Genomic DNA, 57231 nt, shown 5'->3' on the forward strand with positions numbered 1-57231 from the left:
AGAAACAAGCACTTTTGCCACTCATTGCCGCCGGTGACGATGGCCGTCGCTGGCAGCGGATGCGTACTTTACGGATTTACCGCGGCCCCTGCAAGCCCTATTTTCCAGAAAGTTACCCACAGCCGGGAAAGGCCGACCGCCTGTGGATGAATCCATGGGCCGGAGACGACAACGCCCGCTCGGAAGCGGGCGTCACCAGCAGGGACGGAAGGGATCAGCCGACCGGTAGGGCGGGGCCCTTCAGCTTGCGCATTACCGCCAGCACTGGCCCCGAGAGTACATAGGCACCGAACAGCAACAGCAACATGACCGAGGGTTGCACGGAAATCACCACGAAGGCCAGCACGATGGCCAGCAACACCACGAAGGGCACCGGCCCCTTGAAGTCGATGTCCTTGAAACTGTAGTAGCGAATATTGCTAACCATCAGCACGCCAGCGGCCCCCACGACGAGCAGCATCAACAGCTTGAAGCCGAAGGCATCGGCATCGAAGCTGTGGAAGGTCCAGACGCTGGCCGCCACCAGGGCCGCCGCCGAGGGGCTGGGCAGGCCGATAAACCACTTCTTGTCGACGCTGCCGATCTGCACATTGAAGCGCGCCAGGCGCAGGGCGGCGCAGGCCACATAGAGAAAGGCCACGACCCAGCCTGTCTTGCCGATATCCTGGAGAATCCAGGTAAAGGCCACCAGGGCCGGCGCCACCCCGAAGGAGAGCATATCCGAGAGGCTGTCATATTCGGCGCCGAAGGCGCTCTGCGTATTGGTCATCCGCGCCACGCGACCGTCCAGGCCATCCAGCACCATGGCGATAAAGATCGCCACCGCGGCCGCGGTGAAGTCACCATTGATCCCCGCCACTACGGCGAAGAAGCCCGAGAAGAGTGCCGAGGTGGTAAACAGGTTGGGCAACAGGTAGATGCCACGACGACGCACCTTCTTTCCATCCTCCACCGCCTCTTCGACGACTTCCGTCTCGCGCAGGAAGGCCGAGGCGATATCTTCCTCGGCATAATCATCGCGTCGCTGATCGGTGTTGCTGGAATCCTGACTCATAGTTCTCGTCCATTACCGGAAAGGGCAGCCACCAGATGACTGGGGCTGCCCCTATTCTACACACCGCCAGGGATCATACGACACGCTGTCGTCGGCAGAGACGACGAGGGCGCGGCCATGGCCGCGCCCTCGCATTCCAGAACCGGACGGCAAAACGCTTAGTTCTTGGACTTGTCCACCAGCTGATTGGCGGCGATCCACGGCATCATGGCGCGCAGCTTGGCACCCACCTGCTCGATGGGGTGCTCGGCATTCAGGCGACGACGCGCGGTCATGGAGGGGTAGTTGGTATCCCCCTCGTTGATGAACATCTTGGCGTACTCGCCGGTCTGGATACGCTTCAGGGCATTGCGCATGGCGGCACGGGATTCGTCGTTGATCACCTCGGGGCCGGTCACGTACTCGCCATACTCCGCGTTGTTGGAGATGGAGTAGTTCATGTTGGCGATGCCACCCTCGTACATCAGGTCGACGATCAGCTTGAGCTCGTGCAGGCACTCGAAGTAGGCCATTTCCGGGGCATAACCCGCCTCGGTGAGGGTCTCGAAGCCGGCCTTGACCAGTTCCACGGCACCGCCGCACAGCACCGCCTGCTCGCCGAACAGATCGGTCTCGGTCTCGTCCTTGAAGGTGGTCTCGATGATACCGCTACGACCACCACCGACGCCGGCGGCGTAGGAGAGCGCCAGCTCCTTGGCGGAGCCGGAGGCGTCCTGGTGGATGGCGATCAGATCGGGGATACCACCGCCCTTGACGAACTCGGAGCGCACGGTGTGACCCGGGGCCTTGGGCGCGATCATGATCACGTCCAGGTCCTTGCGCGGCTCGATCTGGTTGTAGTGGATGTTGAAGCCGTGGGCGAAGGCCAGGGTGGCACCCTGCTTCAGGTTCGGCTCGATCTGGGTCTCGTAGATCGCCTTCTGGTTCTCGTCCGGCGCCAGCAGCATGACCACGTCGGCGGCCTGACTGGCCTCTTCCACGCTGGCGACCTTGAGGCCGGCGGCCTCGGCCTTGGCGGCGGAGGAGGAACCCGCGCGCAGGGCCACGGTGACGTCGACGCCGGACTCTTTCAGGTTGTTGGCGTGGGCATGGCCCTGGGAACCGTAACCGACGATGGCGACCTTCTTGGCCTGGATCAGCGAGAGATCGCAATCTTTATCGTAATAAACGCGCATGGTGCACTCCTGGAGTCGTTGACCGTGGTGGTTTCGGTGTCAGCGTCGATGGCCACCCGCGCCGTCTAACGCGGCGCTGGGTTTCGGCGTCGGGTCTCGTGCCCGATCGATGAGTCGACTCTACGCCGCGCATTGCGTTGCGTAAAACGCTATATTTGCAATACAACGAACCGAAATGTGAAACACACCATGGATATGCGCTCCCTCAAGCAGTTCCTGGCCCTGGCCGAGGCCCTGCACTTCGGTCGCGCCAGCGACGCCTGCCATGTCAGCCCCTCGACCCTGAGCCGCACCATCCGCCAGCTCGAAGAGAGCCTGGGCGTGGCGCTCTTCGAGCGCGACAACCGCCATGTGGCCCTGACCCCCCAGGGGCTGCGCTTCCAGGCCTATGCCAAGGAGGCCCTGGAGCAGTGGGAGCTGGTGCGCCACGAGCTGATGGAGCAGAGCCAGGCCCTGCAGGGAGAGATCAGCGTCTACTGCTCGGTGACCGCCAGCTACAGCTTCCTCTACGAGCTGCTCAGCGAGTTCCGCCGCCACCACCCGCGCATCGAGCTCAAGCTGCATACCGGTGACCCGGCGGAGGCCATGAACCGGGTACTGGCCGGCGAGGAGGACATGGCCATCACCCCCCGCCCGCGCACGCCTCCCGAGGCCCTGGCCTTCAAGTCGCTGACCCGCTCGCCGCTGGTGTTCATCGCCCCCCGGGACACCCCGGAGTGGCTGCCGGCCCACCCCGAGGAGCCCTCGGCCCGAGCCTGGGCCGAGGTACCGATGATCCTCTCCGAATCGGGGCTCTCCCGGGAGTACGCCGATACCTGGTTCAAGGCGCTGGGCATCACCCCGCGCATCTATGCCCAGGTGGCCGGCCACGAGGCGATCGTCAGCATGGTGGGGCTGGGCTTCGGCATCGGCGTGGTGCCGCAGATCGTGCTGGACAACAGCCCGTTGCGGGCACGGGTGCGACCGCTCGCGGTCAAGCCGGAGCTGCCCCACTACGACGTGGGCCTGTGCGTGCTGCACCGCCGCCTGAAGAGCCCCCTGCTCAAGGCGCTCTGGCAGCAAGTCGCCGCCCGCTAGCCCGAACACTGGCTGCGCTCGCCGACTGTTCAGGCAAAGCCTAAACGCAAGCGCCGCCCCGAGGGGCGGCGCTTGCGAGCCGACGACAGCCAGGCTTACAGGGAGAGGACCTTGTCGCCGCGGGCGATTCCCGACACCCCGGTGCGCGCCACCTCGAGGATGCCGATGGGCGCCATGGCCTGCAGGAAGGCGTCCAGCTTGCCGGCATCGCCGGTGATCTGCACGGTGTAGAGGCTGGCGGTCACGTCGACGATCTGGGCGCGGAAGATATCCGCGGTGCGCTTCACCTCATCGCGGGCGGCCCCCAGGGCCTTGACCTTGACCAGCATCAGCTCGCGCTCGATATGGTTGCCCTCGGTGAGATCCACCAACTTGACCACATCGATCAGCTTGTTGAGGTGCTTGGTGATCTGCTCGATCACCCGATCGTCCCCCACGGTGGTCACGGTCAGCCGCGACAGGGAGGGGTCCTCGGTGGGCGCCACGTTCAGCGTCTCGATATTGTAGTTACGCTGGGCGAAGAGCCCCACCACGCGAGACAGGGCGCCGGGTTCGTTTTCCATCAGGATCGAGATGATATGGCGCATCAGGTTCGCTCCGTCTTCGAAAGCAGCATGTCGCGCATGGAGCCGAGGGGCACCTGCATCGGATAGACGTGTTCACGGGGGTCCACCTGGACATCGAGGAACACCAGCTCGTGCTTGTCGGCGAAGGTGCGTTCCAGCGCCGGCTCGAGCTCGTCCAGGGTCTCCACCCGCAGCGCCGTGAAACCATAGGCCTCGATCAGCTTCTGGAAGTCGGGCAGCGACTCCATGTAGGAGTGGGCGTGGCGAGACTTGTAGTTGAGGTCCTGCCACTGACGCACCATCCCCAGGGAGGCGTTGTTCAGGTTGACGATCTTCACCCCCACCCCGTACTGCTTACAGGTGGAGAGCTCCTGCATCATCATCTGGAAGCTGCCCTCGCCGGTGACGCAGATCACCTGATCCTCGGGGAAGTTCTGCTTGATGCCCATGGCCGCCGGGAAGCCGAAGCCCATGGTGCCCAGCCCCCCGGAGGTGATGAAGCGATTGGGCTTGTCGAACTTGTAGTACTGGGCCGCGAACATCTGGTGCTGACCCACGTCGGTGGTGACGAAGGCCTCGCCGCGGGTGACCCGGCACATCGCCTCGATCACTTCCTGGGGCTTGATCTTCTCGCCGGGCGCCGAGGGCTCGTAGAGCTTGCCGACCCGCTCCTCGCGCCAGCCATCGATCTTCTGCCACCACTCGGAGAGGGCCTCGGGGTGGCCGATCTCCTTGCCCTGCACCAGGCTGATCATCTCGTTGATCACGCTGCCCGCCGGGCCGACGATGGGCACGTCGGCGCGCACCGTCTTGGAGACCGAGCTGGGGTCGATATCCACATGGATGATCTTGGCGGTGGGGCAGAACTTGGAGGTGTTGTTGGTCACCCGGTCATCGAAGCGCGCGCCGATGGCGATGATCAGGTCGGCATGATGCATGGCCATGTTCGACTCGTAGGAGCCGTGCATGCCCAGCCAGCCCAGACACTGGCGATCGCCCTGGGGGTAGGCGCCGATGCCCATCAGGGTGGTGGTGATGGGGTAGCCCAGGCGCCGCACCAGGTCGGTGAGGGCCTCGCTGGCGCCACCGCTGACCACGCCGCCGCCGGTGTAGAAGACCGGGCGCTTGGCCTTGAGCATCAGCTCCACGGCCTTCTTGATCTGGCCGGTATGGCCGCGGGTCACCGGGTTGTAGGAGCGCAGCTTGACCTTCTTCGGATAGACGTACTCGTAGCGCTCGGTGGGCGAGGTCATGTCCTTGGGCACGTCCACCACCACCGGGCCGGGGCGGCCGGTCGCCGCCAGGTAGAAGGCCTTCTTCAGCACCTCGGGAATCTCGCTGGGGTGCTTGACCGAGAAGCTGTGCTTCACGATGGGGCGGGTCACCCCGATGATATCGGTCTCCTGGAAGGCATCGTCGCCGATCAGGTGACTCATGACCTGGCCACAGATCACCACCATGGGAATGGAGTCCATGTAGGCGGTGGCGATACCGGTCACGGCATTGGTGGCGCCGGGGCCCGAGGTGACCAGTACCACGCCGGGCTTGCCGGAGGCCCGGGCATAACCGTCGGCGGCATGGGTGGCGGCCTGTTCGTGCCGCACCAGGATGTGCTTGACCTTGTCCTGGCGGAAGAGAGCGTCATAGATATGCAACGCCGCCCCGCCCGGATAGCCATAAATGTATTCGACGCCCTCATCCTGAAGGAAGCGGGCGATCATATCGGCGCCGGAAAGCAGTTCCACTGTGTTTCTCCCCTGGAGGTCTCGAGTGCGAGTCCCCACCGCATCAGGCGGTGGTGGAGTTCGAGTGCGGCGGTACGCCGCTGCCGGCCCGTGCCGGCACCTGATGCCAAACCCTGGCTGATGGGGCCCGGTTAGGGCCTGCACTCTCATCGCGGCGGTTCGCCGCGTCGGGGCATTGGCCAGGCCAGGCGGATAGCCCAAGCCCGGAAGTCCTTCGGCGGGTAGAGGCCCTGCGGCCTACCCTTCACGCGGTATCTGGGGGTTGCCCAGCGGAGTCCGCGCCCGCGATCAGGAACCGTCAAGATTCCAATAGCATCGCGAGGCTGTCAACCGCCAGGGGCGCTCGAGTAGCCCAAACAGGCCGATTCGGCAAGAATTCTCGCCACGAGCGTCCCCAGAAGCGCGCGGGCCCACCCCGAGGGGTGGGCCCGCGATGCCCGCTGGGAGGCTCGACGGTTACTTGTGGAACACCAGATGGCCCTCCTCGGCCTCCACATGGATGGTGTCGCCGGGCAGGTAATGGCCCGCCAGCAGGTCCTGGGCCAGGGGATTCTCGATACGGCTCTGGATGGCGCGCTTGAGCGGCCGCGCCCCGAATACCGGATCGAAGCCCACCACGGCGAGCTGGGCCAGGGCCTCGTCGCTGACCTCCAGGGCCAGGTCGTGTTCGGCCAGCCGCGCCCGCAGGCGATCGAGCTGGATGCCGGCGATGGCCTGGATCTGCTCCTGGCCGAGGGCGTGGAAGACCACCACCTCGTCGATGCGGTTGATCAGCTCCGGGCGGAAGTGATTGCCCACCACCTCCATCACCGCGCTCTTCATCTCCTCGTAGTGGCTATCGTCGCCGCCCAGGCGCTGGATGACATCCGAGCCCATGTTGGAGGTCATCACGATCACGGTGTTGCGGAAGTCCACGGTGCGCCCCTGGCCGTCGGTCAGGCGACCATCCTCGAGCACCTGCAGGAGGATATTGAAGACGTCCGGGTGCGCCTTCTCCACCTCGTCGAGCAAGAGCACCGAGTAGGGCTTGCGACGCACCGCCTCGGTCAGGTAGCCGCCCTCCTCGTAGCCCACGTAGCCGGGAGGCGCACCGATCAGCCGCGCCACCGAGTGCTTCTCCATGAACTCCGACATGTCGATGCGCACCATCGCCTCCTCGGTATCGAAGAGGAAATTGGCCAGCGACTTGCAGAGCTCGGTCTTGCCCACCCCGGTGGGACCGAGGAACAGGAAGGAGCCATTGGGGCGGTTGGGGTCGGCGAGCCCGGCCCGGGAGCGGCGCACCGCATTGGCCACCGCCTTGACCGCCTCGTCCTGGCCGATCACCCGCTCGTGGAGGGCCTCCTCCATGCGCAGCAGCTTGTCGCGCTCGCCCTCGAGCATCTTGGCCACCGGGATGCCGGTCCAGCGGGAGACCACCTCGGCGATCTCCTCCTCGGTGACGTTGGAGCGCAGCAGCTGGTGCTTGGCGGTATCCGCCTCGCCCTCGCCGGCCTCCTGGATCTTGCGCTCGAGCGCCGGAATCACCCCGTACTGCAGCTCCGACATGCGCCCCAGGTCGCCCTGGCGACGGGCCTGCTCCAGCTCCACCCGGGCCCGATCGAGCTCGTCCTTGAACTGGGCCGCGCCCTGGATGCTGGCCTTCTCGGCCTTCCAGATCTCCTCCAGGTCGGCGTACTCCCGGGCCAGCGCCTCGATCTGCTCCTCCAGGGTCTCGAGGCGCTTCTTGGAGGCCTCGTCGGTCTCCTTCTTGAGGTGCTCGCGCTCCATCTTCAGCTGGATCAGGCGGCGATCCAGGCGATCCATCTCCTCGGGCTTGGAGTCGAGTTCCATGCGAATCCGCGAGGAGGCCTCATCGACCAGGTCGATCGCCTTGTCGGGCAGCTGACGGTCGGTGATGTAGCGGCTGGAGAGCTTGGCCGCGGCGATGATGGCGCCGTCGGTGATATCCACCCCGTGGTGCACCTCGTAGCGCTCCTTGAGGCCGCGCAGGATGGCGATGGTGTCCTCCTCGCTGGGCTCGTCCACCAGCACCTTCTGGAAGCGCCGCTCCAGGGCCGCGTCCTTCTCGATGTACTGGCGATACTCGTCCAGGGTGGTGGCGCCCACGCAGTGCAGCTCGCCGCGGGCCAGCGCCGGCTTGAGCATGTTGCCGGCGTCCATGGCGCCCTCGGCCTTGCCGGCGCCGACCATGGTGTGCAGCTCGTCGATAAACAGGATCACCCGGCCCTCTTCCTGGGAGAGCTCCTTGAGCACCGCCTTGAGGCGCTCCTCGAACTCGCCGCGGAACTTGGCCCCGGCCAGCAGCGAGCCCATGTCCAGGGAGAGCACGCGCTTGTCCTTGAGCCCCTCCGGCACCTCGCCGTTGACGATGCGGCTGGCCAGCCCCTCGACGATGGCGGTCTTGCCGACGCCGGGCTCGCCGATCAGCACCGGGTTGTTCTTGGTGCGCCGCTGCAGCACCTGGATGGTGCGGCGAATCTCGTCGTCGCGACCGATCACCGGATCGAGCTTGCCGCTGGCCGCCCGCTCGGTGAGGTCCAGGGTGTACTTCTCCAGCGCCTCGCGGCTCTCCTCGGCGTTGGCGTCGCTGACCCGCTCGCCGCCGCGCAGGCTGTCGATGGCCGCGCTCAGGGCCTTGGCCTCGAGGCCGGCCCGGGCCAGCAGCTTGCTCACCGCATGGTTCATCTCCAGGGCGGCCAGCAGCACCAGTTCGCTGGCGATGAATTGATCGCCGCGCTTCTGGGCCTCCCGGTCGACCAGGTTGAAGAGCCGCACCAGGTCCCGGGAGGGCTGTACCTCGCCATCGAACTGGCCGACCCGGGGCAGGTCTTCCAGGTACTGCTTGAGGTCACCGCGCAGCCTGGTCGCGTCACCACCGGCCTTCTGGACCAGCGCCTTGATGCCGGTGTCCTGGGTCTCCAGCAGCGCCATCAGCAGGTGACCGGGGTCGATCTGGTTATGGCCATGCCCCACCGCCAGGGACTGGGCCTCGGCAATGGCGTTCTGCAGCTTGCTGGTGAATTTCTCGAAGCGCATCGCTCTCCTCCTTCGGGGTAGCGATACGTTCGGACGCACCGCCTGACCCTTGATCATGTCTTGACCTAATCAATGGAGGTAGGCTAGGCGGCTTTCAAGAGGCGCGGGGGGAATAACCCCGGCGGGTTGATATAGATCAAGCGGGAGGCGGCATCATGCTGATCGCCCCCATGGCAAGGCCATGGGGGCGATGTTTCTTCCCGCTGCCGGCGCAGCCGGGCTAGCGTAGCCAGATCACGCTGGCCATGCGCCCGGTCTGGCCGTCGTCGCGGCGGTGGGAGTAGAAGCGCGGCTCGCAGGCGGTGCAGAAGTGGCCACCGCTGATCTGGCCGATGCCCAGGCGCTCCAGGCGCAGCCGCGCCAGGCGGTAGATATCCGCCATATAGTGCCCCAGGCGGTAGGGGCTGGGCTCGAAGGCGTCGGCGGCCTCGGGCTGGAAGGCGACGAAGGCCTCGAAGACCTCGGGCCCCACCTCGAACTGCGCCTTGGAGATCGCCGGCCCCAGCCACACCATCAGCTCCTCCGGCTCACAGCGCAGGGACGCCACCGTGGCCTCCAGCACCCCGCCGGCCAGACCGCGCCAGCCGGCGTGGGCCAACCCCACCCGGGTGCCACGGCGATCACAGAAGAACACCGGCAGGCAATCGGCGGTCTGCACCACGCAGGCATAGCGCTGGTCCAGGGCCACGGCGGCATCCGCCTGGGGAATGTCCGCCACATAACCCAGTTGCACCTTGGCGCCATGCACCTGGTCGAGCCATAGCAGGGGGCGGTCGTCGTCCAGCTCGGCGCGCAACAGCTCCCGGCAGCGCTCCACCATGGCGGGCTCGTCACCCACATGGCGGGCGGTGTTGAAGGCCGCGAAAGGGCCCTGGCTGGGGCCGGTCTCGCGGGTGGTCACGAAGGCCCCCACGGTGCTGGGCGCCGGCCAGTCCGGCAGCAGCAGGGTCGGCTGCAGGGCCTCGTCGTAGGCGTCGTTCATCACACCCCCTCGCTGTCGTCACGCAGGTAGTCGAGCAGCGCCAGCATATCGTCGGGCAGGGGCGCCCGAAAGGTCACCTCCTCCCCGCTGACGGGATGCACGAAGGCCAGCTTGCGGGCATGCAGGGCCTGGCGGGGGAAGAGCCGCAGCAGCTCCTTGAGCTCATCCGCGGCCCCCGGCGGCAGCTTGAGGCGCCCGCCATAGACCGGGTCGCCCACCAGGGGAAAACGCAGGTGCGCCAGGTGCACGCGGATCTGGTGGGTGCGCCCGGTCTCCAGGCGACAGCGCACATGGGTGTGGCCGCGGAAGCGCTCCACCACTCGATAGTGGGTGACCGCCGGCTTGCCGCCGGCGACCACCGCCTGGCGCTTGCGATCCTTGGGGTGACGGCCGATGGGCGCGTCCACCTTGCCGCCGGCGGTCATCACCCCGGCGACCACGGCGTCATACTCCCGGGAGACCGTCCGCGCCTGAAGCTGCTCCACCAGGGCCGCCTGGGCGCTCAGGGTCTTGGCCACCACCATCAGGCCGGTGGTGTCCTTGTCGAGGCGGTGCACGATGCCGGCCCGGGGCACCTGGGAGAGGCTCGGACAGTGGTGCAGCAGGGCATTGAGCAGGGTGCCGTCGGGGTTGCCCGCCGCCGGATGCACCACCAGGTCGGCGGGCTTGTCGATCACCAGCACCGCCTCGTCCTCGTGGACGATCGTCAGGTCGATGGCCTGAGCCCGGTGCTGGGCGGTCTGCTCCTCCAGCTCGGCCGCCAGGCGCAGGGTCTCGCCGCCGTAGACCTTGGCCTTGGGTCGCGCCGGGGCGCCATCCAGGGTCAGGGCCCCCTGCAGGATCCACTGCTTGAGGCGCTCCCGGGAGAAGTCGCCGAACAGCTCCGCCGCGGCCTGATCCAGGCGCTGGCCGGCCTGGGCGTCGAGCACACGGGCTTCACGATTGAGAATCTCGGGCATGGGTCTGGCGTTGGCCTCCGCTGACACCCGGGTTTTCCCGCCAGGGCCTGGGTGTTTTATAGTGGGTGCTTTATAGTGGGGCGATTCTACCACGGCCCCCGGGTTGTTTGATGCGAGGATGATAATGCGCGTTTCTACCAGCGGCACCCGGCTCGGTGCCTTCGCCCTGGCCGCCCTGCTGCTCGCCGGCTGTGCCTCCACGACCACCGAGAGCGTCCCCGAGCTCGAGGAGCGCAAGCTCTACGAGCAGGCACGCGGCTCCCTGGACGGCAATCGCTACACCACGGCGGTGGAGGAGCTGGAGGCGCTGGATACCCGCTTCCCCTTCGGCGACTACGCCGAGCAGACCCAGCTCGACCTGATCTACGCCTACTACCAGACCCGTAACTGGGAGGCGACCCGGGCCGCGGCGAACCGTTTCATTCGCCTGCACCCCAGCCACCCCCAGGCCGACTACGCCCTCTACATGCGCGGCCTGGCCTCCTGGCAAGCGGGGCGCTTCAGCCTCGAGCGGCTGCGCCTGATCGATATCTCCAAGCGTGACCTGGGCGCCAGCCGCGATGCCTACACCGACTTCCGCGCCCTGGTGGACCGCTACCCGGAGAGCGAATACGCCCCCGACGCTCGCCAGCGCATCGTCTACCTGCGCAACCTGCTGGCCCAGCATGAGCTGCATGTGGCCGACTTCTACCTGCGCCGCGGCGCCTACCTGGCCGCCGTGGAGCGCGGCCGCTGGGTGGTCGAGAACTACCCGGAGACCCCGGCCACCCGGGATGCCCTGGCGGTGATGGTGGAAGGCTACCTGGGCCTGGAGATGAACGACCGGGCCAGGGAGGTGCTGCGCACCCTGATCGACAACGCCCCCGACCACGAACAACTGCGGGGCCGTGCCTTCCAGCCCAGGCACGTGGGCGCTCCGGCAATCTCGGCCTGAGCCGACCCACGCCACCCGGCAAGCAAGACGCCACCCCGAGGGGTGGCGTCTTGCGTTGGGGCCTTGGCTTCCCGCCTCGCCGGCCTAGTCGCCGGGCTGCCAGCCATTGACGATGGGATAGCGGCGGTCGCGGCCGAAGCCTCGGGGCGTCACCCGCACCCCCACCGGGGCCTGGCGCCGCTTGTACTCGCAGCGATCCACCAGGCTCACCACCCGATAGACATCGTCCCGGCCGAAGCCGGCGGCGATGATCGCCTCGGCACTCATGTCCCCCTCGATATAGCGCACCAGGATGGCATCCAGGGTGTCGTAGTCGGGCAGGGAGTCGCTGTCCTGTTGGTCCGGCGCCAGTTCCGCCGAGGGCGGGCGCTCGATGACCCGCTCGGGGATCGCCGGCTCCTGGGCATTGCGCCAGCGGGCCAGGCGATAGACCCAGGTCTTGTAGACGTCCTTGAGGGCGTTGTAACCCCCCACCATGTCGCCGTAGAGGGTGGCATAACCCACCGCCATCTCGCTCTTGTTGCCGGTGGTCAGTACCATCAGCCCCTTCTTGTTGGAGATCGCCATCAGCAGCACGCCCCGGGTGCGCGACTGCAGGTTCTCCTCGGTGGTGTCCCGCTCGGTACCGGCGAAGCTCTCCGCCAGGGTGGTGGTAAAGGCCTCCACCATGGGGGCGATGGGCAGCACCTCGTAGTGCACCCCCAGCAGCCTCGCCTGCTCGGCGGCATCCTCCTGGGAGATCTCGGCGGTGTAGTGGTAGGGCATCATCACCGCCTGGACCCGCTCCGGGCCCAGGGCATCGACGGCGATGGCCAGGGACAGCGCCGAATCGATGCCGCCGGAGAGCCCCAGCACCACGCCCTGGAAGCCACTCTTGTTGACGTAGTCGCGCAGCCCGGTGACCAGGGCACAGTAGAGGTTCTCCTCCGGGTCGGGTACCGACACGCACTCGCCTGCCTGGGGCACCCAGAGGCCATCGATATTGATGAACTGCACCGGCATCAGGCCCACCTCCCAGTGGGGGGCCTGGACCCGCAACTCGCCCTCGGCATCGACGCAGGCGGAGCCGCCATCGAAGACCAGCTCGTCCTGGCCGCCGATCATGTTGGCGTAGACCAGGGGGCGACGCGCCTCGGCGGCCCGCGCCTTGAGCAGCGCCAGGCGCTCGGCGGGCTTGTCATGGTGGAAGGGCGAGGCGTTGAGGCTGATCAGGATATCGGCGCCGGCATCCCGGGCCTGGAGCACCGGGCTCTCGGCCCACAGGTCCTCGCAGATCAGGATGCCCAGGCGCACGCCCTGGTGGTCGATCACCAGGGGCTCCCGGCCCGCCTCGAAGTAACGCTGCTCGTCGAAGACCTGATAGTTGGGCAGGCTCTGCTTGGCATACTCGTCGAGCCACTCGCCGTTGTAGAGCAGGCCGGCCAGGTTGTAGCGCTTGCCCTCGCGGATGCCCGGGTAGCCGACGATCACCAGTACCCCGGCGGCCACCTTCTCGGCCATCCGCGACCGCGCCTCGCGCAGCCGCGTCTCCAGGGAGGGGCGCAGCAGCAGGTCCTCCGGCGGATAACCGGTCAGGCACAGCTCCGGCAGCACCACGATATCGGCCCCATGCTCGATCCGGGCTTCCCGCACCGCCTCGATGGCGCGCTCGGTATTGCCGGGAATATCACCGACCAGGGGGTCGAGTTGGGCCATCACCAGCGTCAGGTCTTGCATGGTCGCGGAAATCTCTCGAAACTCTCGGGTAACCCACATTGTCCCGCATGGCCGCTCAGGTAGCAAAGCCAAGCCGCCCGACCAGGGAGCCACCCTAGGATGAACCTCTTGCTGATACGCCTGATTATCTTCGCCCTGCTCTTCTTCGCCGGCCTCAAGCTCTACCGCATGTACCGGGAGTGGAAGCTCGACCGGGAAGAGCTCCTGGAAGCCGACGACAACGCCGCCAGCGAAGGGCAGATGGTGCGCTGCCGCTACTGTCAGGTGCATCTGCCGGAGACCGATGCCCTGCGCGAACGGGGCGACTGGTTCTGCTCCAGCGCCCATCGCGACAAATACCTGGAAGAGCAGAAAAGCGAGTAACTGCCGCTACGGGGTCAGACCCCAGCCAAGTCACGAAGCCTGTCAGGGGGCTCCTAACGCGCAGACTCGGCTCCGCCGGGGTCTGACCCCATCGCATAGGGCGCCGGGTCGAGGATCGGCTCCCGACCCAGCAGGCCATCCACCAGCAGGCGGGTCGAGGCCGGCGCCAGCACCAGGCCGTTGCGGTAGTGTCCCGCGTTGACGTGCAGGTTACGGAAGCCGGGCACGGCGCCGATAAAGGGCACCCCATCCGGGGAGCCGGGACGTAGCCCCGCCCAGTGGTGCTCCACCTCGCACTGGGCGAGCGCCGGCACGATGGCGGTGGCGCTCTCCCATAGCGAGGCCCTGGCCGCCTCGGTGGTGTCCTTGTCGAAGCCCACTTCCTCCAGGGTCGAGCCGGCCAGCACCCGGCCATCGGCGCGGGGAATCACGTAGCGCCCATCCATCAGCACCACCCGCTTGACCAGCCCCGGCGGCGCCCGGAAGAGGATCATCTGGCCGCGTACCGGGCGCACCGCCAGGGACACCCCCACCCCGGCCAGCAGCCCGGCGGCCCAGGCCCCGCCGCAGACGATCACCTGATCGCCGGCGACAGGGCCTGCCGTGGTCTCCAGCGCCATGACCCGATCGCCCTGGCGACGCAGCCCCGTCACCTCGGTCTCCTCGCGCAGGGACACCCGCGGCATGGCCGCGAGCCGCGTGCGCAGGGCGCGCACCAGCCGCGGGTTGCGGATGCTGCCCAGGGTCGGCATCCACAGGGCGTCGTCGCAGCCGGGGGCCGCCGCCGGCTCCTTGTCGTAGAGAAAGTCGCTCCCCACTCGCTCCAGGGGCTTGCCCACCTCCCGGGTCCAGGCGAGGGCGCGCTCCTCGTCGTCGACCCTCAGGTACAAGAGCCCCTTCTGGCGATACTCGGGATCGACGCCGGTCTCCTCCAGCAGGCGCAGGGCCAGCTCCGGATAGTAGCCCTCGGACCAGCTCGAGAGCCGCGAGATGGGGGCGCTGTAGCGCCAGGGATAGAGGGGCGAGACGATCCCCCCTCCGGCCCAGGAGGACTCACGCCCGCAGGCATGACGATCCACCAGGGTCACCTCATGGCCGGCATCGGCCAATTGCAGGGCGCTCATCATGCCGATGACGCCCCCTCCCACGATTACGAAATCACTCACGACAGTTTTCCGTTCCGGCTGACAGGCGGGATCGCGACGCGGACTAGGGTTAATGAATCCCCTTGCTGATGCCCCCTCTGATTAAGGAGCGATCCAGGAGGGCGAGATGCGCCCCACGATCCGACATATTGTATACATTACCGGCAAGCCACCCCGCCAGGCAAAGGGGCTGACCCTGATCGAGCTGCTGGTGGCCATCGCCATCGCTGCCCTCCTGGCCACCTGGGCCCTGCCCAACTACCAGCGCTTCAGCGCCCGCAACGAGGTCAGCGCCGAGGTACTGCGCCTCAAGACCGCCCTGGCCCAGGCTCGCAACAGCGCCGTGACTCGCCGCACCACCATCACCGTCTGCCCCAGCCGGGATCGCCTCGCCTGCGACGGCAGCGACTGGGCGGCGCCCCTGGTGATCGTCCTGGGCAGCGCCCCGGGGGGCGATCTCAGCGATACGACCCTGCTGCGGGAGCTGCCCCCGGGGCGGGGCATCCAGGTCAGCTTCCGCCAGGACCTTCGCCCGGTACGCTATACCGCCCTGGGGCGCTCGGCGGGGCATAACGGCACCTTCCGTCTCTGCGGCCGCCTGGGCACCGGGGCTCAGGTGATCCTCAGCAACCTGGGGCGGGTCCGGGTAGTCTCCACGCCGGATTGCTGAGTCCCTGAACGACGACGCCCCCGCAGGGGCGGGGGCGTCGTGGTACCGACAGGCGTCGCTTACTCGGCGAGTTCCGCCTCGAAGGCCGCCTTCTCTTCCGCGGTGATCTCCTTGATGGAGAGCTTCACCCGGTTGCGGTTGTCGATATCCAGTACCTTGACGATCACCTCGTCCCCCTCGTTGAGGAAGTCGCGAACGTCATTGACCCGCTCCGGGACGATCTGGGAGATATGCACCAGGCCGTCGGTACCCGGCATGATATTGACGAAGGCACCGAAGTCGGCGATGCGCACCACCTTGCCCTTGTAGAGCTTGCCGATCTCCGCCTCGGCGGTGATCTCCAGGACGATATCGATGGCCGCCTTGGCCGCCGCCTTGTCGTCGGCATAGATGCGCACGGTACCGTCGTCATCCAGGTCGATGGAAGCGCCGGTGTCATCGCAGATCTTGCGGATGGTGGCACCACCCTTGCCGATGACGTCGCGGATCTTCTCCGGGTCGATCTTGATGGTGGCCATGGAGGGGGCGTTCTCGGAGAGCTCGTCGCGGCTCTGGTCGATCACGGCGTTCATCTGCTTGAGGATGTGCAGACGAGCGTCATAGGCCTGCTGCAGGGCGAGCTCCATGATCTCCTCGTTGATGCCCTCGATCTTGATGTCCATCTGCAGGGCGGTGACGCCCTCGGCGGAACCGGCCACCTTGAAGTCCATGTCGCCCAGGTGATCCTCGTCACCGAGGATATCGGTGAGCACGGCGAACTTGTCGCCATCCTTGACCAGGCCCATGGCGATGCCCGCCACCGGCGCCTTGAGGGGCACGCCCGCATCCATCAGCGCCAGGGAGGTGCCACACACCGAGGCCATGGAGCTGGAGCCGTTGGACTCGGTGATCTCGGAGACCACGCGGATGGTGTAGGGGAAGTCGTCCTCGTCGGGCAGCATGGCCTGGACGCCACGCCGGGCCAGGCGGCCGTGGCCGATCTCGCGACGCTTCGGACCGCCCATGAAGCCGGCTTCGCCCACGCAGTAGGGGGGGAAGTTGTAGTGCAGCAGGAAGCGGTCCTTGCGCTCGCCTTCCAGGGACTCGATCAGCTGCGCATCGCGCAATGTGCCCAGGGTGGCGATGACGATGGCCTGGGTCTCGCCACGGGTAAAGATGGCGGAGCCATGGGTCTTGGGCAGGCTGCCCACCTCGATGGCCAGGGGGCGCACGGTCTTGTGGTCGCGGCCGTCGATGCGCGGCTCGCCGTTGGTGACCCGGGCACGCACCACGCGCTTCTCCAGGCTGGCGAAGGCTCCGGCCACCTCGTCGGCGTCGAACTTGCCCTCGCCCTCGCCGGCCAGCTGCTCGACGGCCTGGGCCTTGGCGGCGGCCAGGGCATCCTGACGGGCCATCTTGTCGGTGATGCGATAGGCCTCGCCCACCTTGGCCTCGAAGCCGGCGCTGATGGCCTCCTTGAGGGCGGTATTCTCCGCCGGCGGCTGCCAATCCCACTTGGGCTTGCCGGCCTCGGCCGTCAGCTCGTTGATGGCCTTGATGGCGACCTGCATCTCCTGGTGGCCATAGAGCACGGCGCCCAGCATCTCGTCCTCGAGCAGCTCCTTGGCCTCGGACTCGACCATCAGCACCGCCTTCTCGGTACCGGCCACCACCATGTTCAGCTCGGAGGTGGTGAGTTCCTCGACGCTGGGGTTGAGGAAATAGCCCTTGTCTTCGGTGAAGCCGACCCGGGCGGCGCCGATGGGGCCACTGAACGGCAGGCCGGAGATGGCCAGGGCCGCGGAAGTACCCAGCATGGCGGCGATGTCCGGGTCCTGGTTGCGATCCGTGGAGAGCACGGTACAGATCACCTGGACCTCATTCATGAAGCCCTTGGGGAAGAGCGGGCGGATCGGACGATCGATCAGCCGCGAGGTCAGGGTTTCCTTCTCGGTGGGACGCCCTTCACGCTTGAAGAAGCCACCGGGGATCTTGCCCACGGCGTAGGTCTTCTCCTGATAGTGGACCGAGAGCGGGAAGAAGTCCTGCCCCGGCTTGAGTTCCTTCTTGCCCACCACGGTGCACAGCACCACGGTATCGTCCATGGTGACCTGCACGGCGCCGGTGGCCTGGCGGGCGATACGGCCGGTCTCGAGGGTGACGGTGCTGCGACCGTACTGGAATGTTTTCTTTACCGGGTTCACGGTGACGTCCTTACCTTTCAATGCGTTTTCATTTGCGGTCTGCTCGACTCGGCGATCATTTTAGGGCCTGCCGCCCGCCAGGGCCACCGCAACCTCAGCCACCGCCGCTGAATCGCCCAGGGCACCCGGGCATTTCGCACTGCCAGAAAACAAAACGGGCGACCCCGAGGGGCCGCCCGTTCTGCTTTCCTGGCTTCGTCGATTAACGACGCAGACCCAGGCGCTGAATCAGTGCCTGATAGCGCTCGAAGTCCTTGCGCTTCAGGTAGTCCAGCAGCTTACGACGCTGGTTAACCATGCGGATCAGGCCACGACGGGAGTGGTGATCCTGCTTGTTGCTCTTGAAGTGATCCTGCAGGCCATCGATGTTGGCGCTCAGCAGGGCCACCTGCACTTCGGGGGAACCGGTGTCGTTCTCGCCACGGCCGAATTCCTTGACGATCTCGGCCTTCTGTTCAGCGGTCAGTGCCATCTGTCTCTCCAGTAAGCAATATGCCTGAATAATGAATGGGTGAGACCACGCATATTTGCAGTCTCGGCGATGCTCCCTAAGATGCGGCCGCGCTACTCAGCAACCGCTTCGGTGCCACCTCCTGTGGCCCCGTCACCACGCCGAGGCCCAGGAAGGCCCCGTCATGATAGAGTCGTACCGTGCTCTCCACGGCCGGTTCACCCACTTCGAGCCGCGCCGACTGACCATGGGTCAGACGCTTGACCGCCTCGGCCCCCACCGTCAGCGACGGCAGATGCGCCACCAGCACATCCATGGGTAGCAGATGCGCCTGGCGCTCGGCCTCGTCGAGCCCCTCCAGGGCCTCGAGGGTCAGCATTCCCTCCGCCGTGAAGGGCCCGGTCTTCAGGCGCCGCAGGGCGGTGAGATGAGCCCCGCAACCCAGGACCTCGCCGATATCCTCGGCCAGGGTGCGGATATAGGTGCCCTTGCTGACGCTGGCTTCCAGCGTGAATTCCTCGCCCGCCAGGGCGAGAAGGCGCACATCATAAACCGTCACGCGGCGGACTGCACGCTCGATCGTCTTGCCCTCGCGGGCCAGCTCGTAGAGCGGGCGCCCCTGGTGCTTGAGGGCCGAATACATCGGCGGTAGCTGATCGATCTCGCCGCGAAAGCGCGTCAGCACCGCCTCGATGGCCGCCTCGTCCAGGACCGGCACCGGCCGCTCCCGGAGCACCTCGCCCTCGGCATCGCCGGTGGTGGTGGTCACCCCCAGGCGCAGCCGAGCACGATAGACCTTGTCCGCGTCCAGCAGCTGCGACGAGAACTTGGTGGCCTCGCCGAAACAGACCGGCAGCAGGCCAGTGGCCATCGGGTCCAGGGTGCCGGTATGACCGGCCTTCTGGGCCTGATAGAGGCGCCGGGCGCGCTGCAGGGCCTGGTTGCTGGACAGGCCCTGGGGCTTGTCCAGCAGCAGGACACCATCGATAGGCAGCCCGCGACGACGCCGTGCCATCAGCGCGGCTCCTCGTCGTCGCTCTCCTGGCGGCCGCGATCGCTGGCCACCGCCTCATCGATCAGCGAGGAGAGCCGCTGTCCCCGCACCACGCTCTCATCGTAGTGGAAGCGCAGCTCCGGCACATGGCGCAGCTTGATGCGGCGGCCGATCTGGCCGCGCAGGAAGCCCGCCGCCCGGCGCAGGATCACCAGGTTCTCCTTGATCGTCTCGGCGTCGTTCTCGCCCAGCAGGGTGATATAGACATCGGCATAGCCGAGGTCGCGGCTCACCTTGACGCCGCTGACGGTGACCATGCCCAGGCGCGGATCCTTGACCTCGCGCTGGATCAGCACCGCCAGCTCCTTCTGCAGCTGGTCGGCGACCCGGTCGGTACGCTTGAATTCGCGCATGGGACTCTGCTCCTAGGGCGTTACAGCGAGCGCTCGACCTTGACCTGATCGAAGACCTCGATCTTGTCGCCGACCTGGACATCGTTGTAGTTCTTCACGCCGATGCCACACTCCATGCCGTTGCGCACTTCCTGGACGTCGTCCTTGAAGCGGCGCAGCGACTCGAGCTCGCCCTCGTAAATCACCACGTTATCGCGCAGCACGCGGATCTTCTTGCTGCGATAGACGGTGCCCTCGACCACCATACAGCCGGCCACGGCACCGATCTTGGGCGCGCGGAAGACGTCGCGGACCTCGGCCACACCGACGATCTCCTCCTTCCACTCCGGAGCCAGCATGCCGCTCATGGCCTGCTTGACCTCGTCGATCAGGTGGTAGATGACGCTGTAGTAGCGCAGGTCCAGGCCCTCGCGCTCGATGATCTCGCGGGCGGCGGCGTCGGCACGCACATTGAAGCCCACCACGATAGCCTCGGAAGCCAGCGCCAGGTTGGCATCGGTACCGGTGATGCCACCGACCCCGGAGGAGACCACGGCCACCTGCACCTCGTCGGTGGAGAGCTCCTCGAGCGCGCCCTTGATGGCCTCCAGGGAGCCCTGGACGTCGGCCTTGAGGACGATATTGACCTTGGCCACCTCGTCCTGGCCCATCTGGCTGAACATGTTCTCCAGCTTGGCCTTCTGCTGGCGTGCCAGGCGCACCTCGCGGTACTTGCCCTGACGGAAGTTGGCGACCTCGCGGGCCTTCTTCTCGTCGGCCACGACCATGAAGTCGTCACCGGCGTCCGGGGTGCCGTCGAGGCCCTGGATCTCCACCGGCATGGCCGGCCCCACGGACTCGACCTGCTGGCCCAGCTCGTTGGTCAGGGCACGCACGCGACCATAGTGCAGGCCGGCGAGGACGATATCGCCCTTTCGCAGGGTACCGTTCTGGACCAGCACGGTGGCCACCGGGCCGCGCCCCTTGTCGAGACGCGACTCGACCACCACGCCCTTGCCGGGCGCTTCCGGCACGGCCTTGAGCTCGAGCACCTCGGAGACCAGCTGCACGGCCTCGATCAGGTCATCGATGCCCTCGCCGGTATGGGCAGAAACATGCACGAACTGGGTGTCGCCACCCCACTCCTCGGAGATGACGCCGTGCTGGGAGAGCTCGTTCTTGACCCGATCCGGGTCCGCGGACGGCTTGTCCATCTTGTTGACCGCCACCACCATGGGCACCTCGGCGGCCTTGGAGTGCTCGATCGCCTCGATGGTCTGGGGCATGACGCCGTCATCGGCGGCCACCACCAGGATCACCACGTCGGTGGCCTTGGCACCGCGGGCACGCATGGCGGTAAAGGCCGCATGACCCGGGGTGTCCAGGAAGGTCACCCCACCGTGCTGCCCTTCCACATGGTAGGCGCCGATGTGCTGGGTGATGCCGCCGGCTTCGCCGGTGGCGACCTTGGCCTTGCGGATATAGTCGAGCAGCGAGGTCTTGCCGTGGTCGACGTGACCCATGACGGTCACCACCGGCGAACGGGTGATTTCCTCGCCCTCGTAGGAGATGCCGGCGAGGACCTCGGTCTCCAGGGCATCGTCCTTGACCAGCTTGGGCGTGTGGCCCATTTCCTCCACCACGATGGCGGCGGTGTCCTGGTCGATGGTCTGGTTGATGGTCACCGCGGCGCCCATGGTGAACATCGCCTTGATCACCTCGTTGGCCTTGATCGACATCTTGTCGGCCAGGTCGGCGACACTGATCGACTCGGGGATCGAGACCTCGCGAACGATCGGCTGGGTCGGCTTCTGGAAGCCGTGCTTGCCACTGCTGTCGCGACCACCGCCACGGCGGGTGCTGCGACGCTCGGCACGCTTGGCCTTCTTGGCCCCGCCGCGACGACGCTCTTCGCGATCATCGTCGTCACGCTCGTGACGCCCCTTCTTGGCGGCGGTCTTCTTGGGCGGCGCGGTGCGGCGGTCGGTACGGCCTTCCTTGGGCGGTGCCGGGGGCTGGTCACCGGCGGGCTCGCTGGTCTCCAGCTCGGGCACCGGAATCTCCGGCACCTCGGCGGCCTTCTCGGCCTCGAGCTTGGCGGCGGCCGCCTGGGCGGCCTGCTCGGCGGCACGCGCCTTGGCCTCTTCCGCCTCGCGAGCCTCGCGCTTGGCCTCGGAATCGGCCATGTCCCCGACCAGCTGGCGGGGGCCCTGGTCCTGGGCCTTCGGCTCCTCGGCGGGCTGCTCTTCCTCGCGCTTCACGTAGGTCCGCTTCTTGCGTACCTGCACCTCGATGGTCTTGCCACGCTCACCGGTCTTGATGCGACTCTTGGTCTTGCGCGTCAGGGTGATGCGGTTGCGGGCACCGGCCCCCGTGCCGCCGTGGCTCTTGGTGAGGTAATCGAGCAGGCAACGCTTGTCCTCTTCGGAAACGGCATCGCTCTCGGACGTGTGGGACAGTCCGGCTTCTTTCATCTGTTCCAGCAGGCGGGGCACATCGCGCCCCACCTTGGCTGCAAAATCTTTAACGGTCATGTCTGACATTGCGACCCTCCTGAGCCCGTGACCTGTTTACTGTTCGCTCTCGAACCATGGCGCACGGGCAGTCATGATCAGTGCCGCTGCGCGCTCTTCATCCAACTCGTCGATGTCCGCCAGGTCGTCGACGGACTGCTCGGCCAGATCCTCCATCGTGACGATACCCCGGCTGGCCAGGATAAAGGCCAGATGACGTTCCATGCCCTCCATCGCCAGCAAGTCTTCGGCAGGCTGGGCACCGTCGAGCTCCTCCTCGGAGGCAATGGCCAGGTTCAACAGCTCATCCTTGGCCCGCGCCCGCAGCTCCTCGACCAGGTCCTCATCGAGTTCCTCGATCTCGAGCATCTCTTCGGCGGGCACATAGGCAATCTCTTCCAGGGTGGTGAAGCCCTCTTCCACCAGCAGGCGGGCGAGGTCCTCATCGATCTCCAGGTGCTGGATGAAGTACTCCACCAGGCTGTCGATCTCCTGTTCGCGCTTGCCCTCGGCCTCTTCCTCGGTCATGACGTTGAGCCGCCAGCCGGTGAGTTCCGAGGCCAGGCGCACGTTCTGGCCGCTGCGGCCGATGGCCTGGGCCAGGTTGTCCTCGGCCACGGCCACATCCATGGCACCGGACTCTTCGTCCACCAGGATGGAGGCCACGTCGGCCGGGGCCATGGCATTGATCACCAGCTGCGCCGGGTTGTCATCCCAGAGGATGATATCGACCCGCTCGTTCTGCAGCTCGGTGGAGACCGCCTGGACCCGGGAGCCGCGCATGCCCACGCAGGCCCCCACCGGATCGATGCGGCGGTCGTTGGTCTTGACGGCGATCTTGGCCCGGGAGCCCGGATCGCGGGCGGCGCCCTTGATCTCGATGAGCTGCTCGGCGATCTCCGGCACCTCGATCTTGAACAGCTCGATGATCAGCTCCGGGCAGGTGCGCGAGAGGATCAGCTGGGAGCCGCGGGCCTCCGGGTCCACCTTCATCAGCACCGCGCGGACCCGCTCGTTCATGCGGTAGCGCTCGCCGGGGATCATCTCGCCCCGCGGCAGGAAGGCCTCGGCATTGTCGCCCAGGTCGACGATCAGGCCGTCGCGGGTGGTCTTCTTGACGATCCCGGAGACCAGCTCGCCTTCGCGGTCGGCGTAGAGGCGCACCACCTCGGCCCGCTCCGCCTCGCGCACCTTCTGCACGATCACCTGCTTGGCGGTCTGGGCGGCGATACGGCCGAAGGCGGCGTTCTCGATCTTCTCCTCCACCACGTCGCCCAGGCCCAGGGGCGGGTCCCGCCGCTCGGCATAGCTGAGCTTGATCTCGGCATCGGGGTTCTCGAAGTCGTCGTCGTCGAGCACCTCCCAGCGACGGAAGGTCTCGTATTCGCCGGTCACGCGATTGATCTTGACCCGGACATTGACTTCCTGGTCCTCGAAGCGCTTGCGGGACGCACTCGCCAGCGCCGCCTCCACCGCCTCGAAGATCACTTCGCGCGGCACGCCCTTTTCGTTGGAGATGGCGTCAACGACCGCCAGAATCTCTTTGCTCATGCCATAGCCTCGCCAATAAACCTGTCCTTAGTCATCGAACCGCGGCACGATGCGCGCCTGCTCGATGCTGTCGATGGGAAAGCAGTACTCCTCGCCATCGAGTTGCAACAACACCTCGTCGCCCTCGACGCCGGCCAGGAGGCCCTGAAACTTGCGCCGCCCCTCGAAGGCCAGGCGCAGCTTGAGCGCCACCGTATGTCCGCGGTAGCGCGCATAATGATCGAGGGTAAAGAGGGGCCGGTCCATCCCCGGGGAGGAGACCTCGAGGCGGTATTCGCCGGGGATCGGGTCCTCCACATCGAAGATGGCGCTGACCTGACGGCTGATGGCCGCGCAGTCGTCCACCGTGACCCCTTCGGGGCCATCGATATAGATCACCAGACGGGAATGCTTGCCCTGGGAAAGATGGTCGACTCCCCAGAGCTCGAAGCCCATGGCGGTCACCACCGGTTCGATGAGCGCCTTGAGCGCTGAGTCCTTGATTGCCACGACGAAGACTCCTACAGCCGTTGCATCAGGCACCTGGCCAGGAGCGAAAGATAAGCTAGGTGACCGATGGGCGTGCTGCCAAGACAGGCTGTCAACTAGACGGCCAAGTGGATGAGCGGCTAACAAAAAGCCCCTTCACTGGAAGGGGCCTTTTACAAGAAACCTTTCACACCAGATTGGCCGTCTCGCCAAAATGGTAGCGGGGACCGGATTTGAACCGATGACCTTCGGGTTATGAGCCCGACGAGCTACCAGACTGCTCCACCCCGCATCTACAGGTCGGCGAGTATAGGTAATGGTTGCTTTCGAGTCAAGCCATTACGTCGCCTGGGTGCTGATCTTGCGGAAAGCGCAACCTGCGCTTTCGAATGGTGCCGAAGGCGGGACTTGAACCCGCACGGCCGTAAGGCCACTACCCCCTCAAGATAGCGTGTCTACCAATTCCACCACTTCGGCATCAGGGGAGTGCATTTCAGGACAGGCTTACTCGCCTGCCTCCTCGAGCACTGGCGCTGAATTATCCAGACTTTGCGTGCCTTCGTCAAGGGTCGGCACGGAATTTTGCTGTTCGATCAGGCGCGCATCGGGAATCCCGGCCTCCGGCGCCTGCCCCGCCTGACTGGCAAAGTACGCCAGGGCCAGGGAGGTGGCGAAGAAGGTCGCCGCCAGCACCGCGGTCAGCTTGGCCAGGAAGCCCCCGGTTCCCCGGGAGCCGAACACGGTCTGGGAGGCACCGCCACCGAAGGCGGCACCGGCTTCGGCCCCCTTGCCCTGCTGCAGCAGGATAAGAGCGACCAGGGCGATGGCGATCGCCACGTGGATCATCAGAATGGCAACTTGCACTTGCATGGTTTCAACCTGCTGACTGACAGATGGCTAGGAAATCGTCGACCTTGAGCGAGGCACCGCCCACCAGGCCGCCGTCGATATCGGGTTGGGAAAGCAGCTCGGCGGCATTGCCCGCATTCATGCTGCCGCCATAGAGCAACCGCATGGCGCTAGCGAGCTCGGCATCGAAGCTCGCCTGATAGTCGCGAATGGCGGCCATCACCTCCTGGGCCTGTTCCGGCGTGGCGGTGCGGCCGGTACCGATCGCCCACACCGGCTCGTAGGCGATCACCACGCGGGAGCGCTGCTCGGGCTCGAGGCGCGACATCACGAAGCCCACCTGACGCAGCACCACTTCCATGGTACGACCGGCATCGCGCTCCTCGAGGGTCTCCCCCACGCAGAGCACCGGCACCAGGTCGACACTCAGGGCGGCCAGCAGACGATCATAGACCTGCTCGTCGCTCTCCCGGTAGAGCTGACGACGCTCGGAGTGGCCCACCAGGGCATAACGCACGCCGAATTCACACAGCATACGCCCGCTGACCTCACCGGTATGGGCACCGGAATGGAGCGGATTCAGGGTCTGGGCCCCGAGATCGATAGGCGTCCCGGCAAAGGCACGCCGCGCCGACTCCAGGTAGGGAAACGGCGGAAAGATCACCACCTCGAGTCCATCCGGCAGCTCGGCCTCGGCAAAGGCACGACCGAACGCCCCGACCAGATCGGCCGAGCCATTCATCTTCCAGTTGCCGGCAATCAGCGGCGTACGCATAGACTGTCCTCGTTCAAGGTGGAGCGAAATGGTATAGGAGCGGCCCTAGCATGACAACCGCAGGCTGACAACCTCGGGCCGTCGACTCAGGCCATCAGGGCACGCACATCGCCGGCGATGCGCTCGGCCAGGGCCTCCACATCGAAGTGGGCGCGCCCCTCCACCATGACCCGGATCAGCGGTTCGGTGCCGGAGGGGCGCAGCAGCACCCGCCCCTCGTCGCCGAGCTCCGCCTCCACGGCGGCCACCGCCTCCTGCAGCGCCGGGGTCGCCATCAGCGCCTTGGCGTCGCTGCCGGGGGTCAGGCGCACATTGACCAGCGCCTGGGGCACCTTCTCCAGCCCGGCCAGCAGCCGCGCCAGGGGCTGCCCCTCACGGACCATGATGGCCACCGCCTGGAGGGCGGCGACGATGCCGTCGCCGGTGGTCTGCACATGGCCGCAGACCAGGTGCCCGGAAGACTCGCCACCCAGCTGCCAGCCATTGGCGGCCAGGCGCTCCATCACGTAACGGTCGCCCACCTTGGCCCGCTCGAAGGGAATCCCCAGACGCGCGAAGGCCAGCTCGAGACCGAAGTTGGTCATCAGGGTGCCCACCACCCCACCGCCCAGCTCGCCCCGCGCGTGGCGATCCCGGGCGATCAGGTAGAGGATGTCGTCGCCATCCACCTCGCGACCGTCGGCGTCCACCAGCAGCACCCGGTCACCGTCGCCGTCGAAGGCGATGCCCAGGTCGGCGCCGCGCTGGATCACCGCGGCACGCAGCGCCGCCGGGTGGGTGGAGCCCACCTCCCGGTTGATGTTGAGGCCATCCGGCTCGGCACCGATCAGGCTCACCTCGGCGCCCAGCTCGCGGAAGACGCTGGGGGCGATATGGTAGGTGGCCCCGTGGGCGCAATCGAGGACGATCTTCATGCCGTGCAGGCTGAGGCGGTCGGGGATGGTCGACTTGCAGAACTCGATATAGCGGCCGGGGGCGTCGTTGATGCGCACCGCCTTGCCCAGTTCGGCGGCGGCCACCGTGGTCAGCGGCTCGTCGAGCTCCGCCTCGATGCGCGCCTCGATGGCGTCATCCAGCTTGACCCCCTCGGCGGAGAAGAACTTGATGCCGTTGTCGGCGAAGGGGTTATGGGAGGCGGAGATGACGATCCCCGCATCGGCGCGGAAGGTGCGGGTCAGGTAGGCGATGCCCGGGGTCGGCATGGGCCCCAGCAGGGAGACATCGACGCCGGCGGCGGAGAGCCCTGCCTCCAGGGCCGACTCGAAGAGGTAACCGGAGATCCGGGTATCCTTGCCGATCAGCACCTTGGTGCGCCCCTGGCGGGCCAGCACCCGGCCGGTGGCCCAGCCCAGCTTGAGCATGAAGTCGGGGGTGATGGGAAACTCTCCCACGGTGCCACGGATCCCGTCCGTGCCGAAATAGCGTCGACTCATGAGTCACATCCCTCCTGGAGTACGGCCCAGGTCATATTGATGACATCCACGCTGGGCCCCACATCATGGACACGCAGGATTCGTGCGCCCCGCTCCACGGCCAGGGCCGTCAGGGCCAGGCCACCGGGCAGGCGCTCCTCGACGGGGCGCTCCAGCACCTTGCCGATCATGCTCTTGCGGGACATGCCGACCAGCAACGGCAAGTCCAGCGCCTGGAGTCGCTCCATGCGGTGCAGCAGGCGCAGGTTATGCTCCACCGTCTTGGCGAAGCCGAAACCCGGGTCGAGCAGCAGTCGCTCGCGGCGCAGGCCCGCCGCCAGGCAGGCGGCCACCCGGGCCTCGAGGAAGTCGGCCACCGCCTCCTCCACCGGCCCCTCGTAATGGGGCGCCACCTGCATGTCGCCGGGCTCGCCGAGCATATGCATCAGGCACACCGGCAGGCCGCTATGGGCCGCCGCCTGCAGGGCCCCATCGCGGCGCAGGGCGCGCACGTCGTTGATCATGCCCGCGCCCAGGGAGGCACTCTCGCGCATCACCTCGGGGCTGCTGGTATCCACCGACACCAGGGCATCCAGTTCACGTACCAGGAGCTCCACCACCGGGGCGACCCGATCCAGCTCCTGCTGGGGGGTCACCGGGGCGGCGCCAGGACGCGTCGACTCGCCGCCCACGTCGATGATGGCGGCCCCCTCGGCGAGCATCTGCTCGGCATGGCGCAGGGCATCGTCCAGGGCCACATGGCGACCACCGTCGGAGAAGGAGTCGGGGGTGACATTGAGAATCCCCATGACCCGGGGATAGGAGAGATCGAGCCGGTGGCGGCCGCAGTGCAACAGGGGCGCGGGTTGTCCGTCGCTCATGGGCGGATCCTGACGAGATGGGCAAGAAAGGGAGGGCAACTACTCTAATCAGCCGCCGCGCGCCATGCAAGGCGACCGACACAGACGACACAGGCGCCCCGAGGGGCGCCTGCTGTGGCTTACTGGCCGGCGGGACCGCCGAGGGGATCCGAGGGCCGGCGGCGCGGCTCGTCATCCTCCTCGTCATCGCCGTCATCGGCCTCGGGCGCCTGGGAGCCTTCCGGCTTGGCCTCGGCGTCCGGAGTCACCCCGGCACCACCGCCGCCCTGATCGTCCCAGCCCTCCGGCGGACGCGGGTCGCGCCCCTCCATGATGTCCTTGAGCTGGTCGGCGTCGATGGTCTCGTACTTCATCAGCGCCTCGGCCATGGCGTCCAGCTTGTCGCGGTTCTCCTCGAGGATCTGCTTGGCCTTGGCGTAGCATTCGTCGATGATCCGACGCACTTCCTTGTCGAGTCTGGAGGTGGTCTCGCCGGACTTGAACTTGCCGCCGCCCTGGCCCGGCGCGCCGAGGAACTGGTGGGACTCGTCCTCGTCGTACATGATCGGTCCGAGTTCATCGGAAAGGCCCCACTTGGCGACCATGTTATGGGCCAATTCGGTGGCGCGCTTGATATCGTTCGACGCCCCCGTGGTCACCCCATCCGGCCCCAGGGTCATCTCCTCGGCGATACGTCCACCGAACAGCGAGCAGATCTGGCTGATGATCTGCCGGCGGGAGAGGCTGTAGCGGTCCTCCTCCGGCAGGAACATGGTCACCCCCAGGGCGCGGCCGCGGGGAATGATGGTGACCTTGTAGACCGGGTCGTGCTCCGGCATCACCAGGCCGATGATGGCGTGGCCAGACTCGTGATAAGCGGTGTTCAGCTTCTCCTTCTCGGACATCACCATGGACTTGCGCTCGGCCCCCATCATGATCTTGTCCTTGGCCAGCTCCAGCTCGTCCATGCCCACCAGGCGCTTGTTGCGGCGCGCGGCGAACAGCGCCGCCTCGTTGACCAGGTTGGCCAGATCGGCACCGGAGAAGCCCGGGGTACCGCGGGCGATCAGCGACGGCTTGACGTCATCGGCCAGGGGCACCTTGCGCAGGTGCACATTGAGGATATGCTCGCGGCCACGGATATCCGGCAGGCCCACGGTGACCTGGCGGTCGAAGCGGCCCGGGCGCAGCAGCGCCGGGTCGAGCACGTCGGGACGGTTGGTGGCGGCGATGACGATGATGCCCTCGTTGGCCTCGAAGCCGTCCATCTCCACCAGCAGCTGGTTGAGGGTCTGCTCGCGCTCGTCGTTGCCGCCGCCCATGCCGACGCCACGGGAGCGGCCCACGGCATCGATCTCGTCGATGAAGATGATGCAGGGCGCCTGCTTCTTGGCCTGCTCGAACATATCGCGGACCCGCGAAGCCCCCACGCCGACGAACATCTCGACGAAGTCGGAACCGGAGATGGAGAAGAACGGCACCTTGGCCTCGCCGGCGATGGACTTCGCCAGCAACGTCTTGCCGGTGCCCGGCGGCCCCACCATCAGCACGCCGCGGGGGATGGTGCCGCCCAGGCGCTGGAACTTGGAGGGGTCGCGCAGGAAGTCGACCAGCTCCTCGACCTCCTCCTTGGCCTCGTCACAGCCGGCCACGTCGGCGAAGGTGGTCTTGATCTGGTCCTGGGAGAGCAGCTTGGCCTTGGACTTGCCGAAGCTCATGGGCCCGCCCTTGCCGGCCCCGCCGCCCTGCATCTGACGCATGAAGAAGAGGAAGATCGCCAGGATGATCAGGATCGGGAAACTGGCCACCAGCAAGCGCGTCCACAGGCTCTGCTGCTGCGGCTCCTTGCCCACCACGGTGACGTTGTTGGAGAGCAGATCATCGATCAGCTTGGGATCCTCCGCCGCCGGGCGGATGGTGGTAAAGGAGGAGCCGTCGGCGCGCTCACCGGTGATGGTGTAGCCATCGATGGTGACGCTACGTACCTGCTGGTTCTGCACCTGCTGGACGAACTGGGAGTAGTTCATCGCCTGGGGTGAGCTGTCGACACTGAAGTTGTTGAACACCGTCAGCAGGACTGCCGCGATGACCAACCACAGGATCAGGTTCTTCGCCATATCATTCAAGGGAACACCCTCATTGCTAAATCGATCTGCGTACCGGCTAGGCGTTTGACATTACAGCAGCCGCGGGCGTTCAACCACCCCAAGGGGGACAGTGACACAAATCGCGCCGCGCTGTCTGGCTATCGCCTCGGTAGAAAGAGGCTATCGTCGCCGCCCTAGCCTCGGAAATCTTCCGCCAGCAGGTAGACCTCGCGGGAACGCGCCCGGGAGGCCTCCGGCTTGCGGGTCACTACCCGAGCGAAGCTGCCGCGCAGCTCCTTCAGATAGGCATCGAAACCTTCTCCCTGGAAGACCTTGGCCAAGAAGCGCCCGCCGGGTCTCAGGGTCTGGCGGGCCAGGTCCAGCGCCAGCTCCACCAGGTACATCGCCTGGGGCTGGTCGATGGCGGCCATGCCACTCATGTTGGGCGCCATATCGGACATCACCAGGTCCACCGGGCGCTCGCCCAGGGTGGCGAGGATCGCCTCCAGGGCGGCCTCCTCGGTGAAGTCGCCCTGGATGAACTCGACCCCGGCCAGGGCATCCATCTCGAGGATGTCGGAGGCGATCACCAGCCCCTTGGCGCCGACCTTCTCGGCGGCCACCTGACTCCAGCCGCCAGGGGCCGCGCCCAGGTCGATCACCGTCATTCCCGGGGTGAACAGCTTGTCCTTCTCGTCCAGCGCCAGCAGCTTGTAGCTGGCCCGGCTGCGGTAGCCATCCTGCCAGGAGCGCTGCACATACTGATCATCGAAGTGTTCCTTGAGCCAACCGGCACTGGACTTGCTGGCCGGGCGCGGGGAAGCAGACTTGCGGGAGCGGGAAGGAGATGTCACTGCAGCACCTGGGGGTCGTGAGTTCGCCACACGGAATGCGGGGCCGGAGGACGCCGACGGGAGGCTTTCACCGCGGCGGCTTTCGCCTTACCATGACGGGTTCAGCGCAACCGGAAATCTCAAGATACCATGAGCTTGTCACAGGCACAAAAGAAAGCATTTCGCAGCATCGGCCACCACCTCAACCCCGTGGTCACCCTCTCCGAGAACGGCATCTCCGAGGGCGTCCTGGCCGAGCTGGACCGGGCGCTGGCGGATCACGAGCTGATCAAGGTCAAGCTGGCCCTGCCCGAGCGGGACGACCGCGCCGCCATGATCGAGGAGCTGGTGGCGACCAGCGGCGCCGAACTGGTGCAGACCATCGGCAAGATGGCCCTGCTCTACCGCAAGAACCCCAAGGCCAACCCCAAGCTATCCAACATCAAGCGCTTCGAGAACCACCACGGGCGACACTGACGCGCCGCGCTTCGTGCCAGCTGGAAGCTGCATGACTTACCAGCCGTAGAGACGAAACACCCCCGCTGCCATGGCAGCGGGGGTGTTTTTCTTCAAGCTTCCAGCTTAAGGCTTCGAGCTTGGGTCAGAGGTGTTCGACGCCGGCGATCTCGTACTCCACGTCGCCGCCGGGGGTCTTGACCAGCACCACGTCACCCTCTTCCTTGCCGATGAGGGCCCGGGCGATGGGCGAGGTCACCGAGATGCGCCCCGCCTTGATGTCCGCCTCGTCCTCGCCGACGATGCGGTAGGTCACCTCCTCGTCGGTATCGAGGTTGAGCAGCCCCACGGTGACGCCGAAGATCACCTTACCGGTCTTGGGCAGCTTGGTGACATCGATCACCTGGGCGCTGCCGAGCTTGCCCTCGATCTCCTTGATGCGCCCCTCGATAAAGCCCTGCTGCTCGCGGGCCGCGTGGTACTCGGCGTTCTCCTTGAGATCGCCGTGTTCACGAGCCTCGGCAATGGCAGCGATCACCTTCGGCCGTTCGACGCTCTTGAGCTGATCCAGCTCGTCCCGCAGGCGCTGCTCGCCTGCCACGGTCATCGGGACCTTGTTCATTGACTGGCTCCTGCATGCAATTCCTGAAGCCGCCGCACGGTAATCTGGTTGCCGTACTCCAGCGCCATGCAAACGGCGCGGGCCCCGGCCAGGGTGGTGGCGTAGGGCACCTTGTGGGAAAGGGCGGTGCGGCGGATGATCGAGGAGTCGTTGATGGCCTGACGCCCCTCGGTGGTGTTGACGATATAGGCCACGTCGTCGTTCTTGAGCATATCGACGATATGCGGCCGTCCCTCATAGACCTTGTTGACCACCGACACCTGGATACCGGCCGCCTCGAGGGCGGCGGCGGTGCCGCGGGTGGCGCAAAGGGAGAAACCCAATGCTAGCAGAGATTGGGCCACCTCGACGATGGCGGCCTTGTCCGGCTCGCGCACCGAGAGGAAGGCCAGTCGCTGGCCATTGAGGCCCGGCATCGGCTCGTTGGCGCCCAACTGGGCCTTGAAGAAGGCCTCGGCGAAGGTCTCGCCGGAGCCCATCACCTCGCCGGTGGATTTCATCTCCGGCGACAGGATGGGGTCGACCCCGGGGAACTTGTTGAACGGGAAGACCGCCTCCTTGACGCTGTAGAAGGGCGGCACGATCTCGGCCTCGAAGCCCTGCTCGGCCAGGGTGGTGCCGGCCATGCAGCGGGCGGCGATCTGGGCCAGGGAGGTACCGATGCACTTGGAGACGAAGGGCACAGTGCGCGAGGCGCGGGGGTTGACCTCGATGACGTAGATCTCGCCATCCTGCCAGGCCAGCTGCACGTTCATCAGGCCCTTGACGCCCAGCTCCACCGCCATGCGCTTGACCTGCTCGCGCATCTCGTCCTGCACCTCGGCGGGCAGCGAGTAAGGCGGCAGCGAGCAGGCGGAGTCACCGGAGTGCACGCCGGCCTGTTCGATATGCTGCATGATGCCGCCGATCACCACCTGCTGGCCGTCGGAGACGGCGTCGATATCGATCTCGATGGCGGCATTGAGGAAGTGGTCGAGCAGCACCGGCGAGTCGTTGGAGACCTTGACCGCGTGGGTCATGTAGTTCTCGAGCTCGGAGGCGTCGTAGACGATCTCCATGGCGCGACCGCCGAGCACGTAGCTGGGACGCACCACCAGCGGGTAACCGATCGCCTCGGCCTTGGCGAAGGCCTCGTCGAAACTGCGCGCGGTGGCGTTGGGCGGCTGCTTGAGCCCCAGTTTCTCGATCATCTGCTGGAAACGCTCGCGATCCTCGGCACGGTCGATGGCGTCCGGGGTGGTACCGATGATCGGCACGCCGGCGGCCTCCAGCTCCCGGGCCAGCTTCAGCGGGGTCTGGCCGCCGAACTGCACGATGACGCCGACCGGCTTCTCCTTGTCGGCGATCTCCAGCACGTCCTCCAGGGTCACCGGCTCGAAGTAGAGGCGATCACTGGTGTCGTAGTCGGTGGAGACGGTCTCCGGGTTGCAGTTGACCATGATGGTCTCGTAGCCGTCGTCGCGCATGGCGAAGGCGGCATGGACGCAGCAGTAGTCGAACTCGATGCCCTGGCCGATGCGGTTGGGGCCACCGCCCAGCACCATGATCTTCTGGCGGTCGGAGACCTCCGCCTCGCACTCCTCCTCGTAGGTGGAGTACATGTAGGCGGTGTCGGAGGCAAACTCCGCCGCACAGGTGTCGACGCGCTTGTAGACCGGGCGGATACCGGCCTTCTGGCGGGTCTTGCGGAACTCCTTCTCGGAGACGCCCAACAGGCGGGCCAGGCGGGCATCAGAGAAGCCCTTGCGCTTGAGGCGCAGCAGGGCCCCGGCATCCAGCTCGGAGAGCGAGCGGGTGGCCAGGTCGGCCTCGGTCTTGACCAGGTCCTCGATCTGCACCAGGAACCAGGGATCGATCTTGGTCAGGGCGAAGATCTCGTCGACACTCATGCCGCTGCGCATGGCATCGGCGACAAAGAAGATGCGTTCGGCGCCGGCGGCCTGCAGCTCACCCTTGATCTGCGCCATGCCCTCGGTGGTGAAGTCGGTGACGATGGGGTCGAGGCCGTCGTTGCCGGTCTCCAGGCCACGCAGCGCCTTGTGCAGCGACTCCTGGAAGGTGCGGCCGATGGCCATCACCTCGCCCACCGACTTCATCTGGGTGGTCAGGCGGTCGTTGGCCTGGGGGAACTTCTCGAAGGTGAAGCGCGGAATCTTGGTGACCACGTAGTCGATGGACGGCTCGAAGGAGGCCGGGGTGCGCCCACCGGTGATGTCGTTCTGCAGCTCGTCCAGGGTGTAGCCGACGGCCAGCTTGGCGGCGATCTTGGCGATCGGGAAGCCGGTGGCCTTGGAGGCCAGGGCCGAGGAGCGGCTGACCCGCGGGTTCATCTCGATGACCACCACGCGACCGGTCTTGGGGTCCACGCCGAACTGGACGTTGGAGCCGCCGGTCTCGACGCCGATCTCGCGCAGCACCGCCAGGGAGGCGTCGCGCATGATCTGGTATTCCTTGTCGGTCAGCGTCTGGGCCGGGGCCACGGTGATGGAGTCGCCGGTGTGCACGCCCATGGGGTCGAAGTTCTCGATGGCACAGACGATGATGCAGTTGTCGTTCTTGTCACGAACGACCTCCATCTCGTACTCCTTCCAGCCCAGCAGCGACTCGTCGATCAGCAGCTCATGGTTGTTGGAGAGCTCGAAGCCACGGGTACAGATCTCCTCGAACTCTTCCTTGTTGTAGGCCACGCCGCCACCGGAGCCGCCCATGGTGTAGGAGGGGCGAATGATGGTCGGGAAGCCCAGCTCGGCCTGGATCTCCCAGGCCTCGTCCATGGTATGCGCGACCTTGGCCTTGGGACACGCCAGGCCGATGTTCTTCATCGCCTTGTCGAAGAGGTCCCGGTCCTCGGCCTTGTTGATGGCGTCGGCGTTGGCGCCGATCATCTCCACGCCGTGCTTCTCGAGCACGCCGTGCTTGTCCAGGTCGAGGGCGCAATTGAGCGCGGTCTGGCCACCCATGGTGGGCAGGATGGCATCGGGCTTCTCGGCCTCGATGATCTTCTCCACCGCCTGCCAGGTGATCGGCTCGATATAGGTGGCATCGGCCATGGCCGGGTCGGTCATGATGGTGGCCGGGTTGGAGTTCACCAGGATGACCCGGTAGCCCTCCTCGCGCAGCGCCTTGCAGGCCTGGGCGCCGGAGTAGTCGAATTCGCAGGCCTGGCCGATGACGATGGGGCCGGCGCCGATGATCAGGATGCTTTGGATGTCTGTACGCTTGGGCATGGTGCTTCCCGCAGAAAAAGGGTGATGAACGAGGATCGACGGACGGGCGATTGACGGCGCGCCCGGATCATCTCGGTGGCGGTCGGGCGATTATCGGCGCGCCTGGATCATCTCGATAAAGCGGTCGAACAGCGGCGCCACGTCACGCGGCCCGGGACTGGCTTCCGGGTGCCCCTGGAAGCTGAAGGCCGGACGATCGGTGCGCTCGATGCCCTGCAGGGTGCCATCGAAGAGCGAGCGATGGGTGGCGCGCAGGGTGCCGGGCAGACTCGCCTCGTCGGCGGCGAAGCCGTGGTTCTGGCTGGTGATCATCACCTGGCCGCTGTCGAGGTCCTGCACCGGGTGGTTGGCACCGTGGTGGCCATGGCTCATCTTCACGGTCTTGGCGCCGCTGGCCAGGGCCAGCAACTGGTGCCCCAGGCAGATGCCGAACACCGGGATCTCGCTCTCGAGGATCTCCTGGATCGCGCGGATGGCGTAGTCGCAGGGCTCGGGGTCGCCGGGACCGTTGGAGAGGAAGATGCCGTCCGGGTTCATGGCCAGCACCTCGGCGGCCGGGGTCTGGGCCGGCACCACGGTGAGGCGGCAGCCGCGGGAGGCCAGCATGCGCAGGATGTTGCGCTTGACGCCGTAGTCGTAGGCCACCACATGGTAGGGGCGCTCGCGGTTGGCGGCGTCGGCGTAGCCCTCGCCCAGGGTCCACTCGCCCTCGCTCCACTCGTAAGCGTGCCGGCAGGTCACTTCCTTGGCCAGGTCCATGCCCTTGAGGCCCGGGAAGGCGCGGGCGGCCTCCAGGGCACGGGCCACGGCGTCCTCGCCGGAGGCCAGGTCGCCGGCCAGGATGGCGCCGTTCTGGGAGCCCTTGTCGCGCAGGATACGGGTCAGCCGACGGGTATCGATATCGGCGATACCGAGGATGTTCTGGCCCTTGAGGTAGGCATCCAGGGACTGCTCGGAGCGGAAGCTGCTGGCCAGCAGGGGCAGGTCACGGATCACCAGGCCGGCGGCGGCGATGGCATCGGACTCCACGTCCTCGGCATTGACGCCGGTATTGCCGATATGGGGGTAGGTCAGGGTGACGATCTGTCGGGAGTAGGAGGGATCGGTGAGGATTTCCTGGTAGCCGGTCATGGCCGTATTGAACACCACCTCACCGCTGGTCAGGCCATCGGCTCCGATGGCAGACCCATGGAAAACGCTACCATCTTCCAAGGCCAATATCGCGGGTCTGTTCAACGCAACTTCCTCCCATGCTCGTGAGACCGGCCAGGAAGGCGGTCTCGATAACCGACAAAGTGATCGCTGGTGGGCGCCTGATTCGAGTCGTAAAAAAGCGGGACGAAAGCCGATAAGACCGGTTTCATCCCGCTTTTTAGCATTATTCCATGCCCTTGGGCCGCCTCGACACGCCTCTGCGGGACAGATTCTCGCAGCGCCCGGCCAAAATTTTTGGAATATTACAGGATTCGCCGCAGGCTCGCCACCCCCGCCTGCCAGCGTAGGTTGGATAAGCGAGCCGAAGGCGAGCGCATCCAACAGGCCAGCACGGCAAACCCGGGCGTGTCGGATGCGCCTGCGGCTTATCCGACCTACCCGCGCCGCGCTTAGTCCGCCAGACCCAGCACATCCTGCATATCGTAGCGACCGGCCGGACGCTCCGCGACCCAGCGGGCGGCCCGCACCGCGCCCTTGGCGAAGGTCATGCGGCTCGACGCCTTGTGGGTGATCTCGATGCGCTCGCCCTCGGTGGCGAACATCACGGTGTGCTCGCCGACGATATCCCCGGCACGCAGGGTAGCGAAGCCGATCTCCTTGTCGCTGCGCGGGCCACACTGCCCGACCCGCTCGAAGACGCCGTGCTCCTTGAGGGTGCGCCCCAGGGACTCGGCCACCACCTCGCCCATCTTCAGGGCGGTGCCGGAGGGGGCATCCACCTTGTGGCGATGATGGGCCTCCACCACCTCGATATCGTAGCCCTCGTCGCCCAGGGCCCTGGCGGCGGTCTGCAGCAGCTTGAGGGTCAGGTTGACGCCCACGCTCATATTGGGGGCGAAGACGAAGGGCACCCGATCCCGGTAGGCGTCCAGCTCGGCCAGCTCACCGTCGTCCAGGCCGGTGGTGCCGACCACCAGGCGCTTGCCATGCTCGGCGCAGAAAGCCAGGTTGCCCAGGGTCACCCGCGGTGCGGTGAAGTCGATCAGCACATCGAAGTCGTCGACGATGGCGTCCAGGGAGTCCACCGCGGCGATGCCCAGCTTGCCCAGGCCGGCCAGCTCGCCCAGGTCGGCCCCCACCAGGGAACTGCCCGGCTCGACGCTGCCCCCGGCCAGGCTGGCCTGGGGATCCTGCTGCACGGCATTGACCAGGGTGCGGCCCATGCGGCCGGCGACACCGACGATGGCGATACGGGTCATGTGGACTCCTGAAAGGTGACGGCTGGGTGAAGTGGGCGCCAGTATAGCAGGGCCCCGGGCCGCCCTCAGCCTCTCTGCTCCCGGCGCCCCTGGCGAAACAGCAGGCCCATGGCCAGCAGCACCAGCAGGCTACCCGGCAACCAGGCCCAGTCGATCCGTGATGGCGACTGCACGAAGAGCAGCAGCATGGAGACGAAGGGCACCAGGTAGCCATAGGCGGTGACGCCGGCCGGGCTCAGCACGGCGGTGGCCCGCTGCAGCAGCCAGAAGGTCAGGGCGCTGGAGCCCAGCCCCAGGTAGACGATCAGCAGGGCATCCCGCCAGGCCAGGCCGGCCAGGCGCACCGGTGACTCCAGGAGCAGTCCTGCCACCCCCACCAGCAGGGCCCCGCAGGCCAGGCTCCAGAAGGTACGCAGCGCCGCCGACTCGGGCAACCAGCCCCGCGACAGCCCCCACTTGCTGAGCACCGGATAGCAGGCCGAGGCGACACAGCCCAGGAAGAAGACCGCCTCGCCGCGCCCGAAGGCCAGCCCCGAGGCCTCACCCCGCGCCTCGGCCAGGGCCAGCCCCAGGGCACCCAGCGCCCCCAGGGCCAGGGTCGCGGGCAGCCACCGGCCCAGGCGCTCCACGCCGAACGGCAGGCCGATCAGATAGGCGAGCAGGGGCACGCTGACGAAGAGGGTGGCCATGGCCAGGGCCGTCGCGTGGTGGGCGGCCCAGAACATGGCCCCGAAGAACCCCGCCAGGCAGGCGCCCAGCAGGCCATAGAGCCACCACTGCCGGCCGCGGGGCAGGAAGGCCACCTCGCCTCGCACCAGCCAGCCCAGGGCGACACAGGCGACCAGGAAGCGCAAAGCGGTCAATAGCAGGGGCGGCAGCTCGGCGAGCAGGCCCACCACCGGAAAGGAGAGCCCCACCAACAGGGCCCAGAGCAACATGCCCAGGTGGGCGCGACTCAGTTCTCCCAAACGATATCCAGGGGCTCCTTGCCAGCCATGCGCTCGAGATGACTGGCCACCACCCCCTCCAGGCGATCCAGCGCCTCCTCGTCCAGGGCCTCGATGGCGACGGTCAGGGCCTCGTCATCGGCACGCATCAGGCAGGCCCCCTCCTCGAAGGTGACCCGCCCCTGGCCCTCCTCCTGGGCCACCTCGAGCTTATGCGCCCAGTGCTTGCAGAGGCGGTTGATCAATCGGGCCCCGGAGTCGGTAGCGATCACGGCGCGGGAAATGGGCATGGCGGCCTCCTGGCAGTGGACTCAACGCCTCTAGACTAAGACGCGGCCCGCCGGGACGCCACCCCCGACGCTCAGACGCCGGCGAAGCGCTCGGCCCGGAAGGGCGCCATGGGCACCGCCGGCTCCTCGTCATCCATCATCTCGCCCAGCAGCCGCCCGGTGACGGGGCCCAGGGTAAAGCCCTGGTGACCATGCCCGAAGGCGAACCAGAGGCCCTTGTGGCGGGGCGCCGGGCCGATCACCGGCTTCATGTCGGGCATGCAGGGGCGATTGCCCACCCAGGGGGCGGCATCCTGGCGCGGCCCCAGGGGGAAGAGTCGACGCGCCACCTTCTCCGCCGCCGCCAGTTGCTCGTGGCGCGCCGGCGCGTCCCGGGTGGTCAGCTCGGCGCCGGTGGTCAGGCGTACCCCGGCACGCATCGGCGCCAGGAGGTAGCCGGCGTCGAAATCCATCAGCCAGTGATTCAATCGCGCCTCGCCCTCGCCGGCGTAGTGCATATGGTAGCCACGCTTGGGGAAGAGCGGCAGGCGGTAGCCCAGCTGCCCCAGCCAGTCGCCACTCCAGGGGCCCGCCGCCAACACCAGCTCTTCCGCCTCCAGGCTGCCGTCGGCGAGATCCAGGCGCCAGCCATTGGCGGTCTTGGCCACCTGTCGCACCTCGCCTTGCTGGAAGCGTCCGCCGGCGGCCTCAAAGGCCCGGGCATAGGCCTGCACCAGGCCGCCCGGATCCAGCACCGTCCAGCTATTGGTCCACTCGATGGCACCCACGAAGGCCTCGGCGGCCAGGTGCGGCTCCTGCGCCTTGAGCTCGGCAGGGGTCCGGGTCCGATAGCCGACCCCGAAGCGCTGGGCGGCCTCCTCGGCCTCGCCACAGAAGGCGTCCAGATGCTTCTGACTGCGGAAGGCATCGAACCAGCCTTTCCTGCTGATCAGCGCCTCGGCCCCGGCGGCATCGATCAGGCGCTGATGCTCTTCGGTGGAGCGCATGATCAGGGAGGCGTATTCCGGCACGATCCGCCGGTAGCTGGCCGGCGCCGAGCGGCGCCAGTACTGGAAGAGCGGCCCGGCGGCGGCGGCCATGCCCTTGAGGCGATAGCGGATATCGATGCTGCGATTGGGCAACACCCGCAGCAGGGTGCCCAGGTCACGGGGAAAGGCGTGAGGAAACACCGCCTCGCGCTGGATGATGCCGGCGTTGCCGAAGGAGGTCTCCTCCCCCGGCGCTCGGCGATCGACCAGGGTGACCGAGCGCCCCCGCTGGGCGAGATGATAAGCGATGGAGGTGCCGACCATGCCGGCGCCGAGAACCAGGGTCTCGCGAGTCATGCCTGCGGTTCCTTGCTAGCAGGGGCCCGTGGAAGAGAGACCACGAGCATGAAAAAAGGCGTGCGCCCGGCCGGAGCGGCGCGATGGCTACACTCTAGACAGCCACCCGGCGGCGGGCAATGACTCCCCCGGCGACCGGGTCGCATCGGCACAAGGCAACGAATATTTTGATAAAAAGTTAGTTAGGCCACAAACAATATAAATGTAGATATTATCCTAACGTTGAAGGGATGCGTATGGAATATTCATCACCCGTGTGATTTACTCAAAGCGCAGTCTGACAGGCCGGTCCCCGGCCGGCCATCGATGACAACCTATAATTTCTAAACTGCATCGCAACGAGGTCCCATGAAGCTCTCCACTTTCATCAAAGGCGCCCTGGCCACCTCAGTGGCCGCCTCCATCGTCGCCAGTCATGCCGTCTATGCCGATACCGTGCGCCTGCGCATGCACACCTTCTACGGCACCGAGGTCGACGATATCGCCCGCGACCTGCGCGACCGGGTCAATGAGGCCAGCGACGGCTCCATCCGCATCCAGTTCTTCCGCGCCGGTGAGCTCGTCGACAGCGACCAGTTCGTCGATGCGGTCTCCCGTGGCACCATCGATATCGCCCACGGCGTCGGCAGCTACTGGCCGGGCACCGTCGGGATCGGCACCATCGAGGGCGGCCTGCCGGGCGCCTGGGTGAACGCCGAAGAGGCCCGCGATATCTTCGAGAACCAGGGCCTCGAAGCGCTGGTCGCCGCCGCCTATGAAGAGCGTGGCGTCAAGCTGATCGGCCGCGGCTTCGGTAGCGACTATGGCCTGATCACCCGCGAGCCGGTGACCAGCCTGGAAGACCTGCGCTCCATGCGCATCCGCGCCACCAGCTCCATCGCCGCCGTACTGGAGCCGTTCAATATTCCCACCGTCTTCCTGCCCGGCCAGGAGCTCTACGTGGCCCTCTCCACCGGGGTGATCGACGGCGCCGTCTACGGCGGCCCGGTGGAATACGAGCAGCTCAAGCTGCACGAAGTGGCCGGCCACTACACCGACATCAACCTGCTCAACCCGGGCTGGACCGAGAACGCCCTGATCAACCCCAACACCTGGGAGCGCCTCTCCGAGGAGCAGCAGGAGATCCTGACCGGCGCCATCGACCAGTACCTGCTGGACGTGCACCAGTGGCTGGAAGAGGGCAACCAGCGCATCATCGATGAAGGCGAGCTGTTCGAATTCGCCGTGCTGCCGCAGGAAGAGTCCAACCGCCTGGCCGAGGCCGCCCTGCCGATCTGGGAAGCCGAGGCCGAGAAGTCCGAGCGCAACGCCCAGGCCATCGAGATCCTGATCAACAACGCCATCGAGCAAGGACGTCTGAGTGAGTAAAGTCACCCGCTATTTGAGGGTGCAGGATGGCCTTTCCGACTGGGTCGGAAGGGCCACTTCCTGGCTGACGCTGGGCATCATCGGCGTTCTGCTCTACGAAGTCGTGGCGCGCTATATCCTCAATGCCCCCACCGTCTGGGGGCATGAGCTGTCGACCATGTTCTTCGGGGCGCTGAGTATCCTGGCGGGCAGCTATACCCTCCGTCACCACGGCCACGTCCGCAGCGACGTGATCTATCGACTGCTCCCCTACCGTGTACAGGCCTTCTGCGACCTGGTGATCTTCGCCCTGGGCATCCTGGTGCTGGCGGTCTTCTTCCGCATGGCGGTGGACTTCGCCTACCACTCCTGGAGCATCGGCGAATTCTCCAACCGCAGCGTCTGGCGTCCGCCCCTCTGGCCGATCAAGGCCACCATTCCGCTGGCCGTGGGCCTGCTGATCCTGCAGTGCCTGGCCGAGCTGGTGCGTGCCGCACTGCGCGTGGCCGGGGTGCGCTACCACGACCCCAGGGATGATGAGGCCAGCGAGACGGCCTGAGGTCGGATTCGTCGAGACCCCCGCATCGCGACAGGGATAGAAATACATTCGACGGCCCCAATCGGGCCCGTCTTGCAAAGGGCTTTCCTATGGCTGGCTTCGAGCCCCTCACGATTACCGCCATCATGTTCTTCTCCATGCTGGTGTTGATGGCAATGGGCGCCCCCCTGGCATGGGCGCTGATGATCTCCGGCATGGGCAGTGCCTACCTGATGTTCGGGCCTGGCGGGCTGGACCTGCTGCTGGCCTCGGCGTTCAGCGCCATGGACAACTTCCTGCTGGTCTCACTGCCACTATTCATCTTCATGGGCCTGGTGCTGGAGCGCTCGGGCATCACCGATGATCTCTTCGAGATGATCCACCGGCTGATGGGCAGCGTGCCCGGTGGCCTGGGGGTCGGCACGGTGCTGATCTGCGCCCTGATCGCCGCCATGGCCGGCGTCTCCGGCGCCGCCACCGTCAGCCTGGGCATCATCGCCCTGCCCGCCATGCTCAAGCGCGGCTATCACAAGCGCCTGGTCACCGGCACCATCATGGCCGGCGGCGCCCTGGGCTTTCTGATCCCGCCCAGCGTGCTGATGATCGTCTACGCCTTCCTGGCCCGGGAGTCGGTGGGCAAGCTGTTCGCCGCCGGCCTGATGCCGGGGCTGATGCTGGCGGCCATCTACATGGCCTATATCCTGATCCGCTGCCGCCTCAACCCGGAGCTGGGCCCGGGGGCGCCGCCGGAGGAGCGCTTCACCCTCAAGCAGAAGCTCACCTCCCTGCGCCATGTGATCGCCCCGGGGCTGCTGGTGGTGACCGTGCTGGGCTGCATCATCGGCGGGGTCACCTCCCCCTCCGAGGCCTCCGCAGTGGGAGCCGGCGGCGCCCTGCTGATCGCCACCCTGCGCGGCAAGCTCAACTGGGGCCTGCTGCGCTATGTGATGCTCAATACCACCAAGATCACCGGCATGCTGCTGTGGATCGCGATTGCCGCGGTCTTCTTCAGCCGTATCTACATGGGCCTGGGCGCCGGCATGATCATCAGCGAGATCATCGAGGACTTCGCGCTCTCGCCCTATACGGTGATCATCATCATGGTGCTGAGCTTCTTCCTGCTGGGGATGTTCCTGGATGACTTCGCCATCCTCTTCATCACCATTCCCCTCTATGTGCCCATCGTCCGGGAACTGGGCTTCGATACCACCTGGTTCGCGGTACTGTTCATCCTCAGCATGCAGTCCGCCTACCTGACGCCACCCTTCGGCTACAACCTCTTCTACATGCGCTCGGTGGCGCCAAAATCGATCACCATCGTCGATATCTACCGCTCGGCCCTGCCCTTCGTGGGCCTGCAGATCCTCGGCTTGGCCCTGATCATTCTCTTCCCGAGCATCGCCCTGTGGCTACCGGAGCGGCTTTTCTAGCCCCGCCACGCCACCCGGCACCACCGGCTGCGCTTTCCGCCCCCTCCTCGGAGGGGGTTTTTTGTCTGCGCGGCGCCTCCCCAGGGCCGCCATGCTAGGCTGGGCTTGAATTCACAAAAGGCGATAAAGGAAGACGACGTGACTGCATCCCTGGAGTGCCTGGGCAGGCTCAGGGTCGGGCATAGCAAGGGAGTGCCGGCCCCCAACAAGCCCTGCCTCTTGCTGGCGATCATCTGCGAGATCCAGGCGGGGCATATCGCCTCTCCCCGGGTCACCATCGATGACCGGCTGATCGCTCGCTACTACGACCTTTATGAAGCAGCCACCGGGAACAGGTCGTCCGCCAACCCCCAGCTTCCCCTATGGCACCTGAGAAATGACCAGGGCCCATCCGGCCCCCTCTGGTCGCCGGAGTTCACGGAAAGCCTGAGCGCTGTGGAGCCACAACTCGGCCAGCCTAAGTCCCTCAGGAAGCTTCGGGAGCGCTTTACCAGCGCCCGACTGGACGCCACACTCTTCGAGGCTCTCCGGAGTGAACCTGCCTCGCGAGAGGCATGCGCCCTACTGGTATCTCGTTACTTCTCCGCCGCCCCGAAAGCTTACCAGGCACTGCACACCTACCTGACCACGGCACTGGAAAGCGGCAACTATGAACGGCATCCCGAGCGACTGAAAGGCAGTGTGAAAGAACAAAGCCAAACGTATGCCCGCTCCGCCGCCTTTCGCTCCTTGGTGCTGGAGGCCTACGACTACCGCTGCGCGGCGAGCCGCCTGCGCTATATCACACCGGACTATCGCTACCTCGTGGAGGCCGCCCACCTGATCCCCTTCGCCCAGAGCCAGGACGATCGACCGACCAACGGCATCGCCCTGACGCCCAACCTGCACTGGGCCATGGACAACCAGTTGATCGCCCCGGGACCGGACCATCGCTGGCACGTCAGCCCCGGTATCGACGCGCTGAACAACGACAATCGCTGGCTCTGCGAGCTGGACGGCCAGCCACTGGTGTTACCACGCGACCCGCGCTGGGCACCCGACCGGGAAGCCCTGGACTGGCGCCTGAAGCACCTGTTGCGTTGACGCCCAGAAACGGCCAGGCCCCGGTATCGGGGATACCGGGGCCTGGCTTCTGCCTTCGAGGGTGGCTGCCGCCTAGGGCTTCATGTCCTCGAAGAACTTCTTCACGCCATCGAAGAAGCTCTTCTTCTTCGGCGAGTGGCTGTTGGACTCGCCGAGGCTCTCCTGGAAGCGGCGCAGCAGCTCCTTCTGCTCCTCGGAGAGGTTGACCGGGGTCTCCAGCACCACCCGGCACAGCAGGTCGCCGGCGGGGCCGCCGCGCACCGGCTTGACGCCCTTGCCCTTGAGGCGGAACAGCTTGCCGGTCTGGGTCTCGGCGGGGATCTTCAGCTTGACCCGGCCGTCCAGGGTCGGCACCTCCAGTTCGCCGCCCAGTGCCGCGTCGACGAAGTTGATCGGCACCTCGCACTGCAGGTGACGGCCATCGCGCTGGAAGATCGGGTGCGGCTTGATGGCCACCTGGACGTAGAGGTCCCCGGGGGGGCCGCCGTTGATGCCGGTTTCGCCTTCGCCATTCAGGCGAATGCGGTCGCCGGTATCGACCCCGGCGGGGATCTTCACCGACAGGGTACGGGTCTCGCGCATGCGCCCTTCGCCGTGACACTTGTGGCAGGGCACCTTGATATGCACGCCGCTGCCGTGACAGGTCGGGCAGGTCTGCTGCACGGCGAAGAAGCCCTGCTGCATGCGCACCTGGCCATGACCGTTACAGGTCGGGCAGGTCTCCTTGCTGGAGCCGGGCTCGGCGCCCTCGCCGTCACAGCGGTCGCACTCCACATGGCGCGGCACGCGGATATCGACGCTGGTGCCGGTGACGGCATCCTCCAGGTCGAGCTCCAGGTTGTAGCGCAGGTCGCTGCCGCGCTGGGGGGCGTTGGGGTTGCGCCGACCGCCGCCCGCGCCGCCGAAGATATCGCCGAACACATCGCCGAAGATATCGCTGAAGCCCCCGGCCCCGGCGCCACCGAAGCCGCCACCACCGAAACCGCCCCCTTGGCCGTCGACGCCGGCATGACCGAACTGGTCATAGGCGGCACGCTTCTCGCCGTCGGAGAGCACCTCGTAGGCCTCGGAGACCTCGCGAAACTTCTCCGCCGAGGTATCGTCGTCCGGGTTACGGTCGGGGTGATACTTCTGGGCCAGGCGTCGGTAGGCCTTCTTGATCTCTTTCGTATCGGCACCGCGCTCTACGCCCAGCACCTCATAATAATCGCGTTTGGACATCGGTCTGTCCGCCTCCGTCGCGGCACCGCGGAAACACCAACGCGGGAGTCAGGCCCCCGCGCTGGTGTCATCCTTGATGCCGATGTCGTGGTTTACTGCTTTTTCTGGTCGTCGTTGACTTCTTCGTACTCGGCGTCGACCACGTCATCGTCCTGCTTGGCACCCGCCTCGCCGGCGTCGCCACCGGCCTGCTGGGCGGCTTCGGCCTGCTCGGCATACATCTTCTGGGCGACCTGGCCGGAGGCCTCGGTGAGCTTGTCCAGCTTGGCCTGGATCTCGTCCTTGTCGTCGCCCTTCAGCGCCTCCTCGAGCTCGCCGATGGCGCCCTCGATGGCCTGCTTCTCCTCGTCGGAGACCTTGTCGCCGGCCTCTTCCAGGGTCTTCCTGGACGCGTGGATCATGCCGTCGGCCTGGTTGCGCAGGGCCACCAGCTCCTCGAACTTCTTGTCCTCGTCGGCATGCGCCTCGGCATCGCGGACCATCTGTTCGATCTCGTCATCGGAGAGGCCACTGGAGGCCTTGATGACGATCGACTGCTCCTTGCCGGTGGCCTTGTCCTTGGCGGAGACGTGCAGGATGCCGTTGGCGTCCAGGTCGAAGGCGACCTCGATCTGCGGCACGCCGCGCGGCGCCGGCGGAATGTCGGCCAGGTCGAAACGACCCAGGGACTTGTTGCCGCCCGCCTGCTTGCGCTCGCCCTGCAGGACGTGAATGGTCACGGCAGTCTGGTTGTCATCCGCGGTGGAGAAGGTCTGGGTCTTCTTGGTCGGGATGGTGGTGTTCTTCTCGATCAACGGCGTCATCACGCCACCCAGGGTCTCGATGCCCAGGGTCAGCGGGGTGACGTCGAGCAGCAGCACGTCCTTGACGTCGCCACCCAGCACGCCGCCCTGGATCGCCGCACCCACGGCCACCGCCTCGTCCGGGTTGACGTCCTTGCGGGCGTCCTTGCCGAAGAACTCGGCCACGCTCTTCTGCACCAGCGGCATGCGGGTCTGGCCACCGACCAGGATGACGTCGTCGATCTCGGACGCGGACAGGCCGGCATCGGCCAGGGCGGTCTTGCAGGGCGCCAGGGAGCGCTTGACCAGCTCCTCCACCAGCGACTCCAGCTTGGCCCGGGTCACCTTGACATTGAGGTGCTTGGGACCGGTGTTGTCGGCGGTGATGTAGGGCAGGTTGACGTCGGTCTGCTGGGCGCTGGAGAGCTCGATCTTGGCTTTCTCGGCGGCTTCCTTGAGGCGCTGCATGGCCAGGTTGTCGCCGGACAGGTCGATGCCGCTGTCGGCCTTGAACTGATCGACCAGGTAGTTGATCAGGTGCATGTCGAAGTCTTCGCCACCCAGGAAGGTGTCGCCGTTGGTGGCCAGCACCTCGAACTGGGTCTCGCCGTCGACGTCGGCCACCTCGATGATGGAGATATCGAAGGTGCCGCCACCCAGGTCATAGACCGCGATGGTCTTGTCGCCGCGGGACTTGTCCATGCCGTAGGCCAGGGCCGCCGCGGTGGGCTCGTTGATGATGCGCTTGACCTCGAGGCCGGCGATGCGGCCGGCGTCCTTGGTGGCCTGACGCTGGCTGTCGTTGAAGTAGGCCGGCACGGTGATGACCGCCTCGGTGACTTCCTCACCCAGGTAGTCTTCCGCGGTCTTCTTCATCTTCTTCAGCACTTCGGCGCTGACCTGCGGCGGCGCCAGCTTCTTGCCCTTGACCTCGACCCAGGCGTCACCGTTGTCGGCCTCGGTGATGGTGTAGGGGACCATCTTGATGTCCTTCTGGACGACGTCGTCCTTGAAACGACGACCGATCAGGCGCTTGATGGCGTAGAGGGTGTTCTGCGGGTTGGTGACCGCCTGGCGCTTGGCCGCCTGGCCCACCAGGGTCTCGCCATCATCGGTGTAGGCGATGATGGACGGCGTGGTGCGGCCACCTTCGGCGTTCTCGATGACTTTGGCGCTGTCGCCGTCGAGTACGGCCACACAGGAGTTGGTGGTCCCCAGGTCAATACCGATGATGCGTCCCATAGGAAATCCTCGAAAAGTCGTGATCTTGATTCGTGCGTTGCGGCCGTTGCCGCGGCGTTGTGCTCTATGTGGGGGAGGCCTCGCGGCTTTTCAAGCCCCCGGGTGACCCTCGTCTCAGCCGGCGGCCTGGCTGACCACCACCATGGCCGGACGGACCAGGCGACCGTTGAGCAGGTAGCCCTTCTGCATCACGTCCATCACGGTGTTGGGGTCGAGCTCGGGGTTGGGCACCATGGCCATGGCCTCGTGCACCTGCGGGTCGAAGGGCTCGCCGGCGGGCTCCACCGCCTCGACACCGAACTTGGCCAGCACGTCGAGCTGCATCTTGAGGGTCATGGCGACGCCTTCGCGGTGGGCCTCGGAGGCCTCCTCGCCCATCGCCTCCAGGGCCTTCTCCAGGCTGTCCACCACCGGCAGCAGCTCCTTGACGAACTTCTCCAGGGCGAACTTGCGCGCCTTCTCCGCCTCCTGCTCGGCGCGGCGGCGCACGTTCTGGGCCTCGGCGGCGGCGCGCAGGGCCTGATCCTTGGCCTCGGCCAGGCCCTGCTCCAGTTCCTCGACCCGGGCCGCCAGCACCTCGGCCTCGGGATTGTCGCTGACCTCGCCCTGGCGCTCGGCCTGCTCGGCGGCCTCGCTGGCGGACTCCACTTCGCCCTCCACGGGCTGCGGCTCGGCGTCCTGTTCCTGGCGCATCAGCTCTTCATCCAGCGGGGTCTGCGGGTCTCTGGCCATGGGATTCTCCTGACATCGTGGCGGCCCGGGGCCACCTCACTAAGGGGTTGAGCATGAGTTGCCCCCTGATATGGGGATGGTCGCGGCGATCTCAAGGCATGCCACGGCACGAGCATTGTCGGCGGCCCTGGTCTACTGTATAAAACACTGTATAAACGCACAGACTCAATCGCCGGTCCCGCCGCACGACCCAGGGAGGAAATAGGCCATGCTGGTGCAGCTCGCGATCCACGATTACGCCATCGTCGATGACCTGGAACTGGACCTGGGCGGCGGCATGACCGCCATTACCGGGGAGACCGGGGCCGGCAAGTCGATCCTGCTGGGTGCCCTGGGCCTGTGCCTGGGCGAGCGTGCCGATGCCGGCAGCGTGCGCCACGGCGCCGAACGCGCCGACCTCAGTGCCCGCTTCGAGATCGCCGCCCTGCCCGAGGCCCGGGCCTGGCTTGAGGCCCGGGACCTGCCCACCGACGACTGCCTGCTGCGCCGGGTGGTCACCGCCAACGGCCGCTCCAAGGCGTGGATCAATGGCCAGCCCAGCACCGTGACCGACCTGCGCGGCCTCGGCGAGCGCCTGATCCAGGTGCATGGCCAGCACGCCCACCAGGCCTTGCTGCGCGAGGAGACCCACCTCCAGTTGCTGGACGACTTCGCCGGCCAGGCCGGCGCCGCCGCCGAGCTGGCCGAGACCTTCCGGCAGTGGCAGGCCAGCCGCCGACGCCTCAAGCGACTGGCGGAGAGCGGCGAGGAGCTGGCCGCCCGCCGCCAGTTGCTGCGCTACCAGGTGGAGGAACTCGACGCCCTGGCCCTGGCCGAGGGTGAGCTGGAGACCCTGGAGCGGGAGCAGGAGAGCCTGGCCCACGCCGAGGAGAGCCTGCGCGAGGCGCAGTTCGCCGCCCAGTGCTGTGACGATGACGAGGGCGGCGCCCTGGCCATGCTGCACCAGGCGGCCAGCCGCCTGGGCGTGCTGCCGGGCAGCGATCGCGGCGCCCTGGCCGAGGCCCTGGGGCTGCTCGAGGAGGCGCAGATCCAGGTGAGCGAGGCGAGCCGCGAGCTGCAGCGCTTCGCCGAGACCACCGAGCTGGACCCGGAGCGCCTGGCCTGGGTGGATGGTCGCCTGGGCGAGGTGCATCGTATCGCCCGCAAGCATCACTGCCTGCCGGAGGAGCTGACCGAGCTGCATCAACGCCTGGCCGAGGAGCTGAGCGGCCTGGAGGGCGGCGAAGGCGACCTGGAACAGCTCGCCGAGCAGGTGGAGACCCTGGGCGAGCAGTGGCGCCAGCAGGCCAAGGCGCTGTCGAAGGCGCGCCGCGAGGCCGCCGGCCGACTGGCCAAGGCGGTCCAGCAGCAGCTGACCTTCCTGGCCATGGGCAAGGCCCGCTTCGAGGTCCGGGTCGACGACCGGGAGGCCCCCGCCGCCGAGGGCCTGGACCGCATCGCCTTCCTGATCGCCGCCAACCCCGGGCAGCCGCCTCGTCCCCTGGCCAAGGTGGCCTCCGGCGGCGAGCTGTCGCGGATCAGCCTGGCCATCCAGGTGGTGGCGGCCAGCCACTCCACCATCCCCAGCCTGGTCTTCGATGAGGTCGACGTGGGCATCTCCGGGGCCACCGCGGAGATCGTCGGCCAGCTACTCAAGCGCCTGGGCGCCGCCGGTCAGGTGCTGACCGTGACCCACCTGCCCCAGGTGGCCGCCCAGGCCCACCAGCACCTGCATATCGAGAAGCAGGCCAAGCGCGACACCACCCTGACCCGCATGGCGCTGCTGGACGGCGCCGGCCGGGTGCGCGAGCTGGCACGGATGCTCGGCGGGGTGAATCTCTCGGACCAGACCCTGGCCCACGCCCGAGAGATGCTGGACGCCAGCCAGCGCCCGCATCCCCATCACTGAAGCCACACCGCCAAGCCCCGGCCCAAACGCACTCGGCCCCGATCAAGGATCGGGGCCGAGCGATATCAGGGCGAGGCGTTCCGCTTACTTCTTCTGGATGCCTTCCTGACGGGTCGCCTTGGAGCCCTTGGGACGCACATAGAGCACCAGGGCATGGTCGACGAGCTCGAAACCGTGCTCCTCGGCGATCTCCTGCTGACGGCGCTCGATGGTCTCGTCATAGAACTCGATGATCTCGCCGCTCTCCAGGCACACCATGTGGTCATGGTGCTCGTCATGGGAGAGCTCGAAGACGGCGTGGCCGCCATCGAAGTTGTGACGCATCACCAGGCCGGCGGACTCGAACTGGGTCAGCACCCGGTAGACGGTGGCGAGACCCACGTCCTCTCCGGCGTCCAACAGGGCTTTATAGACGTCCTCGGCACTCAGGTGGCGGTCGGTGGAGCTCTCGAGGATCTGCAGGATCTTGACGCGCGGCAGGGTCACCTTGAGCCCGGCCTTGCGCAATTCATGGTTCTGGTCGGCCATGGTTGCTCTTCGCAGTAAGGTGTAGGGTCGGGTATGATCGACCAACTCAACGATAGTGAAGAACAGACGCAAATGCAAAAGCTGATTAAAACAGTCACCCTTTCCGTCGCCCTGACCCTGGTCAGCGGCTGCAGCTATTTCGGCGTCTACAAGCGCGACCTGCCCCAGGGCAACCTGGTGGAACAGAGCGCCGTGGAGCAGCTGCAACCGGGCATGAGCCGCAACCAGGTGCGTCAGTTGATGGGCAGCCCGCTGCTCGAGGCCCCCTTCGACAGCAACCAGTGGGACTATGTCTATCGTCTCGACAAGGCCTATGGCGGCATCGAGCAGCGCCGGGTCACCCTGACCTTCGCCGGGGACCGCCTGGTCGACGTGGCGACCCAAGGGGATCTGTCCGGCGAGCTGCCGCTACCCAGCGCCGAAGGCGCCGGCCCCGCCAGCGAAGGCGGCGAGCCGGGGCAGGCGGTCATGCCCATCCAGTAAGGTCGCTACCCCTCGGCGGCTCGCCGGCGGCGGGCCGCCTTGGGATCGATCAACAGGGGGCGGTAGATCTCGACCCGATCGCCCGCGCGCAGGGCGTGGGCTTCGGGATCTCGAAGTGCCTTGCCGAAGATCCCCAGGGGCGCCGCCTCGAAGGTCTCGGCGGGCAGCTCGGGAAACTGCTCCTGGATCCGCGACAGCCGTACCGCCTGCCGCGGCGTGGTGCCCGGGGCCACGTCCAGGGTGACGATGCGCTGCTTCTCCGGTAGCGCGAAGGCCACCTCCACCGTCAGGGGCTCAGTAGCGGCCATAGAGGTCGTCGGCGCGACGGGTGAAGGAGTCCACCAGCTGGCCGGCCACCTGCTGGAAGAGCCGTCCGAAGGCCATGCCCAGCAGGCGACTGGCGAATTCGAACTCCAGTTCCAGGCTCACCTTGCAGGCATCCTCCCCCATCGGCGTGAACAGCCAGCGCCCCTGCAGGCGGCGAAAGGGCCCATGCACCAGGGAGAGCTCGATGCGCTCCGGGGCATGCAGGTCGTTGCGGGTGGTGAAGCTCTGTTCGATCCCCGCCTTGGCCAGGGTCAGCTCCCCCACCAGGTGAGCGTCGTCCTGCTCGAGCAGCCGGGCACGTCGGCACCCCGGCAGGAACTCCGGATAGCGTTCGAAATCGTTGACCAGATCGAACATGGCCTGGGGGGAATGCCGCACGAGGGCGGACCGATTGACCGTTGGCATCTACCTCTCCGCTGACTTTACAGGGCCCTGGGCGTATCATGAGCGGTTGTTTTCACGAATGGTATCACGCTTGCCCCCGTATCGGAGGGGCCAGCCAACGCTAGATCACGACGCGAGGTTCCATGGCCAAGAAAGGCAAGGGCAAGGGCCCCGGCAGCAATGTCATCGCCCAGAACAAGAAGGCGCGCTTCGAATACCACATTGACGAGACCTTCGAGGCGGGCCTGGTGCTCTCCGGCTGGGAGGTGAAGAGCCTGCGTGCCGGCAAGGGCCAGCTCACCGACACCTATATCCTGGTGCGGCGCGGCGAGGCCTGGCTGATGGGCTGCCATATCACCCCGCTGAACACCGCCAGCACCCACGAGATCGCCGACCCCACGCGGACCCGCAAGCTGCTGCTGCACAAGAAGGAGATCGCCAAGATCTTCTCGCGCACCCAGGACAAGGGCCATACCTGCGTCCCCCTCAAGCTCTACTGGAAGGGCAGCCGGGTGAAGTGCGAGCTGGCCCTGGTGACCGGCAAGAAGCTCCACGACAAGCGGGCCACCGAGAAGGATCGCGACTGGAATCGCCAGAAGAGTCGCATCATGCGGGAACACGCCAAGGCCTAGGCTGTCATAACCTCGGGCAAGCTGATAGAATGCCCAGCTATGGGGGCGACATGGCTTCGACGCCGGTGGCAACCCTTGAGGTGCATGCCGAGAGCGTGATGTATCTCGTAAATCCAACATCACGATTAAATAGTCGCAAACGACGAAAACTACGCTCAGGGCGCGCTGGCAGCTTAAACGCTGTTAGCTTCTTGTCCGGCCCCAACGCGATGTGCCCATTCATCGCCGCGGGGATACGAGCCAAGACTGATGGGATCGCGTCCGGTGGCGTCTTCACGCCGGTCGTTAAACTCTCGAAGAATCGCGCGTCTGGATCCTGCTCGTCGGAGCCAGCCGTGTTAAATCAAAAGACGAAACTAAGCATGTAGAGCTGATAGGCGAGTGCCGGCGGACGCGGGTTCGATCCCCGCCGCCTCCACCACTTGAAGACAGGGCCACCCTCGCGGTGGCCCTTGTCGTTTCTGGCCCCTACGCCCGAGCCCAGTGCGCCTTGAGCCGCTCGCCGAGAACGATACCGCCCCAGGCGCCGAGCAGCCAGAGTGCCACCGAGGCCCCCAGATAGCCCAATGCCATGGACGACAAGCCGGCCTCCCAGAGCCGCAGGGTTTCCAGGCTAAAGAGCGAGAAGGTGGTAAAGCCACCGCAGACGCCGGCCAGCCAGAAGTGCTGGGCCACCGGCGAGAGGCTCCAGCGCCCCGGCACCCGGGCCAGGGTGGCGATCCCTCCCATGGCGAAGGCGCCCAGGCCGTTGGCCAGCAGGGTCGCCCAGGGAAAGGTCGCCCCCCACAGCGCCAGGGCAAGGCCGTAGCGCAGCAAAGCGCCCAGGCCACTGCCCGCCCCCGCCGCCAGATAGAGCCGCCACCTCATAAGACACCACCTAGTCCATGGCCCAGCGCCATGGCGGCCAGCCCCAGCCCCAGGGTCAGTGCCAGGTTGAGCCAGCCCAGGGCGGGGCGGGGTCCGCGCAGCAGGGTCAGGGTCTGGTAGGCGAAGGAGGAGACGGTGGTGAAGCTGCCCAGCAGGCCGACGGCCGCCAGTGCCCAGAACGCGCCTGGCATGACGCCCCGGGCGGCGATCACGCCGAGCGCCAGGGCGCCGAGCAGATTGACCGCGAGGGTCCCCCAAGGAAAGTCGCTGGGCGCACGACGCCCCACCCACTGCCCCAGCCAGACGCGCCCCATGCCCCCCAAGGCGCCACCCAGCACCACCAGCACCATGCCCTGCGCAATGCTCATCCCGACGCTCCCGTCTCCCGAGGAGGCCCCATGCTACTCGCGCCACCAGGGAAAGCGCCACCCGCGGGGGTGGCGAAGGGGGCGCCTCGCTTGCCGAGGAAAGCGGATGAGACCGAGTCCAGGCGCCCGGACAGAAACCGTTAGCCACCGACCGGGTTGTGCCGCCGGACGGGGCACGCCAAGATAGTCAAACGCTCGTCCCGGCGAGCCTTACCGCACCCACCCACGCTTACACATGGAGGCAAGCGTGCCGATACCGCGTCGAATAGGCCTGCTGGCCTGGCTGATGGTCGTGCTGATGACCCTCGGCCTGCCGGCCCTGGCCCAGCAAGAGCCCCCGACCCCCTACGCTACCCTGGCCGACCTGCTGGAAAACGAGCAGAGTCGCGGTGAACTGATTACCCAACTGCGCGAGCTGGCCGGGGGCGAGGGCACCACGGCTGCCGCCGAGGCACCCGCCGCGACCGCCGAGCCTACCCTGGCCCGGCGCCTCGCGGAGACCACCAGCCAGATCGCCGGCGACCTGGGCAACCAGTTCGGCCAAGTGGTAACGACGCTGAGCGACCTGGCCACCGGCCATGCCGAGGCGCCCATCGACATGGGGGCGGTGCTCTCCGCCACCCTCAACCTGGTGCTGGTGATCCTCGCCACCCTGGTACTCTTCTTCGGCTTCCGGCGCCTGGCCCGGGGCGGCTTCACCCGCATCAGCCAGTGGTCCCAGGCCGGCAGCGGCCTGACCCCGGTGCTGCGTCTGATGGTCGCGGTGGCGGTGGCCGCGGCCCTCGATGTGCTGGTGGTGGCCCTGGCCTACCTGGGCGGCAACCTGATCGCCACCTTCCTGATCGGCGAGGCCGGCGAGCTCTCCACCCGGGCCTCGCTGTTCCTCAACGCCTTCCTGGTGATCGAGCTGCTCAAGGCGGCCCTGCGCATGCTCTTCGCCTCCCGCTATGAAGGGCTGCGCCTGCTGCCGATCTCCGCCGCCGAGGCCTCCTACTGGAATCGCTGGATCGCCCGACTGATCGGCCTGGCGGGCTACGGCCTGCTGGTGGCGGTGCCGCTGATCAACGTCTACCTGGCGCCGGCCCTGGGCCAGGCCTTCGGCACCCTGATCATGCTCGGCGCCTTCGTCTATGCGGTGGCGGTGGTGCTCAAGAACCGCATCAAGCTGCGCGACGCCCTCGAGGCGGCCGCGGAGCGCTCCAGCTTCGCCGCCACCCGGATCTCCCTGGGGCTCTTCGCCCGCACCTGGCATCTCCTGGCGATCCTCTATTTCGTGGTGGTGGTGCTGCTGACCCTGCTGCGCCCGGAGGATGCCCTGCCCTTCGTGCTGATCGCCACCCTCAAGACCCTGGTGATCGCCGGGCTCGGCATGCTGCTCTCCAGCCTGCTGACCCAGACCATCGGTCGCCATATCACCCTCTCGGAGGAGTTGCGCCACAAGCTGCCGCTGCTCGAGGCCCGCCTCAACGCCTATGTGCCCAACGCCCTGCGGGCGATACGCGCGGTGATCCTGGTGGCGGTGATCCTGCTGGTGCTGAATGCCTGGGGCGCCTTCGACCTGGCCGCCTGGTACGCCTCCGAGGCGGGCCGTACCCTGACGGGACGCCTGATCAGCGTGGCGGTGATCCTCACCGTGGCCGCCGGCGTCTGGCTGGCCCTGGCGAGCCTGATCGAGCACCGCCTCAACCCGGAGACCGGCAGCGGCGAGCCCTCGGCCCGCGCCAAGACCCTGCTGGCCCTGTTCCGCAATGCGCTGGCCATCGCCCTGATCACCATCACCGTGATGATCGTGCTGGCCGAGATCGGCATCAATATCGGCCCGCTGATCGCCGGTGCCGGTGTGCTGGGCCTGGCCATCGGTTTCGGTGCCCAGAAGCTGGTGCAGGACATCATCACCGGCATCTTCATCCAGGTGGAGAACGCCATGAATACCGGTGACGTGGTCACGGTGGGCGGCATCACCGGTACCGCCGAGCGCCTGAGCATCCGCTCGGTGGGCATCCGCGACCTCAACGGTACCTACCATATCGTGCCCTTCTCCAGCGTCGACACCGTCTCCAACTACATGCGCGAGTTCGGCTACCACGTGGGCGAGTACGGCATCGCCTATCGGGAGAGCATCGACGAGGCGATCGTGGTGCTGCGCGAGGCCTTCGACGAGCTGGCGGCCAGCGAGGATCACCGCATGAATATCCTCGCTCCCCTGGAGGTCTCCGGGGTCACCGGCCTCGGCGACAGCTCGGTGAACATCCGCGTGCGCATCAAGACCACCCCGGGCACCCAGTGGGCCACCGGCCGCGCCTTCAACCGCCTGGTCAAGATCCACTTCGACGCCAAGGGCATCGAGATTCCCTTCCCGCACACCACCCTCTACTTCGGGGTCGGCAAGGAGGGCGAGGCGCCACCGGCCAACCTGCGCCTGATGAAGCAGAATTTCGATATCGATGGCCGCCCCGGCGGCCAGCCCAGCGCCGACCAGGCTCGGCTCGGGGAGCACGACCCTCGGGCCAGGCCCAACCCCAAGCCGGGGGAGGACTACGACGACGACTAGGGCTCTGGCCTGCCAGAACGCCACGGGGGCGGCCGAAAGGCCGCCCCCGTGGCGTTTACGGATGCGCAGGCGTCGTTAGTGGGTGGTCACCAGCATCAGCACGCTCAGCACGGCGGAGACCCACATGGCCGGCTTGATCTCCTCCAGGCGCCCGGTGGCCAGCTTGATCAGCACGAAGCTGAGGAAGCCGAAGGCGATCCCCAAGGTGATGGAGTAGGTGAGCGGCATCAGGATGATCGCCAGGAAGGCCGGGAAGGCCTGATCATAGCGGGTCCAGTCGATCTTGGTGATCGGCGCCAGCATGAACAGCCCCACCAGCACCAGGGCCGGCGCCGTGGCGATGCCCGGCACCAGCGAGAGCAGCGGCGACAGGAACAGGAAGGGCAGGAACAGCAGGGCGATGGTTACCGCCACCAGGCCGGTGCGCCCGCCCTGGGCCACGCCGGCGCCGGACTCGATAAAGGTCTGGGCGGCGCTGGTGCCCAGCGGGGCGGCGATCATCGAGGCGAAGGCGTCCACGGTCATGGAGCGCTTGAGGTTGCGCGGGTTGCCGTCCTTGTCCTTGAGGTCGGCGGACTCGGAGAGCGCCATGAAGCAGGAGAGGGCGTCGAAGAAGTTGGTGAACAGCATCACGAAGATGAACGGCAGGTAGGCCACCTTGAGGGCCCCCAGGATATCCACCTGCATGACGGCGCTGAAGTCGGGCCAGGCGGCCAGGCCGGCCCACTGCACGATCACCTCCTCGCCCCACAGC

Annotated in this window: 51 protein-coding genes, 2 tRNA genes and 1 other RNA gene (1 of these 54 only partly in view); 14 read left to right on the forward strand and 40 right to left on the reverse strand. The window is 66.6% G+C overall.

Annotated elements, in window-relative coordinates:
* Positions 1-214 precede the first annotated feature (214 nt).
* Positions 215-1054, reverse strand: a complete 840-nt coding sequence (gene pssA / locus IHD13_RS13620; RefSeq protein WP_195861586.1) for a CDP-diacylglycerol--serine O-phosphatidyltransferase — start codon at positions 1052-1054, stop codon at positions 215-217.
* Between the two features lie 158 nt (positions 1055-1212).
* Complete coding sequence (gene ilvC / locus IHD13_RS13625) at positions 1213-2229, reverse strand: ketol-acid reductoisomerase (protein WP_195861587.1); 1017 nt, start codon at positions 2227-2229, stop codon at positions 1213-1215.
* Positions 2230-2418: 189 nt separating this feature from the next.
* Between ilvC and ilvY the strand changes: the two genes are divergently transcribed.
* Entirely contained in the window at positions 2419-3306 is an 888-nt protein-coding gene (gene ilvY / locus IHD13_RS13630; protein WP_195861588.1) for an HTH-type transcriptional activator IlvY, read from the forward strand.
* A gap of 95 nt (positions 3307-3401) precedes the next feature.
* Here the strand turns inward: ilvY and ilvN are convergent, their stop codons facing one another.
* From ilvN to rluD, 5 genes are all read right to left on the reverse strand, one after another.
* Complete coding sequence (ilvN, locus tag IHD13_RS13635) at positions 3402-3893, reverse strand: acetolactate synthase small subunit (protein WP_146801801.1); 492 nt, start codon at positions 3891-3893, stop codon at positions 3402-3404.
* Entirely contained in the window at positions 3893-5617 is a 1725-nt protein-coding gene (locus tag IHD13_RS13640; protein WP_195861589.1) for an acetolactate synthase 3 large subunit, read from the reverse strand. The genes ilvN and IHD13_RS13640 overlap by 1 nt, the downstream gene beginning before the upstream one ends.
* Before the next feature lie 456 nt (positions 5618-6073).
* Positions 6074-8656 carry an ATP-dependent chaperone ClpB gene (gene clpB / locus IHD13_RS13645; RefSeq protein ID WP_195861590.1) on the reverse strand — a complete coding sequence of 861 codons (2583 nt, stop codon included), beginning with the start codon at positions 8654-8656 and terminating at the stop codon, positions 6074-6076.
* A gap of 220 nt (positions 8657-8876) precedes the next feature.
* The gene (pgeF, locus tag IHD13_RS13650; protein WP_195861591.1) at positions 8877-9638 is read right to left on the reverse strand and encodes a peptidoglycan editing factor PgeF; all 762 of its coding nucleotides are present in this window, start codon (positions 9636-9638) and stop codon (positions 8877-8879) included.
* Positions 9638-10597 carry a 23S rRNA pseudouridine(1911/1915/1917) synthase RluD gene (gene rluD / locus IHD13_RS13655; RefSeq protein ID WP_195861592.1) on the reverse strand — a complete coding sequence of 320 codons (960 nt, stop codon included), beginning with the start codon at positions 10595-10597 and terminating at the stop codon, positions 9638-9640. The genes pgeF and rluD overlap by 1 nt, the downstream gene beginning before the upstream one ends.
* Positions 10598-10721: 124 nt before the next feature.
* Here rluD and IHD13_RS13660 point away from each other — a divergent pair, with 124 nt between their 5' ends.
* Positions 10722-11531: an outer membrane protein assembly factor BamD gene (locus IHD13_RS13660; protein ID WP_195861593.1), complete on the forward strand. Its 810-nt coding sequence runs from the start codon at positions 10722-10724 to the stop codon at positions 11529-11531.
* Positions 11532-11615: 84 nt separating this feature from the next.
* Here IHD13_RS13660 and IHD13_RS13665 read toward each other — a convergent pair whose 3' ends face one another.
* Positions 11616-13247: an NAD+ synthase gene (locus tag IHD13_RS13665; protein WP_195861594.1), complete on the reverse strand. Its 1632-nt coding sequence runs from the start codon at positions 13245-13247 to the stop codon at positions 11616-11618.
* Positions 13248-13346: 99 nt separating this feature from the next.
* Here IHD13_RS13665 and IHD13_RS13670 point away from each other — a divergent pair, with 99 nt between their 5' ends.
* On the forward strand, positions 13347-13610 hold the full coding sequence (locus tag IHD13_RS13670; protein ID WP_195861595.1) for a PP0621 family protein: 264 nt from the start codon (positions 13347-13349) through the stop codon (positions 13608-13610).
* A gap of 53 nt (positions 13611-13663) precedes the next feature.
* Here IHD13_RS13670 and thiO read toward each other — a convergent pair whose 3' ends face one another.
* Positions 13664-14776, reverse strand: coding sequence for a glycine oxidase ThiO (gene thiO / locus IHD13_RS13675; protein ID WP_195861596.1), 1113 nt, complete (start codon positions 14774-14776; stop codon positions 13664-13666).
* Between the two features lie 106 nt (positions 14777-14882).
* Between thiO and IHD13_RS13680 the strand changes: the two genes are divergently transcribed.
* A complete protein-coding gene (locus IHD13_RS13680; RefSeq protein WP_195861597.1) occupies positions 14883-15425 on the forward strand; it encodes a GspH/FimT family pseudopilin in 543 nt (180 codons plus the stop codon).
* Between the two features lie 59 nt (positions 15426-15484).
* Here IHD13_RS13680 and pnp read toward each other — a convergent pair whose 3' ends face one another.
* From pnp to rlmE, 15 genes are all read right to left on the reverse strand, one after another.
* On the reverse strand, positions 15485-17608 hold the full coding sequence (gene pnp, locus IHD13_RS13685; protein ID WP_195861598.1) for a polyribonucleotide nucleotidyltransferase: 2124 nt from the start codon (positions 17606-17608) through the stop codon (positions 15485-15487).
* A 202-nt stretch (positions 17609-17810) separates the two neighbouring features.
* Positions 17811-18080 carry a 30S ribosomal protein S15 gene (rpsO, locus tag IHD13_RS13690; protein ID WP_146801790.1) on the reverse strand — a complete coding sequence of 90 codons (270 nt, stop codon included), beginning with the start codon at positions 18078-18080 and terminating at the stop codon, positions 17811-17813.
* A gap of 76 nt (positions 18081-18156) precedes the next feature.
* Entirely contained in the window at positions 18157-19074 is a 918-nt protein-coding gene (truB, locus tag IHD13_RS13695; RefSeq protein ID WP_195861599.1) for a tRNA pseudouridine(55) synthase TruB, read from the reverse strand.
* On the reverse strand, positions 19074-19466 hold the full coding sequence (gene rbfA / locus IHD13_RS13700) for a 30S ribosome-binding factor RbfA (RefSeq protein WP_195861600.1): 393 nt from the start codon (positions 19464-19466) through the stop codon (positions 19074-19076). The genes truB and rbfA overlap by 1 nt, the downstream gene beginning before the upstream one ends.
* Before the next feature lie 20 nt (positions 19467-19486).
* On the reverse strand, positions 19487-21988 hold the full coding sequence (infB, locus tag IHD13_RS13705) for a translation initiation factor IF-2 (RefSeq protein WP_195861601.1): 2502 nt from the start codon (positions 21986-21988) through the stop codon (positions 19487-19489).
* A 27-nt stretch (positions 21989-22015) separates the two neighbouring features.
* Positions 22016-23509 (reverse strand): transcription termination factor NusA, encoded by a 1494-nt coding sequence (nusA, locus tag IHD13_RS13710; RefSeq protein WP_195861602.1) that lies wholly within the window; start codon positions 23507-23509, stop codon positions 22016-22018.
* Positions 23510-23536: 27 nt separating this feature from the next.
* Positions 23537-23998 (reverse strand): ribosome maturation factor RimP, encoded by a 462-nt coding sequence (gene rimP, locus IHD13_RS13715; protein WP_195861603.1) that lies wholly within the window; start codon positions 23996-23998, stop codon positions 23537-23539.
* Between the two features lie 194 nt (positions 23999-24192).
* Positions 24193-24269, reverse strand: a tRNA-Met gene (locus IHD13_RS13720).
* A gap of 98 nt (positions 24270-24367) precedes the next feature.
* A tRNA-Leu gene (locus IHD13_RS13725) sits at positions 24368-24454 on the reverse strand.
* 27 nt (positions 24455-24481) lie between these two features.
* Positions 24482-24841 carry a preprotein translocase subunit SecG gene (gene secG / locus IHD13_RS13730; RefSeq protein WP_195861633.1) on the reverse strand — a complete coding sequence of 120 codons (360 nt, stop codon included), beginning with the start codon at positions 24839-24841 and terminating at the stop codon, positions 24482-24484.
* A 10-nt stretch (positions 24842-24851) separates the two neighbouring features.
* Positions 24852-25601, reverse strand: a complete 750-nt coding sequence (tpiA, locus tag IHD13_RS13735) for a triose-phosphate isomerase (RefSeq protein WP_195861604.1) — start codon at positions 25599-25601, stop codon at positions 24852-24854.
* A gap of 86 nt (positions 25602-25687) precedes the next feature.
* The gene (gene glmM / locus IHD13_RS13740; RefSeq protein WP_195861605.1) at positions 25688-27034 is read right to left on the reverse strand and encodes a phosphoglucosamine mutase; all 1347 of its coding nucleotides are present in this window, start codon (positions 27032-27034) and stop codon (positions 25688-25690) included.
* Positions 27031-27894, reverse strand: a complete 864-nt coding sequence (gene folP, locus IHD13_RS13745) for a dihydropteroate synthase (protein ID WP_195861606.1) — start codon at positions 27892-27894, stop codon at positions 27031-27033. Before folP ends, glmM begins: the two co-directional genes overlap by 4 nt.
* 119 nt (positions 27895-28013) lie before the next feature.
* A complete protein-coding gene (gene ftsH, locus IHD13_RS13750) occupies positions 28014-29999 on the reverse strand; it encodes an ATP-dependent zinc metalloprotease FtsH (protein WP_195861607.1) in 1986 nt (661 codons plus the stop codon).
* 155 nt (positions 30000-30154) lie between these two features.
* Positions 30155-30814, reverse strand: coding sequence for a 23S rRNA (uridine(2552)-2'-O)-methyltransferase RlmE (gene rlmE / locus IHD13_RS13755; RefSeq protein ID WP_195861608.1), 660 nt, complete (start codon positions 30812-30814; stop codon positions 30155-30157).
* A gap of 129 nt (positions 30815-30943) precedes the next feature.
* On the opposite strand from rlmE, the gene yhbY reads away from it, so the two are divergent.
* Positions 30944-31270 (forward strand): ribosome assembly RNA-binding protein YhbY, encoded by a 327-nt coding sequence (gene yhbY / locus IHD13_RS13760; protein WP_195861609.1) that lies wholly within the window; start codon positions 30944-30946, stop codon positions 31268-31270.
* A 124-nt stretch (positions 31271-31394) separates the two neighbouring features.
* Here the strand turns inward: yhbY and greA are convergent, their stop codons facing one another.
* From greA to IHD13_RS13795, 7 genes are all read right to left on the reverse strand, one after another.
* Positions 31395-31871: a transcription elongation factor GreA gene (greA, locus tag IHD13_RS13765; protein WP_195861610.1), complete on the reverse strand. Its 477-nt coding sequence runs from the start codon at positions 31869-31871 to the stop codon at positions 31395-31397.
* On the reverse strand, positions 31868-35098 hold the full coding sequence (carB, locus tag IHD13_RS13770) for a carbamoyl-phosphate synthase large subunit (protein ID WP_195861611.1): 3231 nt from the start codon (positions 35096-35098) through the stop codon (positions 31868-31870). The genes greA and carB overlap by 4 nt, the downstream gene beginning before the upstream one ends.
* Positions 35099-35188: 90 nt before the next feature.
* Positions 35189-36334, reverse strand: a complete 1146-nt coding sequence (gene carA / locus IHD13_RS13775; RefSeq protein ID WP_195861612.1) for a glutamine-hydrolyzing carbamoyl-phosphate synthase small subunit — start codon at positions 36332-36334, stop codon at positions 35189-35191.
* Between the two features lie 368 nt (positions 36335-36702).
* Positions 36703-37512 carry a 4-hydroxy-tetrahydrodipicolinate reductase gene (dapB, locus tag IHD13_RS13780; RefSeq protein WP_195861613.1) on the reverse strand — a complete coding sequence of 270 codons (810 nt, stop codon included), beginning with the start codon at positions 37510-37512 and terminating at the stop codon, positions 36703-36705.
* 65 nt (positions 37513-37577) lie between these two features.
* Positions 37578-38480 (reverse strand): DMT family transporter, encoded by a 903-nt coding sequence (locus tag IHD13_RS13785; protein WP_230086321.1) that lies wholly within the window; start codon positions 38478-38480, stop codon positions 37578-37580.
* The gene (locus IHD13_RS13790; RefSeq protein ID WP_195861614.1) at positions 38468-38749 is read right to left on the reverse strand and encodes a DUF2218 domain-containing protein; all 282 of its coding nucleotides are present in this window, start codon (positions 38747-38749) and stop codon (positions 38468-38470) included. The genes IHD13_RS13785 and IHD13_RS13790 overlap by 13 nt, the downstream gene beginning before the upstream one ends.
* Before the next feature lie 71 nt (positions 38750-38820).
* The gene (locus tag IHD13_RS13795) at positions 38821-40074 is read right to left on the reverse strand and encodes an NAD(P)/FAD-dependent oxidoreductase (RefSeq protein WP_195861615.1); all 1254 of its coding nucleotides are present in this window, start codon (positions 40072-40074) and stop codon (positions 38821-38823) included.
* Positions 40075-40422: 348 nt separating this feature from the next.
* On the opposite strand from IHD13_RS13795, the gene dctP reads away from it, so the two are divergent.
* The 4 genes from dctP to IHD13_RS18575 all read left to right on the forward strand — a co-directional run bounded on the left by dctP (position 40423) and on the right by IHD13_RS18575 (position 44472).
* Positions 40423-41442, forward strand: coding sequence for a TRAP transporter substrate-binding protein DctP (dctP, locus tag IHD13_RS13800; RefSeq protein ID WP_195861616.1), 1020 nt, complete (start codon positions 40423-40425; stop codon positions 41440-41442).
* Positions 41435-41980 carry a TRAP transporter small permease subunit gene (locus IHD13_RS13805; RefSeq protein ID WP_195861617.1) on the forward strand — a complete coding sequence of 182 codons (546 nt, stop codon included), beginning with the start codon at positions 41435-41437 and terminating at the stop codon, positions 41978-41980. The genes dctP and IHD13_RS13805 overlap by 8 nt, the downstream gene beginning before the upstream one ends.
* Positions 41981-42069: 89 nt before the next feature.
* On the forward strand, positions 42070-43389 hold the full coding sequence (locus tag IHD13_RS13810; protein ID WP_195861618.1) for a TRAP transporter large permease: 1320 nt from the start codon (positions 42070-42072) through the stop codon (positions 43387-43389).
* A 138-nt stretch (positions 43390-43527) separates the two neighbouring features.
* A complete protein-coding gene (locus IHD13_RS18575) occupies positions 43528-44472 on the forward strand; it encodes an HNH endonuclease (RefSeq protein WP_195861619.1) in 945 nt (314 codons plus the stop codon).
* A gap of 72 nt (positions 44473-44544) precedes the next feature.
* Here IHD13_RS18575 and dnaJ read toward each other — a convergent pair whose 3' ends face one another.
* The 3 genes from dnaJ to grpE all read right to left on the reverse strand — a co-directional run bounded on the left by dnaJ (position 44545) and on the right by grpE (position 48449).
* Positions 44545-45693 carry a molecular chaperone DnaJ gene (gene dnaJ / locus IHD13_RS13820; RefSeq protein ID WP_195861620.1) on the reverse strand — a complete coding sequence of 383 codons (1149 nt, stop codon included), beginning with the start codon at positions 45691-45693 and terminating at the stop codon, positions 44545-44547.
* Positions 45694-45785: 92 nt separating this feature from the next.
* A complete protein-coding gene (gene dnaK / locus IHD13_RS13825; protein ID WP_195861621.1) occupies positions 45786-47717 on the reverse strand; it encodes a molecular chaperone DnaK in 1932 nt (643 codons plus the stop codon).
* A 114-nt stretch (positions 47718-47831) separates the two neighbouring features.
* Complete coding sequence (gene grpE / locus IHD13_RS13830; protein ID WP_195861622.1) at positions 47832-48449, reverse strand: nucleotide exchange factor GrpE; 618 nt, start codon at positions 48447-48449, stop codon at positions 47832-47834.
* A 208-nt stretch (positions 48450-48657) separates the two neighbouring features.
* Between grpE and recN the strand changes: the two genes are divergently transcribed.
* Positions 48658-50337 carry a DNA repair protein RecN gene (gene recN / locus IHD13_RS13835; protein WP_195861623.1) on the forward strand — a complete coding sequence of 560 codons (1680 nt, stop codon included), beginning with the start codon at positions 48658-48660 and terminating at the stop codon, positions 50335-50337.
* 84 nt (positions 50338-50421) lie between these two features.
* Here the strand turns inward: recN and fur are convergent, their stop codons facing one another.
* Positions 50422-50865 (reverse strand): ferric iron uptake transcriptional regulator, encoded by a 444-nt coding sequence (fur, locus tag IHD13_RS13840; protein WP_195861624.1) that lies wholly within the window; start codon positions 50863-50865, stop codon positions 50422-50424.
* A 72-nt stretch (positions 50866-50937) separates the two neighbouring features.
* Here fur and IHD13_RS13845 point away from each other — a divergent pair, with 72 nt between their 5' ends.
* Complete coding sequence (locus tag IHD13_RS13845) at positions 50938-51348, forward strand: outer membrane protein assembly factor BamE (protein WP_195861625.1); 411 nt, start codon at positions 50938-50940, stop codon at positions 51346-51348.
* A 5-nt stretch (positions 51349-51353) separates the two neighbouring features.
* Here the strand turns inward: IHD13_RS13845 and IHD13_RS13850 are convergent, their stop codons facing one another.
* A complete protein-coding gene (locus IHD13_RS13850; RefSeq protein WP_195861626.1) occupies positions 51354-51656 on the reverse strand; it encodes an RnfH family protein in 303 nt (100 codons plus the stop codon).
* Positions 51643-52080, reverse strand: coding sequence for a type II toxin-antitoxin system RatA family toxin (locus tag IHD13_RS13855; protein ID WP_195861627.1), 438 nt, complete (start codon positions 52078-52080; stop codon positions 51643-51645). Before IHD13_RS13855 ends, IHD13_RS13850 begins: the two co-directional genes overlap by 14 nt.
* A 122-nt stretch (positions 52081-52202) precedes the next feature.
* Here IHD13_RS13855 and smpB point away from each other — a divergent pair, with 122 nt between their 5' ends.
* Together smpB and ssrA are read left to right on the forward strand one after the other, a co-directional pair.
* Positions 52203-52691, forward strand: a complete 489-nt coding sequence (gene smpB, locus IHD13_RS13860) for an SsrA-binding protein SmpB (RefSeq protein WP_195861628.1) — start codon at positions 52203-52205, stop codon at positions 52689-52691.
* Positions 52692-52732: 41 nt separating this feature from the next.
* Positions 52733-53112: a transfer-messenger RNA gene (ssrA, locus tag IHD13_RS13865) on the forward strand.
* Between the two features lie 47 nt (positions 53113-53159).
* Here ssrA and IHD13_RS13870 read toward each other — a convergent pair.
* Positions 53160-53558 (reverse strand): fluoride efflux transporter FluC, encoded by a 399-nt coding sequence (locus IHD13_RS13870; protein WP_195861629.1) that lies wholly within the window; start codon positions 53556-53558, stop codon positions 53160-53162.
* Positions 53555-53926: a fluoride efflux transporter FluC gene (locus IHD13_RS13875; protein ID WP_195861630.1), complete on the reverse strand. Its 372-nt coding sequence runs from the start codon at positions 53924-53926 to the stop codon at positions 53555-53557. The genes IHD13_RS13870 and IHD13_RS13875 overlap by 4 nt, the downstream gene beginning before the upstream one ends.
* Positions 53927-54161: 235 nt before the next feature.
* On the opposite strand from IHD13_RS13875, the gene ybiO reads away from it, so the two are divergent.
* On the forward strand, positions 54162-56477 hold the full coding sequence (gene ybiO, locus IHD13_RS13880; RefSeq protein ID WP_195861631.1) for a mechanosensitive channel protein: 2316 nt from the start codon (positions 54162-54164) through the stop codon (positions 56475-56477).
* A gap of 75 nt (positions 56478-56552) precedes the next feature.
* On the opposite strand, the gene IHD13_RS13885 is transcribed toward ybiO, so the two are convergent.
* Positions 56553-57231, reverse strand: partial view of an NCS2 family permease gene (locus tag IHD13_RS13885; RefSeq protein ID WP_195861635.1) — the 3' portion only. 698 nt of this gene lie beyond the right edge of the window; only the last 679 of its 1377 coding nucleotides appear in the window; the start codon falls outside the window, past its right edge; its stop codon occupies positions 56553-56555.

The organism is Halomonas sp. 328, from assembly GCF_015645095.1.
In the GTDB taxonomy this organism is placed as follows: domain Bacteria; phylum Pseudomonadota; class Gammaproteobacteria; order Pseudomonadales; family Halomonadaceae; genus Bisbaumannia.

Coding starts and splice junctions, on each gene's coding strand:
- pssA (WP_195861586.1), bottom strand. CDS start 1,054: ATGAGTCAGGATTCCAGCAACACCGATCAGCGACGCGATGATTATGCC.
- ilvC (WP_195861587.1), bottom strand. CDS start 2,229: ATGCGCGTTTATTACGATAAAGATTGCGATCTCTCGCTGATCCAGGCC.
- ilvY (WP_195861588.1), top strand. CDS start 2,419: ATGGATATGCGCTCCCTCAAGCAGTTCCTGGCCCTGGCCGAGGCCCTG.
- ilvN (WP_146801801.1), bottom strand. CDS start 3,893: ATGCGCCATATCATCTCGATCCTGATGGAAAACGAACCCGGCGCCCTG.
- clpB (WP_195861590.1), bottom strand. CDS start 8,656: ATGCGCTTCGAGAAATTCACCAGCAAGCTGCAGAACGCCATTGCCGAG.
- pgeF (WP_195861591.1), bottom strand. CDS start 9,638: ATGAACGACGCCTACGACGAGGCCCTGCAGCCGACCCTGCTGCTGCCG.
- rluD (WP_195861592.1), bottom strand. CDS start 10,597: ATGCCCGAGATTCTCAATCGTGAAGCCCGTGTGCTCGACGCCCAGGCC.
- IHD13_RS13660 (WP_195861593.1), top strand. CDS start 10,722: ATGCGCGTTTCTACCAGCGGCACCCGGCTCGGTGCCTTCGCCCTGGCC.
- IHD13_RS13665 (WP_195861594.1), bottom strand. CDS start 13,247: ATGCAAGACCTGACGCTGGTGATGGCCCAACTCGACCCCCTGGTCGGT.
- IHD13_RS13670 (WP_195861595.1), top strand. CDS start 13,347: ATGAACCTCTTGCTGATACGCCTGATTATCTTCGCCCTGCTCTTCTTC.
- IHD13_RS13680 (WP_195861597.1), top strand. CDS start 14,883: ATGCGCCCCACGATCCGACATATTGTATACATTACCGGCAAGCCACCC.
- rpsO (WP_146801790.1), bottom strand. CDS start 18,080: ATGGCACTGACCGCTGAACAGAAGGCCGAGATCGTCAAGGAATTCGGC.
- truB (WP_195861599.1), bottom strand. CDS start 19,074: ATGGCACGGCGTCGTCGCGGGCTGCCTATCGATGGTGTCCTGCTGCTG.
- rbfA (WP_195861600.1), bottom strand. CDS start 19,466: ATGCGCGAATTCAAGCGTACCGACCGGGTCGCCGACCAGCTGCAGAAG.
- infB (WP_195861601.1), bottom strand. CDS start 21,988: ATGTCAGACATGACCGTTAAAGATTTTGCAGCCAAGGTGGGGCGCGAT.
- nusA (WP_195861602.1), bottom strand. CDS start 23,509: ATGAGCAAAGAGATTCTGGCGGTCGTTGACGCCATCTCCAACGAAAAG.
- tpiA (WP_195861604.1), bottom strand. CDS start 25,601: ATGCGTACGCCGCTGATTGCCGGCAACTGGAAGATGAATGGCTCGGCC.
- glmM (WP_195861605.1), bottom strand. CDS start 27,034: ATGAGTCGACGCTATTTCGGCACGGACGGGATCCGTGGCACCGTGGGA.
- folP (WP_195861606.1), bottom strand. CDS start 27,894: ATGAGCGACGGACAACCCGCGCCCCTGTTGCACTGCGGCCGCCACCGG.
- yhbY (WP_195861609.1), top strand. CDS start 30,944: ATGAGCTTGTCACAGGCACAAAAGAAAGCATTTCGCAGCATCGGCCAC.
- greA (WP_195861610.1), bottom strand. CDS start 31,871: ATGAACAAGGTCCCGATGACCGTGGCAGGCGAGCAGCGCCTGCGGGAC.
- carB (WP_195861611.1), bottom strand. CDS start 35,098: ATGCCCAAGCGTACAGACATCCAAAGCATCCTGATCATCGGCGCCGGC.
- dapB (WP_195861613.1), bottom strand. CDS start 37,512: ATGACCCGTATCGCCATCGTCGGTGTCGCCGGCCGCATGGGCCGCACC.
- IHD13_RS13790 (WP_195861614.1), bottom strand. CDS start 38,749: ATGCCCATTTCCCGCGCCGTGATCGCTACCGACTCCGGGGCCCGATTG.
- IHD13_RS13795 (WP_195861615.1), bottom strand. CDS start 40,074: ATGACTCGCGAGACCCTGGTTCTCGGCGCCGGCATGGTCGGCACCTCC.
- dctP (WP_195861616.1), top strand. CDS start 40,423: ATGAAGCTCTCCACTTTCATCAAAGGCGCCCTGGCCACCTCAGTGGCC.
- IHD13_RS13810 (WP_195861618.1), top strand. CDS start 42,070: ATGGCTGGCTTCGAGCCCCTCACGATTACCGCCATCATGTTCTTCTCC.
- dnaJ (WP_195861620.1), bottom strand. CDS start 45,693: ATGTCCAAACGCGATTATTATGAGGTGCTGGGCGTAGAGCGCGGTGCC.
- dnaK (WP_195861621.1), bottom strand. CDS start 47,717: ATGGGACGCATCATCGGTATTGACCTGGGGACCACCAACTCCTGTGTG.
- grpE (WP_195861622.1), bottom strand. CDS start 48,449: ATGGCCAGAGACCCGCAGACCCCGCTGGATGAAGAGCTGATGCGCCAG.
- recN (WP_195861623.1), top strand. CDS start 48,658: ATGCTGGTGCAGCTCGCGATCCACGATTACGCCATCGTCGATGACCTG.
- fur (WP_195861624.1), bottom strand. CDS start 50,865: ATGGCCGACCAGAACCATGAATTGCGCAAGGCCGGGCTCAAGGTGACC.
- IHD13_RS13845 (WP_195861625.1), top strand. CDS start 50,938: ATGCAAAAGCTGATTAAAACAGTCACCCTTTCCGTCGCCCTGACCCTG.
- IHD13_RS13850 (WP_195861626.1), bottom strand. CDS start 51,656: ATGGCCGCTACTGAGCCCCTGACGGTGGAGGTGGCCTTCGCGCTACCG.
- IHD13_RS13855 (WP_195861627.1), bottom strand. CDS start 52,080: ATGCCAACGGTCAATCGGTCCGCCCTCGTGCGGCATTCCCCCCAGGCC.
- smpB (WP_195861628.1), top strand. CDS start 52,203: ATGGCCAAGAAAGGCAAGGGCAAGGGCCCCGGCAGCAATGTCATCGCC.
- IHD13_RS13870 (WP_195861629.1), bottom strand. CDS start 53,558: ATGAGGTGGCGGCTCTATCTGGCGGCGGGGGCGGGCAGTGGCCTGGGC.
- IHD13_RS13875 (WP_195861630.1), bottom strand. CDS start 53,926: ATGAGCATTGCGCAGGGCATGGTGCTGGTGGTGCTGGGTGGCGCCTTG.
- ybiO (WP_195861631.1), top strand. CDS start 54,162: ATGGAGGCAAGCGTGCCGATACCGCGTCGAATAGGCCTGCTGGCCTGG.